This is a genomic window from Mycobacterium sp. NGS41, assembly GCF_059812725.1.
In genome coordinates this window covers 114924-172594 of record NZ_JCALDF010000006.1, presented here as the reverse complement: position 1 = coordinate 172594, position 57671 = coordinate 114924, and the positions used below count along the sequence as shown (strand labels likewise).

The 57671-nt window shown below is 65.7% G+C and carries 51 protein-coding genes (2 of these 51 cut by a window edge); 20 read left to right on the top strand and 31 right to left on the bottom strand.

Going from position 1 to position 57671, the window contains the following annotated elements:
• The 3 genes from AC5Y21_RS08540 to AC5Y21_RS08530 all read right to left on the bottom strand — a co-directional run.
• Positions 1-466, bottom strand: partial view of a helix-turn-helix transcriptional regulator gene (locus AC5Y21_RS08540; RefSeq protein ID WP_499911368.1) — the 5' portion only. The gene continues 335 nt to the left of window position 1, outside the view; 466 of the gene's 801 nt are visible here — the first part of the coding sequence; its start codon is at positions 464-466; its stop codon lies beyond the left edge, outside the window.
• Between the two features lie 121 nt (positions 467-587).
• Entirely contained in the window at positions 588-839 is a 252-nt protein-coding gene (locus AC5Y21_RS08535) for a hypothetical protein (protein WP_499911273.1), read from the bottom strand.
• 227 nt (positions 840-1066) lie between these two features.
• Positions 1067-1792, bottom strand: coding sequence for a hypothetical protein (locus AC5Y21_RS08530; protein WP_499911271.1), 726 nt, complete (start codon positions 1790-1792; stop codon positions 1067-1069).
• A 521-nt stretch (positions 1793-2313) separates the two neighbouring features.
• On the opposite strand from AC5Y21_RS08530, the gene AC5Y21_RS08525 reads away from it, so the two are divergent.
• The 4 genes from AC5Y21_RS08525 (at position 2314) to AC5Y21_RS08510 (ending at position 6936) form a co-directional block, all read left to right on the top strand.
• Positions 2314-3327: a TolB-like translocation protein gene (locus AC5Y21_RS08525; RefSeq protein WP_499911269.1), complete on the top strand. Its 1014-nt coding sequence runs from the start codon at positions 2314-2316 to the stop codon at positions 3325-3327.
• Between the two features lie 191 nt (positions 3328-3518).
• Positions 3519-5216, top strand: coding sequence for a polyprenol phosphomannose-dependent alpha 1,6 mannosyltransferase MptB (mptB, locus tag AC5Y21_RS08520; RefSeq protein ID WP_499911267.1), 1698 nt, complete (start codon positions 3519-3521; stop codon positions 5214-5216).
• Entirely contained in the window at positions 5213-6166 is a 954-nt protein-coding gene (locus AC5Y21_RS08515; protein ID WP_499911266.1) for an ABC transporter ATP-binding protein, read from the top strand. The genes mptB and AC5Y21_RS08515 overlap by 4 nt, the downstream gene beginning before the upstream one ends.
• Complete coding sequence (locus AC5Y21_RS08510; RefSeq protein ID WP_499911264.1) at positions 6163-6936, top strand: ABC transporter permease; 774 nt, start codon at positions 6163-6165, stop codon at positions 6934-6936. The genes AC5Y21_RS08515 and AC5Y21_RS08510 overlap by 4 nt, the downstream gene beginning before the upstream one ends.
• Positions 6937-6998: 62 nt before the next feature.
• Here AC5Y21_RS08510 and AC5Y21_RS08505 read toward each other — a convergent pair whose 3' ends face one another.
• On the bottom strand, positions 6999-8312 hold the full coding sequence (locus AC5Y21_RS08505) for a cytochrome P450 (RefSeq protein ID WP_499911262.1): 1314 nt from the start codon (positions 8310-8312) through the stop codon (positions 6999-7001).
• Positions 8313-8459: 147 nt separating this feature from the next.
• On the opposite strand from AC5Y21_RS08505, the gene AC5Y21_RS08500 reads away from it, so the two are divergent.
• Positions 8460-9392 (top strand): COX15/CtaA family protein, encoded by a 933-nt coding sequence (locus AC5Y21_RS08500; RefSeq protein WP_499911366.1) that lies wholly within the window; start codon positions 8460-8462, stop codon positions 9390-9392.
• Here AC5Y21_RS08500 and AC5Y21_RS08495 read toward each other — a convergent pair.
• A complete protein-coding gene (locus AC5Y21_RS08495; RefSeq protein ID WP_499911260.1) occupies positions 9342-10208 on the bottom strand; it encodes a DcsG N-terminal domain-containing protein in 867 nt (288 codons plus the stop codon). The genes AC5Y21_RS08500 and AC5Y21_RS08495 overlap by 51 nt on opposite strands.
• Positions 10209-10227: 19 nt before the next feature.
• On the opposite strand from AC5Y21_RS08495, the gene AC5Y21_RS08490 reads away from it, so the two are divergent.
• A complete protein-coding gene (locus AC5Y21_RS08490) occupies positions 10228-11208 on the top strand; it encodes a quinone oxidoreductase family protein (RefSeq protein WP_499911259.1) in 981 nt (326 codons plus the stop codon).
• A gap of 142 nt (positions 11209-11350) precedes the next feature.
• Here the strand turns inward: AC5Y21_RS08490 and AC5Y21_RS08485 are convergent, their stop codons facing one another.
• The gene (locus AC5Y21_RS08485) at positions 11351-12319 is read right to left on the bottom strand and encodes a heme o synthase (protein WP_499911257.1); all 969 of its coding nucleotides are present in this window, start codon (positions 12317-12319) and stop codon (positions 11351-11353) included.
• Between the two features lie 281 nt (positions 12320-12600).
• On the opposite strand from AC5Y21_RS08485, the gene tkt reads away from it, so the two are divergent.
• The 6 genes from tkt to AC5Y21_RS08455 all read left to right on the top strand — a co-directional run bounded on the left by tkt (position 12601) and on the right by AC5Y21_RS08455 (position 19559).
• Positions 12601-14691, top strand: coding sequence for a transketolase (tkt, locus tag AC5Y21_RS08480; RefSeq protein WP_499911256.1), 2091 nt, complete (start codon positions 12601-12603; stop codon positions 14689-14691).
• 16 nt (positions 14692-14707) lie between these two features.
• Positions 14708-15829, top strand: coding sequence for a transaldolase (gene tal, locus AC5Y21_RS08475; protein ID WP_499911254.1), 1122 nt, complete (start codon positions 14708-14710; stop codon positions 15827-15829).
• Positions 15826-17379: a glucose-6-phosphate dehydrogenase gene (zwf, locus tag AC5Y21_RS08470; RefSeq protein WP_499911252.1), complete on the top strand. Its 1554-nt coding sequence runs from the start codon at positions 15826-15828 to the stop codon at positions 17377-17379. Before tal ends, zwf begins: the two co-directional genes overlap by 4 nt.
• A gap of 112 nt (positions 17380-17491) precedes the next feature.
• Positions 17492-18403 carry a glucose-6-phosphate dehydrogenase assembly protein OpcA gene (gene opcA / locus AC5Y21_RS08465; RefSeq protein WP_499911249.1) on the top strand — a complete coding sequence of 304 codons (912 nt, stop codon included), beginning with the start codon at positions 17492-17494 and terminating at the stop codon, positions 18401-18403.
• On the top strand, positions 18400-19143 hold the full coding sequence (pgl, locus tag AC5Y21_RS08460; protein ID WP_499911247.1) for a 6-phosphogluconolactonase: 744 nt from the start codon (positions 18400-18402) through the stop codon (positions 19141-19143). Before opcA ends, pgl begins: the two co-directional genes overlap by 4 nt.
• A gap of 17 nt (positions 19144-19160) precedes the next feature.
• The gene (locus tag AC5Y21_RS08455) at positions 19161-19559 is read left to right on the top strand and encodes an ATPase (protein ID WP_499911246.1); all 399 of its coding nucleotides are present in this window, start codon (positions 19161-19163) and stop codon (positions 19557-19559) included.
• Between the two features lie 197 nt (positions 19560-19756).
• On the opposite strand, the gene AC5Y21_RS08450 is transcribed toward AC5Y21_RS08455, so the two are convergent.
• Positions 19757-20566, bottom strand: coding sequence for a DUF1206 domain-containing protein (locus tag AC5Y21_RS08450; RefSeq protein ID WP_499911244.1), 810 nt, complete (start codon positions 20564-20566; stop codon positions 19757-19759).
• A 16-nt stretch (positions 20567-20582) separates the two neighbouring features.
• Positions 20583-23399 carry a phosphoenolpyruvate carboxylase gene (gene ppc / locus AC5Y21_RS08445; protein ID WP_499911242.1) on the bottom strand — a complete coding sequence of 939 codons (2817 nt, stop codon included), beginning with the start codon at positions 23397-23399 and terminating at the stop codon, positions 20583-20585.
• Positions 23400-23580: 181 nt separating this feature from the next.
• Between ppc and secG the strand changes: the two genes are divergently transcribed.
• Positions 23581-23820 (top strand): preprotein translocase subunit SecG, encoded by a 240-nt coding sequence (gene secG, locus AC5Y21_RS08440; RefSeq protein WP_499911240.1) that lies wholly within the window; start codon positions 23581-23583, stop codon positions 23818-23820.
• Positions 23821-23829: 9 nt separating this feature from the next.
• Positions 23830-24411 carry a hypothetical protein gene (locus AC5Y21_RS08435; RefSeq protein WP_499911238.1) on the top strand — a complete coding sequence of 194 codons (582 nt, stop codon included), beginning with the start codon at positions 23830-23832 and terminating at the stop codon, positions 24409-24411.
• A gap of 22 nt (positions 24412-24433) precedes the next feature.
• Here the strand turns inward: AC5Y21_RS08435 and tpiA are convergent, their stop codons facing one another.
• The 6 genes from tpiA to AC5Y21_RS08405 form a co-directional block, all read right to left on the bottom strand.
• Positions 24434-25219, bottom strand: coding sequence for a triose-phosphate isomerase (tpiA, locus tag AC5Y21_RS08430; RefSeq protein WP_499911236.1), 786 nt, complete (start codon positions 25217-25219; stop codon positions 24434-24436).
• On the bottom strand, positions 25216-26463 hold the full coding sequence (locus tag AC5Y21_RS08425) for a phosphoglycerate kinase (RefSeq protein WP_499911234.1): 1248 nt from the start codon (positions 26461-26463) through the stop codon (positions 25216-25218). Before AC5Y21_RS08425 ends, tpiA begins: the two co-directional genes overlap by 4 nt.
• Positions 26464-26465: 2 nt before the next feature.
• Positions 26466-27485 carry a type I glyceraldehyde-3-phosphate dehydrogenase gene (gene gap / locus AC5Y21_RS08420; RefSeq protein WP_499911232.1) on the bottom strand — a complete coding sequence of 340 codons (1020 nt, stop codon included), beginning with the start codon at positions 27483-27485 and terminating at the stop codon, positions 26466-26468.
• Positions 27486-27740: 255 nt separating this feature from the next.
• On the bottom strand, positions 27741-29279 hold the full coding sequence (locus tag AC5Y21_RS08415) for a WS/DGAT/MGAT family O-acyltransferase (RefSeq protein ID WP_499911231.1): 1539 nt from the start codon (positions 29277-29279) through the stop codon (positions 27741-27743).
• Between the two features lie 15 nt (positions 29280-29294).
• On the bottom strand, positions 29295-30830 hold the full coding sequence (locus AC5Y21_RS08410; RefSeq protein ID WP_499911229.1) for a long-chain-fatty-acid--CoA ligase: 1536 nt from the start codon (positions 30828-30830) through the stop codon (positions 29295-29297).
• A gap of 25 nt (positions 30831-30855) precedes the next feature.
• Positions 30856-31620: an SDR family NAD(P)-dependent oxidoreductase gene (locus AC5Y21_RS08405; RefSeq protein ID WP_499911364.1), complete on the bottom strand. Its 765-nt coding sequence runs from the start codon at positions 31618-31620 to the stop codon at positions 30856-30858.
• A 155-nt stretch (positions 31621-31775) separates the two neighbouring features.
• Between AC5Y21_RS08405 and AC5Y21_RS08400 the strand changes: the two genes are divergently transcribed.
• Positions 31776-32387: a QsdR family transcriptional regulator gene (locus AC5Y21_RS08400; RefSeq protein ID WP_499911227.1), complete on the top strand. Its 612-nt coding sequence runs from the start codon at positions 31776-31778 to the stop codon at positions 32385-32387.
• Here the strand turns inward: AC5Y21_RS08400 and AC5Y21_RS08395 are convergent.
• Positions 32382-34151, bottom strand: a complete 1770-nt coding sequence (locus AC5Y21_RS08395) for a DUF3556 domain-containing protein (protein WP_499911225.1) — start codon at positions 34149-34151, stop codon at positions 32382-32384. The genes AC5Y21_RS08400 and AC5Y21_RS08395 overlap by 6 nt on opposite strands.
• Between AC5Y21_RS08395 and AC5Y21_RS08390 the strand changes: the two genes are divergently transcribed.
• Positions 34150-34509, top strand: a complete 360-nt coding sequence (locus AC5Y21_RS08390; protein ID WP_499911223.1) for a hypothetical protein — start codon at positions 34150-34152, stop codon at positions 34507-34509. The two genes, AC5Y21_RS08395 and AC5Y21_RS08390, sit on opposite strands and share 2 nt — an antisense overlap.
• 91 nt (positions 34510-34600) lie before the next feature.
• Here AC5Y21_RS08390 and AC5Y21_RS08385 read toward each other — a convergent pair whose 3' ends face one another.
• A complete protein-coding gene (locus AC5Y21_RS08385; RefSeq protein ID WP_499911363.1) occupies positions 34601-35863 on the bottom strand; it encodes a PucR family transcriptional regulator in 1263 nt (420 codons plus the stop codon).
• Between the two features lie 169 nt (positions 35864-36032).
• Here AC5Y21_RS08385 and AC5Y21_RS08380 point away from each other — a divergent pair, with 169 nt between their 5' ends.
• From AC5Y21_RS08380 to AC5Y21_RS08370, 3 genes are read left to right on the top strand one after another with little or no spacing between them, the layout of a single operon-like run.
• Entirely contained in the window at positions 36033-36773 is a 741-nt protein-coding gene (locus tag AC5Y21_RS08380) for a lysophospholipid acyltransferase family protein (RefSeq protein WP_499911362.1), read from the top strand.
• 3 nt (positions 36774-36776) lie between these two features.
• Positions 36777-38408: an acyl-CoA ligase FadD12 gene (gene fadD12, locus AC5Y21_RS08375; protein ID WP_499911220.1), complete on the top strand. Its 1632-nt coding sequence runs from the start codon at positions 36777-36779 to the stop codon at positions 38406-38408.
• A complete protein-coding gene (locus tag AC5Y21_RS08370; protein WP_499911219.1) occupies positions 38405-39712 on the top strand; it encodes an alpha/beta hydrolase in 1308 nt (435 codons plus the stop codon). The genes fadD12 and AC5Y21_RS08370 overlap by 4 nt, the downstream gene beginning before the upstream one ends.
• Before the next feature lie 4 nt (positions 39713-39716).
• Here the strand turns inward: AC5Y21_RS08370 and AC5Y21_RS08365 are convergent, their stop codons facing one another.
• The 13 genes from AC5Y21_RS08365 to AC5Y21_RS08305 all read right to left on the bottom strand — a co-directional run bounded on the left by AC5Y21_RS08365 (position 39717) and on the right by AC5Y21_RS08305 (position 55174).
• Complete coding sequence (locus AC5Y21_RS08365; RefSeq protein WP_499911216.1) at positions 39717-41105, bottom strand: WS/DGAT/MGAT family O-acyltransferase; 1389 nt, start codon at positions 41103-41105, stop codon at positions 39717-39719.
• 74 nt (positions 41106-41179) lie between these two features.
• Positions 41180-42157: a DNA-binding protein WhiA gene (gene whiA, locus AC5Y21_RS08360; protein ID WP_499911361.1), complete on the bottom strand. Its 978-nt coding sequence runs from the start codon at positions 42155-42157 to the stop codon at positions 41180-41182.
• Positions 42154-43206 (bottom strand): uridine diphosphate-N-acetylglucosamine-binding protein YvcK, encoded by a 1053-nt coding sequence (yvcK, locus tag AC5Y21_RS08355; protein WP_499911213.1) that lies wholly within the window; start codon positions 43204-43206, stop codon positions 42154-42156. The genes whiA and yvcK overlap by 4 nt, the downstream gene beginning before the upstream one ends.
• Positions 43203-44087, bottom strand: a complete 885-nt coding sequence (gene rapZ, locus AC5Y21_RS08350; protein ID WP_499911211.1) for an RNase adapter RapZ — start codon at positions 44085-44087, stop codon at positions 43203-43205. The genes yvcK and rapZ overlap by 4 nt, the downstream gene beginning before the upstream one ends.
• Positions 44084-46027, bottom strand: a complete 1944-nt coding sequence (uvrC, locus tag AC5Y21_RS08345; protein ID WP_499911210.1) for an excinuclease ABC subunit UvrC — start codon at positions 46025-46027, stop codon at positions 44084-44086. Before uvrC ends, rapZ begins: the two co-directional genes overlap by 4 nt.
• 31 nt (positions 46028-46058) lie before the next feature.
• Positions 46059-47579, bottom strand: a complete 1521-nt coding sequence (locus AC5Y21_RS08340) for an HNH endonuclease signature motif containing protein (RefSeq protein ID WP_499911208.1) — start codon at positions 47577-47579, stop codon at positions 46059-46061.
• A gap of 66 nt (positions 47580-47645) precedes the next feature.
• Complete coding sequence (locus AC5Y21_RS08335) at positions 47646-49415, bottom strand: LppX_LprAFG lipoprotein (RefSeq protein ID WP_499911207.1); 1770 nt, start codon at positions 49413-49415, stop codon at positions 47646-47648.
• A 94-nt stretch (positions 49416-49509) separates the two neighbouring features.
• Positions 49510-50166, bottom strand: a complete 657-nt coding sequence (locus AC5Y21_RS08330; RefSeq protein WP_499911204.1) for a hypothetical protein — start codon at positions 50164-50166, stop codon at positions 49510-49512.
• A 28-nt stretch (positions 50167-50194) separates the two neighbouring features.
• Positions 50195-52099: a protein phosphatase 2C domain-containing protein gene (locus AC5Y21_RS08325; RefSeq protein WP_499911203.1), complete on the bottom strand. Its 1905-nt coding sequence runs from the start codon at positions 52097-52099 to the stop codon at positions 50195-50197.
• A gap of 188 nt (positions 52100-52287) precedes the next feature.
• Entirely contained in the window at positions 52288-52755 is a 468-nt protein-coding gene (locus AC5Y21_RS08320) for a PH domain-containing protein (protein WP_499911202.1), read from the bottom strand.
• Positions 52752-53234, bottom strand: a complete 483-nt coding sequence (gene ribH, locus AC5Y21_RS08315; protein WP_499911200.1) for a 6,7-dimethyl-8-ribityllumazine synthase — start codon at positions 53232-53234, stop codon at positions 52752-52754. Before ribH ends, AC5Y21_RS08320 begins: the two co-directional genes overlap by 4 nt.
• A 10-nt stretch (positions 53235-53244) precedes the next feature.
• Positions 53245-54522 carry a bifunctional 3,4-dihydroxy-2-butanone-4-phosphate synthase/GTP cyclohydrolase II gene (locus AC5Y21_RS08310; RefSeq protein ID WP_499911199.1) on the bottom strand — a complete coding sequence of 426 codons (1278 nt, stop codon included), beginning with the start codon at positions 54520-54522 and terminating at the stop codon, positions 53245-53247.
• A gap of 91 nt (positions 54523-54613) precedes the next feature.
• The gene (locus tag AC5Y21_RS08305; protein WP_499911197.1) at positions 54614-55174 is read right to left on the bottom strand and encodes a hypothetical protein; all 561 of its coding nucleotides are present in this window, start codon (positions 55172-55174) and stop codon (positions 54614-54616) included.
• Positions 55175-55419: 245 nt separating this feature from the next.
• Here AC5Y21_RS08305 and AC5Y21_RS08300 point away from each other — a divergent pair, with 245 nt between their 5' ends.
• On the top strand, positions 55420-57132 hold the full coding sequence (locus AC5Y21_RS08300; RefSeq protein ID WP_499911195.1) for a serine/threonine-protein kinase PknH/PknJ: 1713 nt from the start codon (positions 55420-55422) through the stop codon (positions 57130-57132).
• A gap of 90 nt (positions 57133-57222) precedes the next feature.
• On the opposite strand, the gene AC5Y21_RS08295 is transcribed toward AC5Y21_RS08300, so the two are convergent.
• Entirely contained in the window at positions 57223-57384 is a 162-nt protein-coding gene (locus AC5Y21_RS08295) for a hypothetical protein (protein ID WP_499911192.1), read from the bottom strand.
• A 195-nt stretch (positions 57385-57579) separates the two neighbouring features.
• On the bottom strand, positions 57580-57671 hold the 3' portion of the coding sequence (locus AC5Y21_RS08290; protein WP_499911189.1) for a riboflavin synthase. It continues 547 nt past the right edge of the window; 92 of the gene's 639 nt are visible here — the last part of the coding sequence; the start codon falls outside the window, past its right edge; it ends in the stop codon at positions 57580-57582.

Here is a 57671-nt window from a genome sequence, read left to right as displayed (position 1 = left end):
GTCGCCGCGCGAACGTGCGAACGGCGTCCTCGCCACCGATCTCGCGCAGTTGCCGCATGGCTGCGGCCGCCAGGTCGTCGTAGGCGTGGTCGAGCTTGGCCCGCCCGGCCGCAGTCAGCCGGAACCGCTTGGCGGGCCGGCCCCGTCCCACCTGCTGCCATGCCGCGGCAGCCGCGGCCTCGGCGTCGCCGGCCTCGATCAGCGCGTCGAGATGGCGCCGCACGCCGGCGGCCGACAGCCCCAGCCGGTCACCGATCTCACCGGCGGTGATCGATCCGGATTCCACCAGCAATTGCACGATGGCCCGGCGGGTGTGACCATCCGTTCCCGCAGCAGCGGATGCAGGCACAGCAGCATCCAGCTCGGATCGGATTTTCACAACACCAGTGTGACGCAATTCCCGCGATCGGTCCAGGAAGGGTGCCCTCTGTGCGGGGTTGCGCTGGTCACATCGCTGGTGCGCCAATATCGATCCGCGCACGGTGATGGTCGACGAAGCCTCGATGGTCTGCACCCCCGACCTGCTGTGGTGCGCAGTGGTCGGGCTCACGAAGATCGTCCTGGTCGGCGCGGGTGGTGTTATTTCCTTAAGTCGCGCGTTTGACGGCGTCCAACGCGGTCTGGTTGGCGATTTCGCCACAGTTGCTGCCTGCCGGCGTGCTCAGATGAACTGTGACTATCGGGGTGGGGATGGGCATGCCGGGAGCACCGACTCCGACGGTGATCGGTTCGATGGCGAGGTTGGTTCTGGCGATAACGAAGCTGCTACAGCCAGTCTCGTTGGCGCCGGTGAAGTCGAAGAGCGTCACACCGTCCCGCTCGCTGCGGGTTAACGGCATGCCGGGGGTTTGACCGGCAATATCCGCAATTATCGCGTCGGACCATACGGCCAGACCGTATTTGACCACGGCCGACCGGACGTCCGGGCCGCTATCAGCCTGGGTGAGCCGCAGAATGCAGGCCCCAGGATGCCGCCAGGTTTCCGGCCACTGCGCCTACGGTGGGGGCTGCCTCCAGATGAAATCCACCGCGTGCAGGTCCGGTGCGGCGGCGCAGGGATCGCCGGTCAGGAACTTCGCCGCGACGCTGCGGCGCCCGGCATGCACGGGAACCCCTTTCTCGCGCACATTACGGCCATGTCACCGGCTAACGCCCCGGCGAGTGTGCATAACGAGGTGTCGTTCATATTCCACTCGCCGTTCGCGACGTCCATCGGAGTCACCTGGACCGCGGGGTCGCGCATCGACTTGGGCACACCCGCCAGAGCGGTCAGCGGCAGCGGCACCCGAAACGTGCATTTCCCCCACGTCGTTGACTTCATGACGCCGGGATGCGACGGATCCGGGCTAAACATGTCACTGCCGTACCTGTCGGGTTCTCCCGGATAGATGCGAAGCAGCAACCCGATCTTCGTGGCAGGAAAGGCGATTCCACAGGCATCGCCCCCGAGCGGAAAAAGGCGATCCCCGAGGTAAATTCCTGCGACGGCACTGTAGGTGTAGCTGTAGTCCTCGTGGTTGTGCAGCGCGGGGGGTGGGGCGTCGACGAAGCCGGGCGTTTGCTGGTCGACGAAACCGCAGGGGTCGATTTGGCGCAGCGCATACAGTTCGGTCAGATGATCCCGGTCGGCCTGCGTGACGGTCAGACCATAGGTATCCACCGTTGCCGGAAAGAAGACCTTCGACTGATCGGGCTTAGCCGGGCCGGCCGAGCTGGTCTTGGTTGCCGACGGAGCATGCGGCGCACCCTGGCAGGCCACCACGAGCACACCGCAGACAAGCAGAACCGACACACACCTTGTCAAACTTTGGACCCGACTTGCCATCACGGCTGAAGATAGCGCTACTACCACCACCTATACGACAGTCAGCACTAACTAACAGGAGCGTTGGCTTGGGTCCGCAGCTGGATGCTGCATAGCCGCGGGCACGGCTTTAGGTTGGTCGAATGGCTTGTGCCGCAACCGTATCATGCTTGCCTGCTGTCACCCATGTCGGCGGCCGACTCGAGCTAAGTATTTAATTGGCTCCGCTGACCATTCCCGTCATCGTGCGCTGGGGCCCTGATGCTATTTGCGAAGTTTTCCGCGTCGTCCGGTTGCGCCACAGACATTCCATCGATCTGGCTCCGAGATATTGATTAAGCGGGCTCGCAGGTGCTTCGCCGCCTTGGTCACCATTCTTATGCTGTCGGGCTGTCATGGCGGCGCGCGGGAAAATGCGTCGACCGACTCGTCGCACCCGGGGGGTGCGTTGCCGGCTTCGCAGGTTCCGCTGCCTGCGGGCGTGCCCGGGCTACCTGCCGGGGTGGGCGGTGGCATATCAGGACCGCGACGGGGTCAAAGTGCTCAGCGGCCGATCCGCTGCGTCTCAAGCGAGCTTCGGGACGGCGGACTCCGGGGCGCCGTCATTCACCGCAGACGGCAGGCACGTGTTCGTCAGTGCCGGTAAGCCAGGCTCGACGGCGGCCAACCACATCTTGGTCTTCGACATCGCTACCGGGGAGGTGCGCTCCGTTGCGTGCCCGAGTTCGGTGCCCGTGGCCGCCGGCGGCAGCATGCTTGTGTGGTGGGAGGATCCCGATCGGCTGATGGGTGTCGATTTGAACGATTCGGACCCGAAGCCGAAAACCCTTCGTACGGTCCAACTTCCGGCTCCGGCCAGCCCGTCCGGACCCGGGGGTGGGCAATCCCGGCGTCCCGGCGGCACCTCGGTACTCGGTGCCAACGCCGACACGGTGATTGTCGGCGCGCTGCCGACGGACATCCTCGCAACCGGCGGGCCCACCTACTTGTTCGCGGTGGGTAAAGATGGTGCGGTCCGGTCGGTGGGACCGGCTCAGTCGGACGGCCAGATCTCTCGGGTGTGGTTCAGCCCAGACGGAAAGCGTGTCGCCTACGTGAGCACAAGCCGCGTCAGCCCGAGTTCTCGATCGTCGTTTCCGGCGCTGATCGACACGTCGACATGGCAGACACAGGTCAGCCACATCCCGGAACCTACCGATCCCAACGAGGTGCCTGGGGTAGGCGGCCTGTGGTGGGACGGCGATGGCTCACTCGATGTCGTCTACGTCGGTACGAGAAGCGATTCGCCCGGCCCGAAAGCATCTCTCGTCACCGCACCGAACACCTGGACCCTTGCCGAGAACGCATGGACGCAAATCGGTTTCGGCGGAGAGCGGTGGCTTTACCACCTGACCCCTACCGCGGTCGTGACCCTGGGGGCAGATCCCGAAAATAGCGTCCTACTTCTGGAAAGTCAGGGCCGTCGCGGAGCGATTGCCCAAGGAGTCACCGCCGTAGCCGCCTTCCCCGCCGGAAGCACCTAAACCGTGCCGAACAACTCGCCATTGAACGCGGCCGGATTCGGCGTCACATCGACGTCTAGGCGAGAGCCAGTTTCCGCTTCGGCCGTAGCCACCGCAGGAAAACTCGACCCATGCCGCTCCACTCGATTGCCCTGCTCCTCAGCGGGGCCGTGTCCTGCGGCCCGCATCGTCGACAGGGCTACGCTGCTCTGATGGCAGCCCGCCAGCACACGCTGAGCTCGTCGATCGCCAGCCTGCATGGTGATGAGCAGGCGGTGGGCTCGCCGCTCAACGCTACCGAGCTAGCCGCAGTGCAACGCACCCGCCTGTTCGGCGCCACCGGCACCGTGCTGATGGCGATCGGCGCCCTCGGCGCCGGGGCCAGGCCCGTCGTGCAGGACCCTACTTTCGGGGTCCGGCTGCTCAACCTGCCGTCGCGCATCCAGACCGTGTCGCTGACGATGACGACGACCGGGGCGGTCATGATGGCGCTCGCCTGGTTAATGCTCGGCCGGTTCGCGTTGGGTGACCGGCGGATGTCACGCGGCGAACTGGACCGCACGCTGCTGTTGTGGACCCTTCCGCTGTTGATCGCGCCGCCGATGTACAGCAAAGACGTCTACTCCTACCTGGCGCAGAGCCAGATCTCGCTGGAGAGACTCGACCCCTACCGGGTGGGACCGGCGTCCGGACTGGGCCTCGGCCACGTTTTCACCCTCTCGGTGCCCAGCCTGTGGCGCGAGACTCCGGCGCCCTACGGCCCGTTGTTCTTGTGGATCGGGCGCGGAATCTCGGCGCTGACCGGTCAAAACATCGTCGCAGCGGTGCTGTGTCACCGAATCGTGGTGCTGATCGGCGTGGGACTGATTGTGTGGGCGGTCCCGCGGCTGGCGCGGCGCTGCGGCGTCGCCGAGGTCAGCGCGCTGTGGCTGGGCGCGGCCAATCCGCTGTTGATCATGCATCTGGTTGCCGGCATCCACAACGAGGCGCTGATGCTCGGGCTGATGCTGACCGGCGCGGAATTCGCGTTGCGCGGCATCGACGCCGCGCGGCTGATGCCCACGTCGTGGCGAATCGGCCCGGACTGGGAACCGTTGGGCATGCTGGTGGCCGGTTCGATCCTGATCGTGCTGTCGTCGCAAGTGAAGCTGCCGTCGCTGCTGGCGCTGGGTTTTGTCACGATGGCACTCGCCTACCGCTGCGGGGGGACCCTGAAAGCGCTGCTGGTGGCCGGCGGGGCCATGTCGGGGCTGGCTTTGGCGGTGATGGCCATCGTGGGGTGGGTCAGCGGCCTGGGGTTCGGCTGGATCTACACGCTGGGCACTGCCAACGTGGTGCGCAGCTGGATGTCGCCGCCGACCTTGCTGGCCCTGGGCACCGGGCAAGTGGGGATTCTGCTGGGCCTGGGTGATCACACCACCGCGGTGTTGTCGCTGACGCGTGCCATCGGCGTGCTGATCATCATGGTGCTGGTCTGCTGGCTGTTGCTGGCGGTCTTCCGCGGCCGGCTGCATCCGATCGGCGGGCTGGGCGTGGCGCTGGGCGTCACCGTGCTGCTGTTTCCGGTGGTGCAGCCCTGGTATCTGCTGTGGGCGATCATTCCGCTCGCCGCCTGGGCTACGCGCACCGGCTTCCGGCTGGCAGCCATCGTCGTCACCCTGGTGGTCGGCATCTTCGGCCCGACCGCCAACGGCGACCGCTTCGCGCTGTTCCAGATCGTCGACGCCACCGTGGCCAGCACCCTCATCGTCGTCATGCTCATCGCAGTGACGTACGGGCGTTTGCCGTGGCGACCACTCGAGCCCATCCGGGCCGCGAGCCTCGAACCCCAGCCGCAAGCGCGAACCACCGAGCCTGCCGAGACCCCTCGTTCCGAGTCGGCGCCCGACGCCTACGCTGATTCCACGTGACCTCGGCCCCCCAGAACCCCGACACGGTCGTTCGGCTGCGTGGGGTTAGCAAGCAATACGGGTCGGGCGCGTCGGTGTGCAAGGCCGTCTCCAACCTGGATCTCGAGGTGCACGCCGCCGAGGTGCTGGCCCTGCTGGGCCCCAATGGCGCCGGTAAGACGACGACGGTCGAGATGTGCGAAGGCTTCGTCCGTCCTGACGGCGGAACCATCGAGGTGCTCGGGCTCGACCCGATCACCGACAACGCCCGGCTGCGCCCGCGCATCGGCGTCATGTTGCAGGGCGGTGGCGGCTATCCGGCAGCGCGCGCCGGCGAAATGCTCAACCTGGTGGCCGCCTACTCCGCCGACCCGCTGGACCCGCAGTGGTTGCTGGACACCCTGGGCCTCACCGACGCCGCACGCACCACCTATCGACGGCTCTCCGGCGGGCAGCAGCAACGGCTCGCGCTGGCCTGCGCGCTGGTCGGGCGGCCCGAACTGGTGTTTCTCGACGAACCCACCGCGGGCATGGACGCGCATGCCCGGCTGTTGGTGTGGGAGTTGATCGACGCGCTGCGCCGCGACGGCGTGACCGTGCTGCTGACCACCCACCAGCTCAAGGAGGCCGAGGAGCTCGCCGACCGGCTGGTCATCATCGACAACGGCGTGACAGTCGCCGCGGGAACGCCCACCGAACTGATGCGCGCCGGCGCCAAGGATCAATTGCGGTTCAGCGCGCCGCCGCGGCTGGACCTGTCACTGTTGGCCTCCGCGCTGCCGGAGGACTACCAGGCCACCGAGCTGACGCCGGGCGAGTATCTGGTCGAAGGCCCAGTCGATCCGCAAATATTGGCGACGGTCACGGCGTGGTGCGCGCAAATCAACGTGCTGGCCACCGATATGCGGGTCGAGCAGCGCAGCCTGGAGGACGTGTTTCTGGATCTCACCGGACGGAGCTTGCGGCCATGACCGACGTGTTTCCGGCCGGCACCTTCACCCCGGACCCACGCCCCAACGCGGTTTCCCGGATGCTGACCGCGCAGTTCGGCCTGGAGTTGAAGCTGCTGTTGCGCAACGGCGAGCAATTGCTGCTGACGATGTTCATCCCGATCACGCTGCTGGTCGGGCTCACCCTGCTACCGCTGGGTTCGTTCGGCCCGCACCGCGCCGCGGTGTTCGTCCCCGCCATCATGGCGCTGGCCGTCATCTCCACCGCCTTCACCGGACAGGCCATCGCAGTCGCCTTCGATCGCCGCTACGGGGCGTTGAAGCGGCTCGGAGCGACGCCTCTGCCCGTCTGGGGAATCATCATCGGCAAGTCACTGGCCGTGGTCTTCACCGTCTTCTTGCAGGCAATCCTCTTGGGCGTGATCGGCTTTGCACTGGGTTGGCGTCCCGCTCTGGCAGCACTCGGGTTGGGTGCGGCGGTCATCGCGCTGGGCACGGCGGGATTCGCGGCGCTTGGCCTGTTGCTTGGCGGCACCTTGCGGGCCGAGATCGTCCTGGCGCTCGCCAACCTGTTGTGGTTCGTCTTCGCCGGATTCGGCGCGCTGACCCTCGAGACCAGCATGATCCCGCCGGCGGTCAAGTGGGCCGCGCGGCTCACTCCCTCGGGAGCACTGACCGAGGCGCTGTCGCAGGCCATGAGCCTGTCGGTGGACTGGTTCGGGTTCGCCGTGTTGGCGGTGTGGGGTGTGCTCGCCGCGTTGGCCGCGCGCCGCTGGTTCCGCTTCACGTGAGCGGCGTTTTCCCCGAGGAGCGTGGGTAGGCGCCGTCGGCTCACCGCTAAGTCGCCTGGCTTCTAGGCAGTGTTGACCCGTGCGGGTCCGAGGTTTACCGGTAGCTGTTTGACGCCGTGCAGCAGCGTGCTGTTGTTCAGGGTCGGTTCGCCGGCGAGGGCTAGGTCGGGGAAACGCTCAAACAGGGCTTGTAGGCCGATGCGAAGTTCCATGCGGGCCAGCGCTGCACCGAGGCAAGCGTGAATCCCGGTGCCAAAGCTGATGTGGTCGCGCGCATTGGCGCGGGTGATGTCGAATTCGTCGGGACGGTCGAACACGGCGGGATCTCGGTTGGCACCGCCGGCGAGAAGGAAGATCGCCGCACCTTCCGTCACGGTGTGGTCGTCGATCTGCAGCGTTTCGGTCGCCACCCTGGCCGTGATTTGAAAGACCGAGTCGTAGCGCAGCACTTCCTCGACCGCGTTGGGCCAGCCCTCGGGATCTGCTTGCAGGCGGGCCAGTTGGTGGGGATGAGCGACAAGTGCGACGACGGCGTTGCCGAAGGCGTGGATGGTGGTGATGGACCCGGCGCCCAGCAGCAGCCCCGCGAACATCTTGACTTCCTGGTCGGTCAGATCGCCATCCTGTAAGACAGCGGACAAGATGCTGGCGTCCGCGCCGTCGTGACGCAGCCGCCTGATATGCATCGCGATGTAGTCTTCGAACTCACCCAATGCCGCAGTGGCGGTATGGAATTCGCGCCACGACACCGCGGTACTGCTGATCAGTTTGGTGATCGGATCGGCTAGTCCATAAAGGTATGGGGTCTCGTGGCGGGGAATGCCCAGCATTTCGGCGATGACCTCGATGGGGATTCGCGAACCGTAGTCGGCAATGAGATCGCAGCAGGATCGCGTTTCCAGATTGTCGAGCAGGTAGTCGGCGATCTCCTGGATGCGATCGTGAAGTCTGTCGATCGCGCGCGGGGTGAATGCCCGCGATACCAGGCGCCGCAAGCGTGAATGCTCCGGTGGATCGACGACGAGCAGCGATGGCGGTTCAACAGGATTCATCACCCCTGGATCGGTTTTGGCGAACAGCCACGAGATGAGACGAAACTGTGACCGGTCCTGCGGCTTAACGGTCCGGAACCTGCTATCACGAAACACGTCGCGAACGATGTGTGCGTCAGCGGTGACCCACCCGCCGCCAACTACCGGTGAGATACGCCCCCGCTGGCGTATCTGCTCGACGAGCTGACACACGTTCTCAGGATGGCTGCTGTCGATCACCAATCGAGCAAACGGATCACCCCAGCGCGCGAGCAACTTCAGTGTCGCGCGGGGAATTCCATATCCCATCAGCCAATGCGACCGTTCCTTAATGCCCGCTTTCATGCCACCTTCGCCCTGTCTGACGGTTACCGACGAGGCTAGTAGGCGACGCAACCAAACTGACGAGGACACGACCCACAGCCCCCTCCTACTACGCGGCGTAGTCGTCGTTACGATCGGGCGGTGCCTGTTGGACGAGTGCTGTTGCGGTTGGTGGACCTGCTCCCCGACCCCAACCTGCGTGTTCAGCGGGCTATTGCCGCGGCCGTCATCCTGACTCAGGGCGGTATCGCCGTCACGGGCGCGATCGTTCGCGTCACGGCGTCGGGACTGGGCTGCCCGACCTGGCCGCAGTGCTTTCCCGGCAGCTTCGTCCCGGTCGCCGTCGCCGAGGTGCCGCGCGTCCATCAGGCGGTCGAGTTCGGCAACCGGATGGTCACCATCGCGGTGGTCATCACCGCGATCCTGGCCGTGCTGGCCGTTACCCGGGCCCGGCGGCGCACCGAGGTGCTGGTCTATGCCTGGCTGATGCCTGCCTCGACGGTCGTGCAGGCGGTAATCGGTGGCATCACCGTGCGCACCGGGCTGCTGTGGTGGACGGTGGCCGTCCACCTGCTGGCGTCGATGACCATGGTGTGGCTGTCGGTGTTGCTCTACGTCAAGGTCGGCGAGCCCGATAACGGCGCTGTGGTCGACCATCGGGTGGCAAAGCCCCTGCGTGCCCTAACGGCGCTGACCGCGCTGAACCTGGCCGCCGTGCTGGTGACGGGCACGCTGGTGACCGCGGCCGGACCGCATGCGGGCGACAGAAGTCCCAGCCGGACCGTGCCGCGGCTGAAAGTCGAGATCACCACCCTGGTGCACATGCATTCGTCGTTGCTGGTCGCCTACCTCGCCCTGCTGGTCGGACTGGGCTTCGGGTTGCTGGCTGTCAGAGCCGCGCGGCCCGTGAGGGTGCGGCTCGCCGTGTTGGTGGTGCTGGTTTTCGCGCAGGCCGCCGTCGGTACCACGCAGTACTTCGCCGGGGTGCCGCCCGCATTGGTCGCCATCCACGTGGCCGGCGCCGCGGCGTGCACCGCGGCCACCGCCGCGCTATGGGCGTCGATGCGAGAACGGGCCAAGCCCGAACCGCTCCAGAGCTGACTCGACGCCCAGCGCGAACTCGCGCTGGGCAAGGTCGCGGGTGGCGTCGTCCAGCTTCCGCCAGCCCAGCGACGGCTCCACCAACTGCAGCTCCAGCAGCCGCGGATCGTCGGGGCCGCCGATCACATGGGCCCGCGCATACAGCAACTCGCTTGCATCGATACCGATTTGGGCCGCCGCGCCGGCCAACGCCGCGGTACCGACATCCCAGACTTCGAAGTCGGGTTCAGCCTGCTGCAACGTGTCGGCCCGCTTGGTGAATGCGTGCGACGGCTCCCCGCACAGGAAAACCAGCACCGTCTCGGGGGACGAACCGCAGGGCTGCACCAACACGCTTCGGCCGGCCGCCTGCAATTCGGCGGCGCACTCGGCGGCCTCAGACCGGTTGCTGCAGCGCCGCACACCCGACCCGATAGTCGCGCTGACGAAGACCTGGCCGGTGCGCGGCAGGCGGACCGAGTCATCGGGTGCGAAGATCTCTCCGGGCACCGTCGGCACCTCTCGATTGGCCAGCTCGTCCAGATAGCGCCGGTCGGCATTCCAGGCCACCGCTGCGGGCGGGTTCAGCAGGTTCTTCACGCTCAGCGTCCAGGCCAGGAATTCGCCCAGCCGGTCGGCGTAGTCGTGTGTGGCCCGCAGTATCACCAGGTCTGCGCGATTGATCTCGGGATCATCCCAGGACACCCAATGGGCATGCAGAGCGCGCTTGCGCAGCGCTGTGAGCAGGCCAGCGTCGTCGCCGTCCCCGGCGACTTGCCGCGGATACCCGGCCAGCATGATGCGCGGGTGGAAGGTGTCTGGCCGAGCGAGCTTCATGCACGGGCATGATAGCCACATGCATGCGATCGAAGTGTCCGAAACGGGTGGCCCTGACGTCCTGCGCTACGTCGATATCCCGCAACCCGCACCCGGGCAGGGCGACCTGCTGGTCAAGGCCGACGCGATCGGCGTCAACTTCATCGACACCTATTTTCGTTCGGGGCTATACCCACGCCCCTTGCCGTTCGTCGTCGGCTCCGAGGTGTGCGGGACGGTCGTCGCCGTGGCAGAGGGCACCGACAGCGGCGGCGTGGTCGTCGGCGACCGGGTGGTCAGCGCCTCGGCAGACGGCGGCTACGCCGAATTCTGCACTGCGCCCGCATTTTTGACCGCGAAGGTGCCCGAAGCGGTAGCTTCCGACGTGGCGGCCTCGGTACTGCTGAAGGGCTTGACCGCGCATTACCTGCTGAAGTCGGTGTATCCGGTGCAGCGCGGCGACACGGTGCTGGTACATGCCGGCGCCGGCGGCGTCGGACTGATCCTGACGCAATGGGCCACCCACCTCGGGGCCCGCGTCATCACCACCGTGTCGACTCCGGAGAAGGAGCGGCTGTCGCGGCAGGCCGGCGCCGCCGAAGTCCTCCCCTACCCCAACGATGCCGTCCAATTCGGCGATCAGGTGCGTGCGTTGACCGGAGGTGCCGGTGTGGCCGTGGTTTACGACGGCGTGGGCGCCACCACGTTCGACGCCAGCCTGGCCGGCCTGGCCGTTCGCGGGACACTGGCGTTGTTCGGCGCCGCCAGCGGACCCGTGCCGCCCTTCGATCCGCAGCGGCTCAACTCCGCCGGCTCGGTATACCTGACCCGGCCGTCGCTGGCCCACTTCATCCGCACCGGCGCAGAGTTCAGCCGGCGGGCCGCGGAGCTGTTCGACGTGATCGGCAGCGGCGCGGTCACCGTCGAAGTCGGCGGACGCTATCCGCTGGCCGATGCGGCCCGCGCCCACGAGGACCTGCAGGGCCGCAAGACGGCCGGATCAATCGTGCTGCTGCCCTAGCTTGCTCAGTCGCAACTGCCACACCAGCCCCGGCGAAGGACGGGCACGTCGCTTTCAACATGCGATATCGCATGCGCTATCACATTGAGAACTCGCATGGTGCCTCGAGGGCGCTGCGAAAGTGACGCGTGTGGCCTGCGCGTCAGATCAGCGTCGGCAGTGCGATCACCGAGTCGACCGCCAAGGCGCAGAAAACCAGCGCCAAATAATTGTTCGACTGCAGGAACAGCCGCAGCGGCTTCACCGGCTCACCCGCGCGGACTCCGGCGTACAACTGATGGGCCATCGCCAGGAACCACACTCCGGCCACCACGGCCACCGCCACATACAGCCACCCGGCGGCCAGCGCCAGCACCAGCGTCGCCAGCACGGTCAGCCAGGTGTAGACCAGGATCTGCTTGGTGACCTGACGTTCGGTGGCCACGGCAGGCAGCATCGGCACACCGGCCGCTTTGTAGTCGTCCTTGTAACGCATCGCCAATGCCCAGGTGTGCGGCGGCGTCCACAGGAAGATGATCGCGAACATCGCTAACGCCGGCCACCCGATGCTGCCGGTGACCGCCGACCAGCCGATCATCACCGGCATGCAGCCGGCGGCACCGCCCCACACCACGTTCTGCGACGTGCGGCGCTTGAGCAGCAGCGTATAGACGAACACATAGAAGGCGATGGTGCCCGCGGCCAGTAGACCCGACAGCAGATTGGTCGTCCACCGCAGCCAGAAAATTGAGCCGACGCTCAACACGAGGCCCAGCACCAGCGCGTTTCGCCTGGGTACCGCCTCTCGCGCCAGCGGCCGTCGCGCGGTGCGCTTCATCACCTTGTCGATGTCGGCGTCGGCCACGCAGTTAAGCGTGTTCGCGCCACCGGCCGCCATCATGCCGCCGATCAGCGTGTTGAGGATCAGCAGCGGGTTTACGTGGCCACGATCGGCCAGCAGCATCGCGGGTATCGCGGTGACCAGCAGCAACTCGATCACCCGAGGCTTGGTCAGCGCCAGGTAAGCCAGCACGGTGCCGAATGCCCGACCCCTGGAGGAGCCGGTATCCGGCCCGCCTCCCGGGGCGGTGCCGGTTATCCGGCCAGGCTTGACGCGCCCGCGAACGCTCACGCATGTACTCCTCGGAATCGCAGCAGCGCGCAGCTTCTACTACAGACGATGGTAGACAGCATGCCCACCGCCGCCGCGCCGCAGGGTCTATTCAGGCGAGATTTTTCCCGGATTGCGGGTTTGACCGCACAGCGTAAGCGGCCGGCGCTTTATTTTCACAACGGATTCTTCACGCCCGCCGCTGGGTACCCGAAAGCCGGCCCTGCAGTACTCACCATTCCCGCACTAGGGTGAGGATTGATCAGCTTCATGAACCCAAAGACTGACCCAAGGACTGATCTGTGACCACACTCGAAGAGATCTCCACGCTTACCCAACCGCACCACCCCGACGATTGGACCGAGATCGATTCGGCTGTTGTGGACACCATCAGGGTGTTGGCCGCCGACGCGGTTCAAAAGGTCGGCAACGGTCATCCCGGGACGGCGATGAGCCTGGCCCCGTTGGCCTACACACTGTTTCAGCGCACGATGCGCCACGACCCCAGCGACCCGCACTGGCTGGGCCGCGACAGGTTCGTGCTGTCGGCCGGACACAGCAGCCTGACCCTCTACCTGCAGCTCTACCTCGGCGGCTTCGGCCTGGAACTCTCCGACATCGAGGCGCTGCGAACTTTCGGCTCCAAAACGCCGGGGCACCCCGAGTTCAGGCACACCAAAGGTGTGGAGATCACCACCGGCCCGCTGGGCCAGGGCCTGGCCTCAGCGGTCGGCATGGCGATGGCGTCGCGCTACGAGCGAGGCCTCTTCGACCCGGACGCCGAACCGGGTACCAGCCCGTTCGACCACCACATCTATGTGATCGCCTCCGACGGCGACATCCAGGAGGGGGTGACGTCGGAGGCGTCGTCGCTGGCCGCGGTGCAGCAGCTCGGCAACCTCATCGTGTTCTACGACCACAACCAGATCTCGATCGAGGACGACACCAACATCGCGCTGTGCGAGGACACCGCCGCCCGCTACCGCGCCTACGGCTGGCACGTGCAAGAGGTGGAGGGCGGCGAGAACGTCGTCGGCATCGAGGAGGCCATCGCCAAAGCGAGAAGTGTCACCGACCGCCCGTCGTTCATCTCGCTGCGCACGATCATCGGATATCCGGCGCCGAACCTGATGAACACCGGCAAGGCGCACGGTGCCGCCCTCGGTGATGATGAGGTTGCGGCCGTCAAGAAGATCCTCGGTTTCGATCCCGACAAGAACTTCGAGGTCCGCGACGACGTCCTCAGCCACACGCGCAAGCTGGTGGAGCGGGGCAAGGAAGCCCACGAGAAGTGGCAGCCGGAGTTCGAAGCCTGGGCCCAGCGTGAACCCGAGCGCAAAGCCCTGCTGGACCGGCTGACCGCCGAAAAATTGCCCGACGGCTGGGACGACGACCTGCCCAGTTGGGAACCCGGCTCCGACGAGATAGCGACCCGAAAAGCATCCAACGAGGTGCTCAATGAAATAGGACCGAAACTGCCCGAGCTGTGGGGCGGATCGGCGGATTTGGCGGGCAGCAACAACACCACCATCAAGGGCGCCGATTCCTTTGGGCCGCCGTCGATCTCGACGAACGACTACACCGCACACTGGTACGGCCGCACGCTGCATTTCGGCGTACGCGAACACGCCATGGGCGCCATCTTGTCCGGCATCGTGCTGCACGGTCCCACTCGGGCCTACGGCGGCACCTTCCTGCAGTTCTCCGACTACATGCGTCCCTCGGTGCGGCTGGCGTCGCTGATGAACATCGACACCATCTACGTGTGGACGCACGATTCGATCGGCCTGGGCGAGGACGGCCCGACCCACCAGCCCATCGAGCACCTTTCGGCGCTGCGCGCGATCCCCAACCTGTCCGTGGTGCGCCCGGCCGACGCCAACGAGACGGCCTATGCCTGGCGCACGGTGCTGGCCCGGGGCAACGGCAGCGGGCCGGTGGGGCTGATCCTGACCCGCCAGAATCTGCCGGTGCTGGACGGCACCGACGCGGACGGTGTGGCCCGCGGCGGCTATATCCTCGGAGACGACGGGGGCGAAGAGCCCGATGTGGTGCTGATCGCCACCGGTTCGGAAGTCCAGCTCGCGGTCGCGGCGCAGAAGTTGTTGGCGGACAAGGACATCATCGCGCGGGTGGTGTCCATGCCCTGTGTCGAATGGTTCGAGTCGCAGCCCTACGAATACCGCGACAGCGTGCTGCCCCCGTCGGTGTCGGCGCGCGTTGCGGTCGAGGCGGGCGTCGCGCAGTGCTGGCACAAGCTCGTCGGCGACACCGGCAAGATCGTGTCGATCGAGCATTACGGAGAATCCGCGGATTACAAGACATTGTTCCGTGAGTACGGCTTCACCGCAGAGGCCGTCGCTGACGCCGCGGAACAGGTAGTGGATAACTGAGAAGAGGTAATTGGCAATGACCACTCAAAACGCCAACCTCGCGGCGTTGAGTGCCGCAGGGGTATCGGTATGGCTAGATGACTTGTCGCGCAACCGGTTGCAGTCAGGCAACCTGCAGGAGCTGATCGACACCAAGAGCGTCGTCGGCGTCACGACAAACCCGTCTATCTTCCAGAAGGCGCTGGCGGACAGCGACGCCTACGACGACCAGCTGAACGAGCTGGCCGAACGCGGCGCCGACGTCGATGCCACCATCCGCACCGTCACCACTGACGATGTGCGCAAAGGGTGCGACGTCCTGGCCCCTCAGTGGGAGGCCTCCGACGGCGTCGACGGCCGGGTCTCCATCGAGGTCGATCCGCGGCTGGCGAGCGACACCGACAAGACCACTCGACAGGCCATCGAGCTGTGGAAGATCGTCGACCGGCCGAACCTGTTCATCAAGATTCCGGCCACCGAGGCGGGCCTGCCGGCTATCACCGCCACTCTGGCGGAAGGCATTTCGGTGAACGTGACACTGATTTTCTCGGTGGAGCGGCACCGCGCGGTGATGGACGCCTACCTGGCCGGGCTGGAGAAGGCCCGCGAAGCGGGACACGACATCTCCAAGATCCATTCGGTGGCATCGTTTTTCGTGTCCCGGGTGGACACCGAAGTGGACAAGCGGCTGGAGAAAATCGGTTCCGAAGAGGCACGCAAACTGCTCGGGCAGGCCGGTGTCGCCAACGCCCGGCTGGCCTACGCCGCCTACCAGGAGGTCTTCGAGGGTGGCGAGCGCTACCAGGCGCTTCTTGCCGACGGGGCGCGCGTCCAGCGGCCGCTGTGGGCTTCAACCGGCGTCAAGAATCCGGACTACTCCGACACTCTCTACGTCACCGAGTTGGTGGCCCCGAAGACCGTTAACACCATGCCGGAGAAGACGATCGACGCGGTCGCCGACCACGGTGAGATCACCGGTGACACGGTCACGGGCACCGCTGCGGCCGCGCATGAGGTGTTCGACAAGCTGACCGCGATCGGGATCGATCTCGACGACGTCTTCGTGGTGCTCGAAGAAGAAGGTGTGGAGAAGTTCGTCGACTCCTGGAACGAGTTGCTGTCGGAGACACAGAAACAACTGGACTCCGCTGCCAAATGACCCCGGCGCGCACCCCCGCCGATGCCGCGCAGTGGCGTAATCCCCTGCACGACAAGCGGGATAAGCGGCTGCCCAGAATCGCCGGCCCATGCGGCATGGTGATTTTCGGCGTCACCGGTGACCTGGCCCGCAAGAAGGTGATGCCGGCGGTCTACGACCTCGCCAACCGCGGCCTGCTGCCGCCGTCGTTCGCGCTGGTTGGATTCGCCCGTCGGGACTGGACCACGCAAGATTTCGGCGAGGTGGTGTACAACGCTGTCAAAGAGCACTGCCGCACGCCGTTCCGGCAGGAGAACTGGGACCGCCTGGCGGAGGGATTCCGGTTCGTTCCAGGGTCTTTCGACGACGACGACGCGTTCGGCCGGCTCGCCGAGACGCTGGATAAGCTGGATGCCGAGCGCGGCACCGGCGGCAACCATGCCTTCTATCTGGCAATCCCGCCCAAGTCGTTCCCCGTGGTGTGCGAAAAGCTGCACAGCTCCGGACTTGCCCGCCCGCAGGGCAACAGGTGGAGCCGGGTGGTCATCGAGAAGCCGTTCGGTCACGACCTGGAAAGCGCACAGGCCCTGAACAAGTCGGTCAACGCCGTCTTCCCCGAAGAGGCGGTCTTCCGGATCGACCACTATCTGGGTAAAGAGACGGTGCAGAATATTCTGGCGCTGCGGTTCGCCAACCAGCTGTTCGACCCGATCTGGAACGCGCACTACGTCGACCATGTGCAGATCACGATGGCCGAGGATATCGGATTGGGCGGACGTGCAGGCTATTACGACGGCATCGGCGCGGCCCGTGACGTCATCCAGAACCACCTGATGCAACTGCTGGCGCTGACCGCGATGGAAGAGCCGGTCAGCTTCAAGCCGTCTTCGCTGCAAACCGAGAAGATCAAGGTGCTCTCGGCAACGCAACTCGCGCAGCCGCTCGACGAGACCACCAGCCGGGGCCAGTACACCGCCGGTTGGCAGGGCGGGGAGAAGGTCGTCGGGCTGCTCGACGAGGAGGGGTTCTCCAAGGACTCCACCACCGAGACGTTCGCCGCCATCACTCTGGAAGTCGACACGCGGCGCTGGGCCGGCGTGCCGTTCTACCTACGCACCGGAAAACGGCTGGGCCGCAGGGTGACCGAGATCGCTCTGGTGTTCAAACGCGCGCCCCATCTGCCGTTCGACGCCACCATGACCGACGAGCTCGGCACCAACGCCATGGTCATCCGGGTGCAGCCCGACGAGGGCATCACGTTGCGGTTCGGGTCCAAAGTACCCGGCACCGCGATGGAAGTCCGCGACGTCAACATGGACTTCTCCTACGGCTCGGCTTTCGCCGAGGAGTCGCCGGAGGCCTACGAGCGACTGATCCTCGATGTGCTGCTCGGCGAGCCGTCCCTGTTTCCGGTCAACGCGGAGGTCGAATTAGCCTGGGAGATACTCGATCCCGCCCTCGACCATTGGCAGGCGCACGGCAAGCCCGACCCGTACGAGGCGGGCACCTGGGGTCCGGAGTCGGCGTTCGAAATGCTGCGCCGCACCGGCCGGGAATGGCGGCGGCCGTGATCCGCGCCGCGACGATGCAGAGCGCAGCGACAAAATCGGCGAGGAGGAGCGGCGCAATCGATCCCGTCGGCGACGATATGGCGCGTAGCGACGAAATCGAGGAGCGGCGCAAATGATCGTCGATCTGCCCGCAACGACCACCACCGCGGTCAACAAGAAGCTCGACGAGCTCCGCGAAGAAATCGGTGCCGTCACGATGGGCCGGGTGCTGACGCTGATCATCGCGCCGGATAGCGAAGCCGTGCTCGAAGAATCCATCGAAGCGGCCAACGACGCCAGCCACGAGCACCCCAGCCGGATCATCGTCACGATGAGGGGCGATCCGTACGCCGACAAGGCTCGGCTGGATGCCCAGCTGCGGGTGGGCGGTGACGCCGGCGCCGGGGAGGTCGTGGTGCTGCGGCTGTCCGGCCCGCTTGCCGGTCACGCCGAGAGCGTGGTGATCCCGTTTCTGCTTCCCGACATTCCGGTGGTGGCGTGGTGGCCCGACATCGCTCCGGCGGTGCCGGCGCAGGACCCGTTGGGGAAGTTGGCAATTCGGCGCATCACCGACGCGACCAACGCCATTGACCCGTTGGCGGCGATCACCAGTCGGCTGCCCGGCTACACCGCCGGCGACACCGATCTGGCCTGGTCCCGCATCACGTACTGGCGAGCGCTGTTGACCTCCGCGGTTGAACTGCCACCGCACGAACCGATTGACTCGGCGTTGGTGTCTGGTTTGAAGACCGAGCCCGCGCTCGACATCCTGGCGGGCTGGCTGGCCAGCCGCATCGACGGGCCGGTGCGGCGCAGGGTGGGCGAACTCAAGGTCGAGCTGGTCCGCAACAGCGAGACCATCGAGCTCAGGCGTCCGCAAGAGGGCATCACGGCGACCTTGAGCCGGACGGCCAAGCCGGATGCGCTGGTTCCGTTGGCGCGCAGGGTAACCGGAGAGTGCCTGGCCGAAGACCTGCGCAGGCTGGATCCCGACGACATCTATCTGGCGGCGCTCGAGGGGATCAAGAAGGTGCAGTACGTATGAGCACGGCCGTCGAGATCTTCCCGGACAGCACCACACTGGTCGAGGCTGCCGGTAACCGCCTGATCGAAGTCATCCAGTCGGCCGTCGCGGCGAGGGGACGGGCCCTGCTCGTGCTCACCGGCGGCGGCAACGGGATCGCACTGCTGCGACATCTCGGCGTGCACGGACAACAGATCGACTGGTCAAAGGTGCATCTGTTCTGGGGCGACGAGCGCTACGTTCCCGAAGACGATGATGATCGCAACGACAAGCAGGCCCGCGGGGCGTTGCTCGATCATGTCGACATCCCGTCGAGCAACGTGCACGCGATGCCGGCCAGCGACGGTGAGTTCGGCAGCGACATGGCCGCCGCGGCATTGGCCTACGAGCAGGTTCTGGCCGCCAATGCCGAGCCCGGCCAGCCGGTGCCGAATTTCGACGTGCACCTGCTGGGGATGGGGCCGGAAGGCCACATCAACTCGCTGTTCCCGGACACCCCGGCCGTGCGCGAGGCCACCCGCATGGTGGTCTCGGTCGAAGACTGCCCGAAGCCGCCGCCGCGGCGAATCACCTTGACACTGCCCGCGGTTCAGCGTTCCCGCGAGGTCTGGCTGATGGTGTCCGGTTCCGCGAAAGCGGACGCGGCGGCCGCTGCCATCGGCGGCGCGGATCCGGTGTCGGTACCCGCTGCCGGGGGCGTCGGTCTGCAGACCACGCTGTGGCTGCTCGACGAGGAGGCCGCGGCCAAGCTTCCTGGCTAACACCGCGGGGGGTCATAATGACGGTCATGACAGATAAGACCGACCGTCCCACGCCGGTGCGAAAGCGGATGAAGACGCTCACCCAAGCCGCGTTGAACGCCGATAAGACGGTCGAGCAGGTCGAGGACGTCCTGGACAGCCTGAGCAGCACCATGACAGAGCTGAACAGTTCGCTGTCGGCCCTCAACACCACCGTCGAACGCCTCGAGGGTGGCCTGGATCATCTGGAGGGCACCCTGCAAAGCCTCGACGACCTGGCCAAGCGGCTCATCGTTCTAGTCGAACCAGTGGAAGCCATCGTCGAGCGGATCGACTACATCGTGAGCCTGGGCGAAACGATGGTCTCCCCGCTTTCCGCGACCGAGCACGCGGTGCGCGGTGTGGTGGACAGGTTGCGGAACCGGGGTGTGCGTTAGACCGTGACCGGTGCCCTGCGCCGCCCTTGGTGGAGGTGACGGGCCCACCGTGGGACGTCCCGGTCGCCGATGCCGTCGCCGACTACCTGATGCTGCGGCGCAAGCTTCCCGACGAAACCTTTCGGCGAGGAGACGCAAAATCGCCCAATTCGGCCGGAAATTGGGCGATTTTGCGTCTTCTCGCCACCCTAGGTGACTTACATCTTGGTCAATCGGGCCATGCCGAAGCAGTACAGGCCGTAGGTGATGATCCCTAATCCCGCCGCGATGAGGAGCGCCGGTCCATATGGTTGCGCCCCAAGCGTTTTCAGCGCCCCGTCGAGCCCGGTGACTTTTTTCGGCTCCGAGCGAAGCGCCGCGACGACGACCAGCGCACCCGCGCCGGCGACTACCGTTCCTTTGGCCACATAGCCGACGACGCCGACTCGCCGGACCAGATTTCCCGACTTGCCTTTTAGGTCGTCGACGAAGCTGCGACTGGCTCCCTTGTAGACGTGATATACGCCCACCGCGACGATGCCCACCCCGCAGGCGATCAGTGCGACGGTGCCGGCAGTGGTCTGCATCAGACGTGCGCTGACACTCGAATTCCGCTCGCCGGCGGACTTTCCGGCACCCCGGGCGAATCCGAATGCAGAGTATGCGAATGCCAAATAGACCACTGCCAGTCCGAAGGCCTTCGCCCGGTCTAGCGTCCCCGACGACGAGCCGTTCGGTCCGCGGTCGGTCGACCTGCCGAGGAAGGTTTCGGTCAGCCGCCACAGACCCATGGTCAGCAGGGCGCCGGTGGCGAACCAGAGTGCCACCGTGCCGCCCGGTGTGCCCGCCACGGTCGCCAGGGCGCCGGATTGGTCGGCGGTGCCGCCGGCGCCGAGCGCGACGCGGATGGCGAGATAGCCGACGATCAAGTGCAGCAGCCCACTGACCACGAACCCGGCGCGGGCGAATCGCTCGAAGACCGCGTTTTGGGCCACCTCGGCCGGGGTGACAGACGCATTGTCAGACATTGGGCATTAATGCCCGTTATCCGCTGTTGCGTAACGCACTGGCCAAGCCGTTCATCGTCAGCAAAATGCCGCGCTGCACCAGTTCGTCGTCGTCGCCGGAGCGGTAGCGGCGCAGCAACTCCACCTGCAGGTGGTTCAGCGGCTCCAGGTACGGGAACCGGTTGAACACCGAACGCGCCAACGCCACATTGTCGGCGAGCAGGTCTTCCTGACCGGTGATGAGCTTGTGCATGGCGATGGTCCGCTGGTGTTCGTCGACGATCTTGTCGAATACCCTGTGTCGCAACGACTCGTCGGCTACCAGCTCGGCGTAGCGGGCCGCCAGGCCCAGGTCGCTTTTGGCCAGCACCTGCGCGAGGTTCGACAGCACGCTGCGGAAGAACGGCCACCGCTCGTACAGGTCGCGCAGCACCTGCACCCGGTCGGCTGAGCCATCGGTCCCATCGGGACCGGCCGCGATCCACTGCTCGAACGCCGATCCGGTGCCGTACCACCCGGGCAGCATGACCCGCGACTGGCTCCAGGCCAGCACCCACGGAATGGCGCGCAGGTCGGAGATCGACTCGGTGGGCTTGCGCGATGTCGGCCGGCTGCCGATGTTCAGCGAACCGATTTCGCTGACCGGTGTGGACGCCTTGAAGTAGTCGACGAAACCCGGTGTGTCGTGCACCAATTCGGCGTAAGCGCGCTGCGCCAGGGCGGCCACCTCGTCGAGCACCCCGTACGCGGGTTCCGCGGCATCGCCAAGGCCCTCCACATCCAGCAGCGTGGACTCCAGGGTGGCGGCCACCAAACTCTCCAGATTGCGTCGCGCCATTCGGGGTTCGGCGTACTTGGCGGCGATCACCTCACCTTGCTCGGTCAGACGCAACGACCCGCTCACCGCTCCCGGAGGCTGCGCCAAGATGGCTTGATAGCTGGGCCCGCCGCCGCGACCGACGGTACCGCCGCGACCGTGGAAGAGCCGCAACCGGATTCCGGTCTTGCGGGCCACTTCGACCAGAGCCAGCTCGGCCCGGTAGACCGCCCAGCTGGAGGCCAGATACCCGCCGTCTTTATTGGAGTCGGAGTAGCCCAACATCACCTCCTGCGAGTCGCCGCGGGCGGACACCAGCGCGCGGTACAGCGGCAGATCCAGCATCGCCTGCAGAATCGTCGCCCCGTTGTACAGATCGTCGATCGTCTCGAACAGCGGCGAAATCCCAACCGGGCAATAGGGTTCCGACCCGGAAGCGTCCAGCAGGCCGGACTCCTTGAGCAGGATCGCGGCCTCCAGTACGTCCGACACCGACCGGCACATCGAGATGACGTAGTTCGGCACCGCGGCGGGACCGTAGATCTCGACCGCGCGGGCCGCGGCCGCAACGACACCCAGCTCGCCGCGGGCCAGCTCGGACAATTGCGCGCCGTCGCCCACCAGCGGGCGCCGCGTGCTGAGTTCGCCCGACAGCAGTGCGACTCGCTCATCCTCGGGCAGCGAACCGTAGTCCGGGTGCACGCCCGCCCATGCCAGCAGTTCGGCGATCACCTCTTCGTGCACGTCGGAGTTTTGCCGCATATCCAGGCCGCACAAGTGAAAGCCGAAGACTCGTACGCCCTCCCGCAACTGGGCCAGCCGGTCGTCGGCCAACAGCGCTGCACCGTGTGTGCGCAGGGAGCCGTCGATGGCGTCCAGATCGGCCCGCAGTTCGGAGGGCTCGCAATACAGCGGCAAATCCATGTCCAGCACGTCCTGCGGTTGCCGGTCCAGGATCTGCCGCGCGGTCGCGGTGAGCCGACCCCGGATCACCCGCAACGCCCGCCGGTACGGCTCGTCGGCGCGGGCCTTCTCGGTGCAGCCCTCGGCCAGGTCGGCCACCTCGGCAATGACTGCGACCAGCCGCCCGGACATCGTCAGCTCCTGCTCGAGGGCCGTGAGTTCGGCGAGGTAATGCGCCACGGCCGTATACGCGGCATTGCCGGTGGCCAGGCGCACCACGTCGGCGGTCACATTGGGGTTGCCGTCGCGGTCGCCCCCGATCCAGGAGCCGGGCTGCAGAATCGGCTCTGCGAGCAGATCGGCGTCGGGCCAGCGAACCCGCAACTCCTCCCGGACCTCGGCGTTGACCTGTGGCACCACCTCGAAGAACGCCGACGGGTACAACCGCAGCCCCGCCTCGATCTCGTCGGTGATCTGCAGCCGGGACAGCCGCACCAGCGCGGTCTGCCACAAAGTCAGGACCTGGCGGCGTAACTCTGATTCGATGTTGCGCCCGTCGTCGGTCTCGGTGTGCCCCTCCGCGTGCAGCCGCATCAACTCGGTGATCCGATGCTGGGTGACGAAGACGGTGCGCCGCCGGGTCTCGGTGGGGTGGGCCGTGCTGACCGGGGACACCAGCGCACCTTTCAGCGCGTCGGCCACGGTAGCCGAATCCAACTCGGCCAGATCGAGTTTCGCGTAGGTGGCAGCCAGGCTGCTGTCCTGCGGCGGCTCACCCGCCTGCGCGTGGATGGCGCGCCTACGCTCGCGGTGAATGTCTTCGGCGACGTTGGCCAGCAGCGCGAAATGGCTGAACGCCCGGATAACCGGAATCGCCAGATGGATGTCAATGCCGTCGAACATGCGCGACATCTCGGCCCGGTCGATCTCGGAGCGACGCACCCGGAACGCTTCCACCCGGGCACGCTCGACGAGGTCGAAAACCTCGTCGCCGTTCTGCTCTCGCACGGTGTCGCCGAGGATGGTGCCCAGCAGCCTGATGTCGGCACGCATCGGCTCGGTCGCCTCGCGGCCGACCCGCGTCCGGTGCACGGCACCGATCGGCTCCAGCGCGGCGTCGGTGGGTTCAACCATGTGTCTCAGTATTGACGCCGATCGAGTCTGCGCGCACGGCGTCCAGGCTGCGGCCAGGGCCCGCCCCAGGCGCCAAGGCCCACCCTCACCGCGGATTCGGCGCCCTCACCGCAGGATCAGCGCGCTCGCAGCAGGCCCGGCGCCTTTGGCGGCCCCGACGACGTTCGGTAGGCTGCGCTTCATGGTTTTGGCCCTGCAGATCACCCTGGTGGTCACCAGTGTGCTGGTGGTGTTGCTGGTGCTGCTGCACCGCGCGAAGGGCGGCGGCCTGTCGACGCTGTTCGGCGGTGGTGTGCAGTCCAGCCTTTCCGGGTCGACCGTCGTCGAGAAGAACCTGGACCGGTTGACGCTGTTCATCACCGGCATCTGGTTGGTGTCCATCATCGGCGTGGCGCTGGCGATCAAGTACAAAGTGCACTGATCCGCGCCGATGAACTATCCCCAGGGTCCGGGGCCCTATCCGCCCCAACATGGACAGCCGCCCCGCCCGTATCAGCCCTATCCCCAGGCGCCGCCGCCCGCGCCGTATCAGCCCTACCCCCAGGCGCCACAGCCCAGCCCCTATCAAGCTCAACGCCCCTACGCGCCCCAGCAACCCGGTCCGCAGGGATACGGCCCGCCGGCCGAAGGCATAGCCGTGACCACCCAGTACTTCCCGCTGTCGTTCATGTTGGCGCTGTTCAAGCCCAAGATCGTCGTCGACGGATACGAGGCACCGGTCGCCGGATGGGGCCGCACTGTGGTCGCGGCGCGGCCAGGTCCGCATCACGTGCACGTACACGTGCCGTATTGGCTGCCACCGCAGATCGGACCGGCGGACACCTCGGTCGACGTTCACCCCGGCAGGCTGGTCGAACTCGAATACAAGGCGCCGGTGTGGGGGTTCAGCCGCGGTTCGCTGGGCCCGTCGCCGCAAAGCTACAACGGCGTCGGCATCACCATCGGTGTGATAGCGGTGTCGATGTTTCTCGCGGTGATGCTCCCGCTGCTCACGATCCTCGGCCAGATGTGATGCCCTGCGGCTTCGCTGCCTGTTAGGGCAGCGGCCCGCCTGCGGCGATGGCCGCCAGCGTCGCGAACTGCTCCCCGTCCAGCGACGCCCCGCCGACCAGGCCGCCGTCGACGTCCTCCTGAGCGACGAGATCACCGACGTTTTTCGCGTTCATCGAGCCGCCGTAGAGCACCCGCACGGATTCTGCGATCTTTGGCGAGGCCAGCGAAGCCAACTCCTTCCGGATCGCCGCGCACACCTCTTGAGCATCGGACGCACTGGCGACCCGTCCGGTTCCAATCGCCCAGACCGGCTCGTAGGCGATCACCACCTGGCCGATCTGCTCGGCCGACAGCCCGTCCAGCGAGCCGCGCAGCTGCTCGACGTTGTGGGACACGTGGTTTCCCGCTTCCCTGACGTCGAGGTGCTCGCCGATACACACGATCGGGGTCAGTTCGTTCTTGAGCGCGGCGACGGCCTTGGCGGCCACCAGCGCGTCGTCCTCGTGGTGGTAGGTCCGCCGCTCCGAGTGCCCGACGACGACGTAGCTGCAGCCCAGCTTCGCCAGGAAGGCGCCGCTGATGTCGCCGGTGTAGGCGCCCGAGTCGTGTTGCGACAGGTCCTGGGCGCCGTAGGTCAACCGCAGCTTGTCGCCGTCGACCAAGGTTTGCACGCTGCGCAGGTTGGTGAACGGCGGCAGCACGGTGACGTCAACCTTGTCGTAATACTTGTCCGGCAGCGCGAACGCGACCTTCTGCACAAGCGCGATCGCCTCGAAGTGATTGAGGTTCATCTTCCAGTTGCCGGCTATCAGTGGCTTGCGGCTCACGAGTCTCCTTTGGTTGGCTGCTCACTCCTCAGTACCTCGATACCGGGAAGCGTCTTGCCCTCGAGGTATTCCAGCGACGCGCCGCCGCCGGTGGATATGTGCGAGAAGTCGCCTTCGGGGATGCCGAGCGCGCGCACCGCGGCCGCCGAGTCGCCACCGCCCACCACGCTGAACGCGCCCTTGCCCGTCGCGGCGGCGATCGCCTCGGCGACACCCCGGGTGCCGGTGGCAAACGCCGGGAACTCGAACACGCCCATCGGGCCGTTCCAGAAAACAGTGCTGGCGTTTCGCAGCAGGGCCGCGAAGCGCTTGACCGATTCCGGGCCGATATCCAAGCCCATCATGCCGTCCGGGATCGCGTCGCACGCAACGGTTTCCGATGGTGAGTCCGCGGCGAACTGCTCTGCCACCACGATGTCCCTGGGCAGCCGCAACACGTCGGCATAGGTGTCGAGCAGCCGACGGCAGGTGTCGACCATCTCAGTTTCCAGCAACGACTTACCGACCGAAAAACCCTGCGCGGCAAGGAAAGTGAAGCACATTCCGCCACCGATCACGATGCTGTCGGCTTTGGTCGCCAGCGACTCGATGACGCCTAGTTTGTCGGACACCTTCGATCCGCCGAGCACCACCGCGTAGGGACGTTCGGTCGAGCTGGTCAGCTGCTCCAGCACCTTGATCTCATCGGCGACCAGCGTGCCCGCATAGTGCGGCACCAGCGTCGCGACGTCGTAGACCGAGGCCTGCTTGCGATGCACCACCCCGAAGCCGTCGGAGACGAAAGCCCCTCCCGGCGAGACCAATTCGGCCAGCTGCCGGGCCAGCGCGAGTCGCTGTGCGTCGTCCTTGCTGGTCTCGCGCGGGTCGAAGCGAATGTTCTCCAGCAGCAGGACGTCGCCGTCGGTGAGGCCCTCGGCGCGGGCGAGTGCGTCGGCGCCTACGACGTCACCCGCCAACTGCACATGCCGGCCCAGCTGTTCGCCGAGTGCCGCGGCGACCGGCGCCAGGGACAACTTCGGGTCGGGACCGTCTTTGGGCCGGCCCAGGTGAGCAGTGACCACAACTTTCGCACCGGCGTCGAGCAGTGCCTGCAATGTCGGCACCGACGCGGTGATCCGGCCCGGGTCGGTGATGACGCCATCGGAGTCGAGCGGGACATTCAAGTCGCTGCGCACCAGCACACCGCGACCCGAAACACCCTCAGCCAGCAGGTCTTTAAGAGTTGGGAGCGAGGACTCTGCCACGGCTAGAGCGACTTGCCGACCAGCGCGACCAGATCAACGAGCCTGTTGGAATAGCCCCACTCGTTGTCGTACCACGACACCACCTTGGCCTGGTTGTCGATCACCTTGGTCAGGCCGGAGTCGAAGATCGAGCTGTGCGGGTCGGTGACGATGTCGCTCGAGACAATCGGCGCGTCGTAGTACTTCAGGATGCCCTTCAGTTTGCCCTCGGCGGCCGCCTTGAACGCCGCGTTGATCTCGTCGACGGTGGCCGACTTGGACAGGTCGGCGGTCAGGTCGGTGACCGAGCCGGTGGGGATCGGCACCCGCAGCGCGTAACCGTCGAGCTTGCCCTTGAGACCTGGCATGACCAGGCCGATGGCCTTGGCCGCGCCAGTGGAGGTCGGCACGATGTTCAGCGCGGCGGCGCGCGCCCGTCGCAGATCCTTGTGCGGGCCGTCCTGCAGGTTCTGATCCTGGGTGTAGGCGTGGATGGTGGTCATCAGACCCTTGACGATGCCGAACTCGTCGTCGAGCACTTTGGTTAGCGGCGCAAGGCAGTTCGTGGTGCACGACGCATTGGAGATGATGTTCTGGCTGCCGTCGTACTTGTCGTCGTTGACCCCCAGGACGATGGTGATGTCCTCGTCAGTGGCGGGCGCGGAGATGATCACCTTCTTGGCGCCCGCATCCAGGTGGCCTTTGGCCTTGGCCGCGTTGGTGAACAGGCCGGTGGACTCCACCACGACGTCGACGCCGAGGTCTCCCCACGGCAGTGCCGCCGGGCCTTCCCTGACCTCGAGCGCCTTGATTTTCGCGGGACCCACGACGATGGTGTCCTCGCCCTCGAGTGTGACGTCGTGGGGCAGCCGGCCCAGAATCGAGTCGAATTTCAGCAGATGCGCCAGCGTGCTGTTGTCGGTGATGTCGTTGACGGCGATCACTTCGATGTCGGCACTGCCCTGTTCCTGCTGCGCCAATAAGGCCCGGTAGAAGTTTCGTCCGATTCGCCCGAAGCCGTTGATGCCTACCCGGACCGTCACGTGTCTCTCCCTGTCTTCTCCGCTGTCTCGCTGATGAACCGCTCGTCGCCAGCCTAGATCAGTGGTGACCAACGGTCGCGGGGCCGGTAAGAGTCCCGCCTCAGTGCCTGTGGCGGATGTGGTTGAAGGGCACCGACGGACGCATGTGACGACTCATCTCCGGCGAGCCTGCGGTCAGGTCGTCGAGGCTGCCGTGAGGGCGTGCCTACACGCCAAACACCCGCTCTGTGCGCAGGCTCGACACCAGGACGCCGGCTACGTTGCCGGCTTCTTGGTAGCCGCCCGGGTCCGCTTCATCGGGCCGCGGCGCGGGTGGGCCGGCTGCGGCGGCTGTGCCCATTCGGCTCCCGTGGCATCGAACAGCCGGGTGATCTCGGCGACGTGCATGTCGGCAAGGTCCCAGACATCGGGCACGAGCTCGCGATCGGCGATGAAGCCGAAATCGAGCCGGTCCAGATAGCTGACCACGGTGATGTTCAGACCCTGCCCGTCGGTGACGATCGACACCGGGAATTGATGACAGAGCTTCGCCCCGGCGAAGTACAACGGCTGGCGGGGCCCGGGAACGTTGGAGATCACCACGTTGAACGGCAGCGACACCCGGTCGGCCAACCGCAGCCGCGACGCCAGCCGTACGGCGGCGGTGGACAGCACCGGCGGCGAGTATCGGGTGAGGTCGACCAGTTCGGCCGCCGGAACCAGCTCGTGGGTGCGCTTGGCGTCCTGCATCGCCTTGCGGCAACGCGCGACCCGTTCCACCGGATCCGCGCAATCGGTGGGTAGCTCCGCGACGATCGCCGACATCCGGTTGGTCCATGGGTCGGTCTCGTCGCCGCTGCGGATCGAGACCGGCACCATGGCCCGCAGCGGGCGGTCCGGCAGCGCGTCGTGGGCCAACAGATACTCGCGCAGCCCGCCGGCGCAGATCGCCATCACGATGTCGTTGACGGTGCTGCCGGTCGCCTCCTTGAGCCGCTTGACGTTCTCCAAAGACGTTGTGCGCATAGAGAAACGACGATGGCCGGTGATCGCCTTGTTCCACGGCGTCGGCGGCGCCGTGATGGTGGGCAGCGAGATGTTCGGCCGGCTCCCCCGGCCCAGTTGGGCGACCCATTTGACGGCATCCCCGGCCCGGCCGGCTGCGCTGCTCACACTGCGGATCCCGGCGGCATCGGCGAGCTGACCGACAATCCGGGCCTGCACCCGCGCCGCCCGAAACGGGTTGCGGGCGAGTTGGCCCGCTGTCCGGCGCAGCAATTCGGCGCCCGACGGCAGCACCTCGGGCTCCCACGACGGGCCCGGACCTGGTTCCGTTCCGTCAGGTTCGGTGTCGGTGACGATCTGCAGCATCAGCTGCCCCGAGGCCCCGTCGATGGTGGCGTGGTGGTATTTGGTGAGCAGCGCCCAGCGTCCGTCCTGCAGACCGTCGATGACGTACACCTCCCACAGCGGTCGGCTGCGGTCCATCGGACGCCCGACGATCCGGCACACCTGCTCGGCCAGCTGATCGACGAGACCTGGCCGGGCCAAATGCAATTCGCGGATGTGGAAGTCGAGGTCGAACGCCGGGTCAAACACCCAGTAGGGATGGTCAAGCCCGAACGGCACCTCGACAAGACGTCGCCGCATCGGCTCGAGTTCGCCGACCAGCGAAGCGTATTTGGCATATACCGCCGCATACGGGTCGTAGTCGGGGCTGGGCCGTTCGAAGATCATCAGGCCGGTGACGTGACCGAAAGTCGTCGCGGTCTCCATGTAGAGGAACGCGGCGTCCAGGCCGCTGAGTTGTTTCACGGTTGGCTCCTTAGATTATTCGGGCGCGTCGAACGAAAACTGATCGCGCAGAGCTCGTTTCAGTGCTTTACCGGTCGGCGTGCGCGGGATGAGATCGATGAACACCGCCCGCTTGGGCAGTTTGAAGCGCGCCAGCTTGCCGCTGCAGTGCGCGAGCACCGCGGCCTCGTCGAGATCCGGGTCGGCGCGCACCACCACCGCCAACGGCGACTCGCCCCACTTGGCCGACGGCATGCCCAGCACCGCGACATCGGCAATACCCGGGTGCGAGAGCAGGACGTCTTCGATCTCGGCCGGGTATACGTTCTCCCCGCCGGAGATGATCATGTCCTTGATCCGATCCTGGATGTAGACGAAGCCGTCGGTGTCGCGGACGGCGACATCGCCGGTATGCAACCAGCCGTCGGTGATCGTCTCGGAGGTGGCATCCGGGCGGTTCCAGTAACCGGCCATGATGTGACGCCCGCGCACCAGCACCTCGCCCGGCGTACCGGGATCCACATCGGCGCCCTGCAAGTCGACGATGCGCACCTCGGTGTGGAAGAACGCCTTGCCGGTCGACCCGATGTGGGACAGCGCGTCGTCGGGGCTGATCACGCAGGCTGGGCCGCACGTCTCGGTCAGGCCGTAGACCTGGTGGACCTCGTAGCCGAGGCCGGCGTAGGTCTCGATCAACGACGGTGGCACCGGCGCCGCCCCGCTGTAGAAACCGCGCAACTGCAACGACTCGCGCAGCTCGGGCCGATAGGTCGGCAGCATGAAGTTCAGCATCGCCGGCACGGCTAGTGTGGTCGTGACCTGCTCCTCGGCAAACACATCCCAGATCCGCGTCGGGTCGAAGCCGCGCAGCAGGATGATCGACATGCCGCGATAGACACCGCACACCATCGGCGTGAGTGCTCCGACGTGAAACATCGGCATTGCGATCAAATAGCGGTCCCGGAACCGTATGTCCCCGCTGGCCAGCATTGTCAGCACGGCCCACTGCACGCTGTCGTGGGTGTGCACCGCGCCCTTCGGCAGCCCGGTGGTGCCGGAGGTGTACATGATGAACAGCGGGTCATCATCGTCCGCGTCGACCAGCGCCGGATCCGACGGCGCCCGCTCAACCAGAGCATCGAAGTCCGAAGTCCAACCCGGTCCGTCAGCTCCGACACGCAACCAGTGGGCCACCGGCATGTCGTCCCCGCCACCGCCGTGCAGTTCGCCGACGACAGCATCGAACTCGGCGTCGAACACCAACACCGTCGCCCCGGAGTCGCGCAGCATGAACGCCAGCTCGTCAGCGACCAGCCGGCAGTTCAGGGGAACGAACACCAGCCCGGCGCGGGCCGCGCCGTAGAAGACTTCGATGAATTCGTGGCTGTTGGGCAGCAGCACCGCGACGCGGTCACCCTTGGCGAGACCCAAGCCGGTCAGCATGTGCGCGGCCCGGTCGGCCTGCTTGTTGAGTTCGGCGAAGGTGAAGCGCAGGCCGGCGCCGTCGTCGACTAGTGCCTCCAGTTCGGGATTCAGCTCGGCTCGTTTGCTCAGATGCGATCCGACGTTCAATGGCTTGCCTTTCCAAGTCGTACGGTCAGGTGGTGAGCAAGCCGCCCTCGACGGGCAGCGTGACACCGGTGACGTAGCTGCTGGCGTCGCTGGCGAGGAAGACCACTGCGGCGCTTAGTTCTTCGGCGCGGCCGACGCGGCCCATCAGTGTGCGCGGGATGACCGTGGTCTCCATGTAGCCGTCGGGGAACTGGTCGGTCATCTCGGACTGGAAGAAGCCCGGCGCCAACGCGTTGACCCGGATGCCTTTTCGTCCGGTCCACTGTTGGGCCAGATCGCGGGTCAGGCCAATCAGGCCGGCCTTGGATGAGGCGTAGGCGGCCTGCGGCAGCCCGGCGGTGGTGAGGCCGAGCACGCTGCTGATGTTGATGATCGAGCTGCCGGGCCGCATGACCTGCGCGCAAGCCTGCGCCATCCAGTAGCACCCATTGAGGTTGATGTCGATGACCGACCGGAACTGATCGGGCGTCTCGCGGGTGGCGGGGACGGCGGTCCCGACGCCGGCGTTGTTGACCAGGATGTCGACCCGTCCGAACGTGTCGATCGCGGCGTCCACCAGCATCTGGCAATGGTTTGGGTTGGTGACGTCGGTGCGCACCGTGACGGCTTTACTCCCCGCCGCTTCGACGAGCGCGGCGGTTTCGGCGAGCCGATCTTCGCGCCGCGCGGCCAGCACCACGTCGGCGCCCGCCTCGGCCAGGGCCTGGGCGAACGCGACACCGAGGCCGCTGGACGCGCCGGTGACGATCGCGATCCGATCATCGATTCGGAAGTTGTCGAGGATGTGCATCACACTGCGCTCCTGGGCGGGGTCCGAGTCATATTTGCACCGTATCTCGATATGTTGCATTTACGCAACGATCTGCGATTTATTTCACTGCTACAACATCTGATAGTCTGTTGCATAACTGAGCCGCTAGTTCGTCACGTCCAAGGAGGTGCGACATGGCCGAAACGCAGTTGGTCCGCCTGCTGGCGGAGACGGACCGCCGCCCTGATGCGTTGACCGCCTTCCGCATCGCGCGCCGATGGTTCGTCGCCGGCCGGCGGATCGAGATGCAGGAACTGGCCGCCGAACTCGGAGTGAACCGGGCCACCCTGTTTCGCTGGGTCGGCAGTCGCGACGATCTACTCGCCGAGATTGTCTGGTCGCTTGCCGAGCCGACCCTGGCACTGGCGGTCAAGGACGCTCCCGGGACCGGAGGCCAGCGGATCTCGACCATCATGGGCCGCTTCGTGGCATTGCTGGACCAGGCGGACTACTTTCGGGAGTTTCTGCGCCGAGAACCGGAACGGGCGCTGAGAATCCTGACCACGCATGCCAGCACGGTGCAGGCGCGGCTGGTTACGGCCGTCGAAACCCTTTTGCGCGAGGAGATTACGCGCGCACGGATGCACCCGCCGTTGCCGCCGCACGACCTCGCCTATCTGATCGTGCGGATCGTCGAATCATTCCTCTACTCCGACATCATCACCGGCGAAGAACACGACACCAGCAAAGCGGCGCTGGCGATCACGGCACTGCTGGGAAGCGAAACCGCGACGGCCAAGTCATGACGTCCCGGGCGTCGCGCTTTGACGCGTCACATGGACGGGGAACTCGTCGCCCGGCTCGGGCCACGGCTGGCGGGTCAGCATGTCGGCGACGTCGACATAGCCTGCTTCGATCAGCCCGGTCTTGGCGTCGACGATGCGATACCACTGCTTTTGGACCTGAATCGGTTGGCCTTCGAGGATGATGACCCGCACGTCGCCCTCCTCGAAGTTGCAGCGCCGCTGCACCGCCTCCAGCAGTTGCTCGTTGTGTAGATGCCCCTCGCCAAAGTTCCAGCCGACCAGCGGCCCCGCAACGATTTCGCCTTCGCGCACTTTGTAGTCGGCTTCGTTGGCCTCGCCTCCCAAGGCGCGCGGCAATAGTCCGTTGAGCGCCCTGCCATGGGTATGCATGGCGCGGAACGCCGCTACCTTGTCGGCCATGACTTCGGCGGTTGCCGGGTCGTAGAGCCTGGCCAGCTGATTGACAACCAGCGCAGAGCTTTTGACGACGGTGGCATCGAGCTTTTCCTCCGCACCCGGGCGGAAGCACCACAGGCTGGTGGCCCAGTTGCCGGCGTAATACCGCATCCCCGGCAGGAACGAAATCTTTTCGGGGAAGAGGTTTCCCGCGATCGCTATGGCTGCCGCGACGAGCACCAGGGCCAGCAACAGCGGTGACTGAAGGTCGGTGGCGCGGATCGCGCCGTAGTGCCCGAACAGATAGAACAGCGAGAAGATGAAGAACACATTCCATTCCAGCGGAACTCCCATCGGGAGATTGGAAAGGATGTTGAGGTGGAAGATCACCATGAACCCGATGAGGAACCACCGCCAGGGTTGATCGCCGGCGACGAACACCAGAACCGTCGGGATGATGAATTCCGCGGTGGTACCGCCGACATGGGCCATCAGCTTCGGCAACCGGGACGGGCGCAGGTCGTTGACGTGGTCGAGGTAGAGCAGGTGTTTGAGCGGGTTGAACAGGCGGCTGCGCAGCAGCGCATTGTTGCTCGTCATCACCGCCACGACGTAGGGAAAGTGATGGTTGAGTTTGGAGGTCGCCGCGCCCCACCACAGGCACAGCATGATCAGTTTGTAGGCCGCGATCTGGTCGGGGATGAACGGGAAGAAGAACACAAACAGTTTCAGCCAGTAGTGCTCGCCACGGGCAGCCAGGAAGGTCGTCTTGTCGCGCAGACCCAGTAGCGCCAGGGCGACGATGGTGGGGATCACCAGGACGGGGTCGATCAATCCGACGTCGCCGCTGCCGGTGACCGGCCCGCCACGACCTGGTGACAACAGCGCCCACACCGCGCCGGCCAACACGACGGCGTACAGCCCGACGTCGACGATGGTGCGGTTATCGCCGCCGGTGAACGGAACCTTGCCCGGCCATGCGGGAAGGCGAATCGTGCTGGGCCGCAACCAATACAGGAATCCGCCGACCGGCGGCATGAACCGCCCGGTCAGTGGACCGGATCCGCAGCCGAAACCCATGACCTCGAACAGCAGAGTGAAGATGATGAACTTCTGGTACACGATCGGCTGGGTCCACCAGTCGGCGATGTGACTCAGGCCGCCCAGGCCGGGGGTCAGCGCGATGATCGCGGCCGGAACCGCGACGTACAGCCCAATCTTGATCAGGTAGAGCAGATACACCGCGTAGGGCGTGCCGAAGCCGTGTTCGGCCCAGTGCCGGGTGACGACCTGAAGTCGCTCCGCCCGCGGCCGGGTCGGCCAGGTCTCGGGGTCGACGTCCGGCAGTTCTGGTGACATGAATCCCATGGCGGCCTCGTTCCTGGCGATTGTGAAACCGGTTGGTCAGTACTCTATTCGGAATCACCAGCCAGGCGGGTTAGCGCCGCTGCAGACGATCGATCACACTCTCAAGAATCTGCCGGTCGTGTTTGTCAATGTGCGTCAAATGCCGGAACGCACAGGCGTATCCGACATCGCCGCGAGCATCGGCGAAGTCAATTCCCCGCTGGTACATGTCGACCCGGAGGTTGGTCCGCCGGCAGACCTGAGAGAGCAGCCGCAGAATGTCGTCGGCCTGCGGGTCATCTGCCGTCGCAGCATCTGCCGCAACGGCGTCGTCGGCAGCTCGGTTCATGTCTGTCACTCTCAACTGGATGGGGTTTGACCTGGGCAAACGCTAGCCAGTTGAGTCCGCAGGGCACCATATGCGCCCATGCCGAACCTGATGATCACTTTTGTGCGCGCAGCACCAACGCTTACGTCTGCTTAGCCGCGCGCAGCACCCCCGGGGCCATCCACCGACAGACCTCCAACGCCGTCTGCACCCTGAACACAGCATCGGGATCGTCCATGCTCTGCCCGCACAGTTCCATCGCCTGCGCCACACGATACTGAATAGTGTTGCGATGCAAGGTCATCGCGTCGGCTGTGGCGACATAGCTGCGGTTGCGGGCCAGGAACTCCCGCAAGGTCTCGCGCAGCCAATCGTTGCGCTCGTCGTCAACACTGAGATCGCCCAACACATCAGTGACGAAGCGCCTCAGCTCGTCCACGTCACCGGCCATCAAAGCTATCGGCGCGACGTCGCCGTAGAAAAGGACCCGGTCGCGACGGCGCCGTTCCCCGGCCAGAGCCACCGCCTTAGCCCGCTCGGCTTGTTCCAACGACGCCCGGAATCCGCGCAGCCCGTTCTCCACCCGACCGAACGCCAGCCGTGCCTGGATTCCTGCCGACTCGAACGTCGCGCGCAGGCGCGACGGATCGAGGGGCCGCGCCGCCACCGGTGAAAACCACAGCCGGGCTTCATGCTCATCGGTCGGCACCATCAAAGAATTCCCCAAGCCGCCCAGCTCTGCGGCCAACAGGCAGCGCACCTGGTCGAACAGCGCCACCGCATCTCCGAGGGACACGGCCGCATCTACCCATACCATCGCCGCGAGATGGCTGCGGTCGAACCGATAGCGCAGCAGCTTCTCGGCGCGGGCAACGTCGATTGGGGTACCGGCCAGCACCTCGCTGATCCAGCGCTGTTGCAGGCCGCTGCGCCGGCTCAGCCAGCGATCGTGTTCCTCTTCGTAGGCCACGATCAATTGGTCCGCGACCAGGTCGATAAGGCGGGCCGAACGATTTACCAGCTCGGTGAGCGTCGGCACTTGCTGAGCGGGCTCCAGAACCGACACGTAGCGCATCGCCGTCTCCAGGAAACGCGCGTGTCCCAGCCGATGCGCTCGAATCAAGGGCGCCAACGGGATATCGCGCTGCGCGGCCGCCCGAACGTACGCCAGCGCAGCAGCCGGAGCCTCGATCAAGGATGTGGGCGCGTCTCGATCCAGGAAATGAGTGGCCGCCACGACGTTCTCGGTGAGGCTCGCCCGCCACAAGTCGATCATCCGGGCGTCGTAGTTGAGGCCCTTGATCTCGGTCCTCATCATGTCGAACAACTCCGCGATGAAGTCGTCGCGGATCTTGTCCATCCGTCGAACGATCACCGAAAGGGGCCCGCCGTCGGACTCGGCCACTTTGCGTCCCTTCTGCGCGGCCACCCCCTGCACCATTTGACACTGCGCGGGATCACCATCGCTACCATCTAGGGACTCGACGGCAAAGAAGCCTCGGAGGAGGAACGTGAGCACTGACACCGAAGATCACGACCACGGCAAGTGGGACCCCGGTCTGACCAAGCGGCTGATGAGCGTGATGCGGCCGGTGTTGAAGACCTACTTCCGGTCCGAGGTGCATGGCCTGGACAACTTCCCGCCGGGCGGGGCGCTGGTGGTCGCGAACCACTCCGGCGGCCAGTTTCCGATGGATATTCCGATCCTCAGCGTCGACTTCTACGACAAGTTCGGCTACGACCGCCCCGTCTACACACTGAGCCACGACATCCTCTTCATGGGCGTCACCGGAGACTTCTTCAGGCGCACCGGCTACATCCGGGCCAACCGTGAGAACGCGGCCAAGGCGTTGCGGACCGGCGGCGTGGTGGTGGTTTTCCCCGGCGGCGACTACGACGCGTATCGGCCGACGACGTCGGAGAACGTCATCGACTTCAACGGCCGCAAGGGGTACGTCAGCACGGCGATCGAAGCCGGAGTGCCCATCGTGCCGATGGTCTCCATCGGCGGCCAAGAGACCCAGTTCTATCTGACCCGGGGCACCTGGCTGGCGCGGACGCTGCAACTGAAGCGGCTGCTGCGCAGCGAGATCCTGCCGCTGTCGTTCGGCTTTCCGTTCGGATTGACCTCTCCGATTCCACCCAACCTGCCGCTGCCCTCCAAAATCGTCACGGAGGTGCTGGAACCGATTGACATCGCCAAAGAGTTCGGCGCGGACCCCGACGTCGACGAGGTCGACGAGCACGTCCGGTCGGTGATGCAGCAGGGTCTGGACAAGTTGGCCGCCGAGCGCCGTTTCCCGATTCTGGGCTGAGACATGACATCTCGGGCTTCTCGTATCGACCAGGCGGTGGGAATCATCAGTACCCTGCGGCGCGCCGGAATGATCGCGCCGATGCGACCCGACCGCTATGTGAAGATGGCCGCTGCCATGCGCCGCGAAGGCATGGCCATGACGGTAGGTTTCGCCAGTGCGGCGCAGCGCTGCCCGGACCGTCCCGGCCTGGTCGACGAACTGGGCACGCTGACCTGGCGACAGCTCGACGCGCGAATCAACGCGCTGGCCGTGGCGCTGCAAGGATTGCCCTCCGGACAGCCCAAGGTGATCGGGGTCATGTGCCGCAATCACCGTGGTTTCGTCGAGGCGTTGGTGGCCTCCAACCGGATCGGCTCAGACGTCGTGCTCCTCAACACCTCGTTCGCCGGCCCGGCGATGGCCGACGTGGTCAACCGGGAAGACGTGGAGGCCGTCATCTACGACGAGGAGTTCACCGCGACGGTGGACCGCGCGTTCGCCGATAAGCCGGATGCCACCCGCATCCTGGCCTGGACCGACGGTCCGCATGAACTGACGGTCGAGAAGCTCATCGCCGAGCACACCGGGCAACAGCCCGAACGCGCCGGCCGCAAGGGCAAGATCATCCTGCTGACCTCCGGAACCACCGGAACGCCCAAGGGCGCCAAGCAGTCTGGCGGCGGCGCTGGAATCGGAACCCTTAAGGCGATCCTGGACCGCACCCCGTGGCGCGCGGAGGAGACGGTGGTGATCGTGGCGCCGATGTTCCACGCGTGGGGCTTTTCCCAACTGATCTTCGCCGCGTCGATGGCCTGCACGGTGGTGACCCGACGCAAATTCGACCCGGAAGCCACCTTGGACCTCATCGACCGCCACCAGGCGACGGGCCTGGCGGTGGTACCGGTGATGTTCGACCGCATCATGGATCTGCCCGACGAGGTCCGCAGCCGCTACAGCGGCCGCTCGTTGCGCTTCGCCGCGGCGTCCGGGTCACGGATGCGCCCCGACGTCGTCATCTCGTTCATGGACCAGTTCGGCGACGTGATCTACAACAACTACAACGCGACCGAGGCCGGCATGATCGCCACCGCCACGCCGGAGGATTTGCGCGCGGCACCAGACACCGCCGGGCGGCCCGCCGGCGGAACCGAAATCCGGATTCTGGACCCGGAATTCAACGAATTGCCGGTCGGTGAAGTCGGCACGATCTACGTCCACAATGACACCCAGTTCGACGGCTACACATCGGGCGCCACCAAGGATTTCCATGCTGGATTCATGTCCTCGGGCGACGTCGGCTACCTCGACGAGAACGGGCGGCTGTTCGTCGTCGGCCGCGACGACGAAATGATCGTCTCCGGCGGCGAGAACGTCTACCCGATCGAGGTGGAGAAGACGCTATCCGCCCACCCGGATGTGGCCGAGGCGGCGGTGATCGGCGTGGACGACGACCAGTACGGGCAGCGGTTGGCGGCGTTCGTGGTGCTCGAGCCCGGCGGCGCGGCCAACGTCGAGACCCTCAAGCAGCACGTCCGCGACAACCTGGCCAACTACAAGGTGCCCCGCGAACTGGCCATCCTCGACGAGCTTCCCCGCGGCAGCACCGGCAAGATCCTGCGCAACGAACTCAAATCCCAGGTGAGTGGCTCATGAGAGGCGACCGGTTGTTACGGACCTTGAGGCGGCGTGTGTTCACGCCAAGGCCGCTGACTCGCGCCGCAGTTGAATTACTCAACGCGGCCAACGGATTACATCCGCTCAGCCGTAACCCGTACGCGTCGGTGCTGGTGTTCTGGTTTGGCTGGCCGGCGTCGGAGGTGCCGGGTCTGTATGGTGCGGCCTCCGCGCTCGACGCCGTGCGCCGAGGCCGCCGCGGCGATTTCGCCGGCGCGAAAGGCAAAGCGGCGCTTGCCCTCACCGTCGCATCCTGGGGCATCCTGGGGGTGATCCGCTATCGCAATAGCACAACTCCCGGCCCGGTGCTGGAAGCCGGGTTGACCGAACAGCTCGGTCCCGATTACGAAGAGGAACTCAAGGCGCTGCCGACGCAGTCTTCCGGCTCGAAAGGCAGAGGCCGGCGCAATCCTCCGCTGCGCACCACGGTGGCCCGGCGCCGCTTCGTCGACAAGCAGAACATCGTGTCCTACGGCCCGCACGGGCGGGCTAACCTGGCCGACATCTGGCGCCGCCGGGACCTGCCGCGTGACGGCAAGGCACCGGTGCTGCTGCAGGTACCCGGTGGCGCGTGGATGATCGGGTGGCGCCGCCCCCAGGCGTATCCGTTGATGACCGATCTGGTTTCGCGCGGTTGGGTGTGCGTCTCGATGAACTACCGGGTCGCCCCGCTGCACACCTGGCCCGACCACATCGTCGACGTCAAGCGCGCGCTGGCCTGGGTCAAGGAGAACATCGCGGCCTACGGCGGGGATCCGAATTTCGTTGCGATCAGCGGTGGTTCGGCTGGCGGTCACCTGTCCGCGCTGGCGGCCCTAACCCCGAACGACCCCAAATTCCAGCCGGGCTTCGAAGAAGCCGACACGTCGGTGGTGGCAGCCGTCCCGTTCTACGGCCGCTACGAGTGGTATTCCACCGAGGCCCCCGGCCGCGCCCAGTTCGTCGACGTGATGGAAAGGCTAGTAGTCAAGCAGAAACTCAGCACGCACCGGGACATCTATCTCGACGCCTCCCCGCTGCGGTACGTAAACGCCGATGCGCCGCCGTTCTTCGTCCTGCACGGAACCGACGACTCCCTCATCCCGGTCGCCGAAGCACGGGAGTTCGTCGAAGAGCTGCGTTCGGTGTCGAAGTCTCCGGTCGCGTATGCCGAACTGCCCTACGCCCAGCACGCGTTCGACATCTTCGGTTCCCCGCGGGCGCGTCACGCCGCCGAAGCCGTGGCCCGGTTCTTGTCCTGGGTGTACGTGACGAACCCGCCGCCCGCGAACGGCAAGCCCTGACCGCCTAGAGCTGCTCGGCGGCCCGTTCGAGTTCGGCCAGCGCCGGCTCGATGGCGTCGGCCATCTCGTCGATGTCGTTGGCCACTTCGGGCGTGGTGACAAAACCGAAGTCCAAGTAGTCCCGGTAGGAGAAGCAGGTGATGTTCAGCGCCACGTCCATCACCGGAGGCCCGAGCGGTACCAACGAGTCCAACTTGGCGCCGGCCATGTACAGCGGCATGGGCGGGCCCGGGACATTGGAAACAACGAGGTTGATCGGAGCCAGGTTGTGCGACAGCCCGGTGGCCGTGTACGCCCGCGCGGCCAACTGCAGCAGGCCGGGCGGCGTGGTTTCGGTAAGTCCCATGATCTGGTGCGCCGACAGCGCCTTGGCCATTTCCTTTGCGCTTTGCGTGCTTTCGTGGATGGTCTTCAGCCGCTTACCCGCATCCTCCACATCGGTGGCCAGCGAAGCGGTCATCGAGCTGATCTGATTGCCGACGTCGCTCGCCGTTGCGTCGGTGCGGGTCGAGACCGGGATCTGCGCAATGAGCGGTTTGGCCGGCAGCTCGCCGCGCTTCTGCAGGTATTCGCGGGCGGCACCGGCCACCATCGCGAGCACCACGTCGTTGAGCTTCACACCGAATGCATCCTTGACGGTCTTGGCCCGGGCCAGCTCGACGCGGCAGCCGGTGATCCGCCGATGCGGCGAAACCGCAGCGTTGAATCGGGTCTTCGGCGCTTCGAAATAGCCGGGCGGCTTGGTGCTGACGCCCAACGCAGCAATCTGCTGACGCACGGTCTGCTCCAGCAGGCGCGTGATGCGGAACGGCGTCTTGACCGCCACGTTGATGAGCGCTCCTACCGCACGCCGTTCAATGCCCGGGAGCTGAAATCCGACCAGTGATCCCACCGTCTCCTTTTGTGGCGGCCGAGGTTCCGGCGTGACGTCCAAGAGGATCTCGCCCAGTCCCGCGCCGGAGACGCCGTCGACGATGGCGTGATGCATCTTGGTCAGCGTCGCCATCCGGCCGCCGCTCACGCCCTCGATCACCCACAGTTCCCACAGCGGTCGGGAGCGGTCCAGCTTGTACGACATCAGCCTGCCCACCAGCTCTTCGACCTCACGGCGCTCACCGGGTGCCGGAACTCCGATGCGGCGGACGTGGAAATCGATGTCGAGTTCCTGGTCCTCGACGAACCACGGCCGGTCCAGCCCCAGCGGGGCACCGGTGACCCGCCAGCGCAGCTGCGGCAGCTCCGGCAAGCGCTCGATGAGCAGTTCGCGAAGTCGCTGAAAGCTGTACTCGGGCGCGTGCTGGATATCGCAGATCGCGAGCGCACCCACATGCATATGCCAGCCCGCAGTTTCTGCTGACCAAAACGCCGCATCGACACTTGAAAGCCGCTTCATCCCATGACCGTAGCCCTCGCCTGGCGGGCTCGCCCAGCGATCGCGGACAATCTCACAGGGCCGGTCTAGGGTCGTTAGGCGTCCTCGAGCAGGTCGGGCGTCACCGCCGACTCGGTATCGGGGATGCCTTCGACTTTCGCCTTGCGATCGGCCATCGACAACAGGCGGCGAATGCGGCCGGCCACAGCGTCTTTCGTCATCGGAGGGTCGGCGAGACGGCCCAACTCCTCCAGCGACGCCTGCCGGTGCTCGACGCGCAGTTTGCCGGCCGACGCCAAATGATCGGGCACGGTGTCGCCGAGTATCTCCAGCGCGCGCTCCACCCTGGCGGCCGCCGCCACCGCGGCCCGGGCCGAGCGGCGCAGATTGGCGTCGTCGAAATTGGCGAGCCGGTTGGCCGTCGCACGCACCTCGCGGCGCAGCCGGCGCTCCTCCCAGATCACCCGGGTGTCCTGGGCGCCCATCCGGGTCAGCAACGTGCCGATCGCCTCGCCGTCGCGCACCACCACACGGTCGGCGCCACGCACCTCGCGGGCTTTGGCGCTGACCCCCAGCCGGCGTGCCGCCCCCACCAGCGCCAGGGCGGCCTCCGGGCCGGGGCAGCTGACTTCTAGCGCCGACGAGCGCCCCGGCTCGGTCAGCGAACCGTGCGCCAAAAAGGCTCCCCGCCATGCGGCTTCGGCGTCGCCGACACTGCCGCCGACGACCTGGGCCGGCAGACCGCGCACCGGACGCCCGCGCATGTCGAGCAGTCCGGTCTGACGGGCCAGCGCCTCGCCGTCGTTGGCGACCCGCAGCACGTAGCGGGTGCTCTTGCGAATTCCGCTGGCCGACAACACATGCACGACGGCGTTGTAGCCGTACAGGTCGAAGATGTCCTTGCGCAGCCGCCGCGCGATGCCGCCCAGATCCACCTCGGCCTCGACGACCACCCGGCCACCCACGATGTGCAACCCACCGGCGAACCTCAGCAGGGAAGTAACCTCTGCCCGCCGCGCACTGACAGATTTCACTGCCAGGCGGCTCAGCTCTTCCTTGACTTCGGTCGTCATCGCCACGCGTCGTCACCCCTCGGTCCGTTGCGACCCTCGATTGGGATCTCTTCGGTGGCCGTCACCGTAGGTCCCGCCGGGCCATCGTCGCCCACGCGTACCCCATCCAAAGCCGCCGCCAGCTTGCCCGGGTCATGTAAAGGTGTACCAGGTCTGGCCACATCGGCGAAGTGGACCTCGGCTTGCAGCAGTGTTGCGGTGCGGCGCAGTTGATCCCGTTCCCGCTCACTCGGCACCCGTTCGGCGTCGATGATGATGTCGTGAACGGTGAACCCGGGCGCATGCTGGGCCAGCACGTGCAGGTGACGCTCCACCGAGAAGCCGGCCGTCTCCCCCAGTTCGGCGACCAGGTTCAGCACCAGCGCCCGCCGGGCCGTGGTGGCCCGCAGCGCCGCGGCCAGCCCCGGCACCAGCACGTGCGGAATCACGCTGGTGAACCACGACCCGGGCCCCAGAACCACCAGGTCGGCGGCCATGATGGCGTCGACGGCCTGCCGGGTCGCCGGCGGGTCGGAAGGCAGCAACCGGACCCGCCGGACCTTTCCCGGTGTGGTGGCGATCCCCACTTGGCCGCGGAGCACCCGGAACATTCGCGGGTCGGCTTCCAGGCCCGACACGTCGGCTTCGATCTGCAAGGCGATCGGGCACATCGGCAGCACCCTGCCCTTGACGCCGAGGATGCGGCCGAGCTCGTCGAGGGCGGCGACCGGGTCGGCCAGCACCTCGGACAGGCCGGCCAGTAGCAGGTTGCCGATCGGATGCCCGGCCAGGGCGCCGCTGCCGCCGAATCGGTGTTGCAGGATGGTCGCCCACAGTCGTCCGTACGGGCTGTCGGATGCCAACGCCGCCAACGCCATTCGCAAATCCCCAGGGGGCACCACGTCTAGTTCGCTGCGCAGCCGACCCGAGGAGCCGCCGTCGTCGGCAACGGTCACGATCGCGGTGACGTAGGGCGTGAGCCGCCGCGCGGCCGACAACGTCGCATACAAGCCGTGCCCGCCGCCCAGGGCAACGATGCTTTGGTTGGTGGGGCCGACCGGTGAAGTCATTCGCGACCCAGATCCCGATGCAGCACCCGCACCGACAGCTGCGGGTCCGACTGCAGCAATCCCATCAGTGCTTCCGCGATCGCGACGCTGCGGTGCTTTCCACCCGTGCAGCCGATCGCGACCGTCATGTAACGCTTCCCCTCTCGGCGGTAGCCCTCGACGACCAAGGACAGCAACTGATGGTAAGCGCCAAGGAACTCAGCCGCGCCAGGTTGACCCAACACGTACTCGCGCACCGCGGAATGTTGGCCGGTGAGCGGACGCAACTCGTCTACCCAGTGCGGGTTTGGCAGAAACCGCACGTCCATCACCATGTCGGCATCCATCGGCAGCCCGTACTTGAAGCCGAAGGACTCGACGGTGACGCTGGTGGACACTCCGGCATCGCCGCCGAACGCACGCTCGATGCTCTCCCGTAAACCGCGCACCGACAGTGTCGAGGTGTCGATGATCAGGTCTGCGGTGGCGCGAACCTGGGCCAGCATCCTGCGTTCGGCAGCGATTCCCTCGGCCAACGTCTGCTGGCCCTGCAGCGGATGGCTGCGGCGATTCTGTTCGTAGCGGCGCACCAACATGTCGTCGGATGCCTCCATGAACACCACCCGGGGAGTGATGTTCCGGGTGGCCAGCTCGGTGCGCACCGAACCCAGGTCACCGGTGAATCCGCGCGACCGCACATCCATCACCACCGCCAGCTGGGTGATCCGCGACCCGGCCGCCAGCCCGAAATCCACCATCCGGGTGATCAGCTGGGGTGGTAGGTTGTCGGCCACATACCAGCCGAGGTCCTCGAGCACCTTCGCCGCGGTGCCGCGACCGGCTCCGGACAGTCCGGTCACCAGAACGACGTCGATATCGGCTCGGGAGTCCTCCACGGTCATTCCGGGGCTCCGGATTGGTCCGGCCGCAGCGCCTCGAGCACGGCCGTGGCCGTGGCCACGCCGATACCCGGAACGGCAGTGATCTGGTCGACGGTGGCCTCCTTGAGGCGGGCTATGGATCCGAAATGGGTGACCAGCGCTTTGCGACGATGCTCTCCCAATCCGGGCACCGAGTCCAGCACCGATGCCGTCATCCGCTTGGATCGCTTGCTGCGATGGTAGGTGATGGCGAATCGGTGCGCCTCGTCGCGGATCCGCTGTAACAGGTACAGCCCCTCGCTATTGCGCGGCATGATGATCGGGTCCGGTTCCGACGGGACCCACACCTCTTCCAGTCGCTTTGCCAAGCCTATTACCGCGACGTCGGTGATACCCAGTTCGTCGAGCACCGCGCTTGCCGCATTGACCTGTGGCGCACCGCCATCGACGACGAACAGATTCGGCGGGTAGGCAAAGCGGCGTGATTTACCTTCCGGGGAAAGCAGATTCGGGTCGTTCTGGTCTTGCAGATGTCGCCAGAACCGGCGTCGGGTCACCTCGGCGATGGAGGCGACGTCGTCCGAGCGCCCCTGCCCGGCGGCGTCGCGGATGCCGAAGTGACGGTAGTCCGATTTGCGTGGCAGACCGTCCTCGAACACCACCAGCGAGCCCACCACGTCGGTGCCTTGCACGTGGCTGACGTCGACACACTCAATCCGCAGCGGCGCAGCTGCCAACCCCAGGGCTTCCTGAATATTCTGCAGCGCAGCCGATCTGGCGTTGAAGTCGCCGGCCCGCTTCAGCTTGTGTTGCTGCAGAGCGTCTTTCGCGTTGCGTTGGACGGTTTCGGCAAGTGCCCGCTTATCGCCACGGCGGGGAACCCTCAAGGTCACCCTCCCGCCCCGGAGGCCGGACAGCCAACTCGTCAGTTCATCATGGTTGGACGGCAGACACGGCACCAGCACCTCGCGGGGAACCGGGTTGGCGGATTCGTCGGCCGCGCCGTCCAATTCGGCCTGCTCGCCGTAGAACTGGGTCAGGAATTGCTCGACCAGCTGCTCCTCGCCGGATTCGCTTGGGTCTCCTGGCTTTTCGACGATCCAGCCACGCTGGCCACGAACCCGGCCGCCGCGGACGTGGAAGACCTGCACCGCCGCTTGCAGTTCGTCGTCGGCGAACGCGACCACGTCGGCGTCGGTACCGTCGCCGAGCACCACGGCCTGCTTTTCCATGGCCCGTTTCAGCGCGGACAAGTCGTCGCGAAGCCGCGCTGCCCGTTCGAAATCGAGTTGCTCGGCCGCGGCGTTCATCTGCTGTTCGAGGTTTCGGGCAAATCGGTCGGTCTTGCCGGACAGAAAATCGCAGAAGTCCGTGACGATTTGGCGGTGCTGATCCGCATCGACCCGGCCGATGCATGGCGCTGAGCATTTATCGATGTAGCCGAGCAGGCATGGACGGTCGATCTGCTTGTGCCGCTTGAACACTCCGGCCGAACACGTTCGCGCCGGAAATACCCGGGTGAGCAGATCCAGCGTTTCCCGGATCGCCCAGGCGTGCGAGTACGGCCCGAAGTAGCGCACGCCCTTGCGCCGCGGGCCGCGATAGACCATCAACCGGGGAAACTCCTCGTTGAGGGTGACGGCCAGCGCCGGATAGGACTTGTCGTCCCGGTAGCGGACATTGAAGCGCGGATCGAATTCCTTGATCCAGTTGTATTCCAGCTGCAACGCCTCGACTTCGGTGTTGACCACCGTCCACTCGACCTTGGCAGCGGTTGTCACCATCTGCCGAGTCCGCGGATGCAGGCTGGCGATGTCGGCGAAGTAGGACGTCAGCCGGCTGCGCAGGCTCTTGGCCTTGCCGACGTAGATGACTCGCCCGTGCGGGTCCCGGAATCGGTATACGCCAGGCTCGACCGGGATGGACCCGGGCGGAGGACGATATGTCGCGGGATCTGGCACGTACCCAGGCTAGTAGTCGCTAATCGGGTCGCTAGAAAGGCGGGCTTTCGTCGTCTGGGTCCGGTGGTGGGCGCCCGTCGCTGCTGACCGGAGCGGCTTGGCGGGCTTGGTAGTTTTGGTGGCGTTCGGTGGCGATGCGGTAGGCGCGTTCTTTGGCGCGGGTGCGTCGGCGTTTGGGCATCATCGCGGTGCGCGCCGGGCACGGCTCAGGTGGCGCGGTGTCGGCCTCGGGAGCGGGCATGCCGCCCACGGCGTGGCACAGGCTGGGGAACAGCAGCGCGCTACCTGGGGTGGTGACGTGGGTCTGTCCACCCGGAGAGGTGAAAATCAGTGTCCCGTCAGCCAGCTGCTGTTCCTTCCAGCCCCAGAACGTTTTCACCAGGTGATGGGTGCGGCACTTGCAGTTCAGGTTGCCCGCATGCGTGGGCCCACCCTGGGCGTGCGGGATCGAATGATCGATATCGCACTGCGTGGCGGGGACATCGCAGCCCGGCCAGCGACAGGTCAGATCGCGGCAGCGCACAAAATCGGCCAACGCCTTCGACGGGACATAGCCGGGCTCAGGTGGGGCATCACCGGGATGAAGCAACGGCACCAGCGTGGCCGACTTGGCCAACTCGGCCACCAGCTCGGGGCTAATCAGCCCATCGGCACCGACCTGCCAGCCCGGCGCCTCGCTGCGGCCCTCGATCGTGGCCTGCTCGGCGATCAGATGGATCGCGACCGGGGAGGCCGCCGGCCGCTTCCCGGCGGCACAGTCGCGGCGCCCGCAGCGACACCCCAGCCGATCAGCCCCGGCCGCCAACGCCCCCAACGCATCGGCGCGACGCTGCACCGCGGTGCGCGGATCGTGCTCACACACGGTGGCCGCCAACGCCGTCAGCCGCTTATCCAGCGCGTGCGCATCCGGACTGAACAGGCTGCCCTGGATCTGGGCAATACCGTCCTGCTCCCCACCAATCCACACCTCACGATCGGTGTGTGCCTTGGTGCGCCGACGGACCGCATCGGCATCCACCCGCGCCACGATCGCGTCGACCTTGCCCGAGAGCCGGGCGTTGGTCATCGAGGGCCAGCGGGTCACGTTGGCCGCCACCAAACCGTCCACCCGGGCCAAGATCTGGGGCTCGGTGATCAGATCGGTGCGATACACGATGGTCTGAAACGCCCGATAGTCGATATCCCCGGCGGCAAACACCGCAGCCGTCTGAGGCAACCGCTCGCGCATGGCCCGCGCATAGCGGATCCGGCTAGCGGCCATGCCCTGGCTGATCCGCAACCCCGCGCCCACCTCGGCGGCCACCGCCTCCATGGTGTCGATCGCCCAGTCCTCGGTGTCCGAACACTGGGACAGCCGGTAGGCGAACAACTCCCCAATCGCCACCAACTGCGCGGCCGCGGCCTGGTTCTCCGCGCGGGCGAACGCGGTAATGCGCTCCACCCACGACTTGGATTCCGCCGTCACCGTGCGCTGCGCAAACCGCTCAGACAACTCATCGACGCGGGCCACCACCTCCGGATCGGACCCCGAACCCGACACATCTTCGAACATACATTCGATTATGCCAGACAGGCCCGACAGGTCGCGTCACGAAGCGCGATCTCCTTTGAAGGCTCCTCAGACGCCCGGCGGCTTGGTTACGGTGACCGGCACATTCCAGTTGGACAGCGTCAGCTGGATGCTATTGCCCGGGCTGGGTTCCAGCATTAGCTGAACCAACTCGTGGTCACCGTCCTCGCGGATCCAGGCGGTGCCGGGAACAGTTCCGTTGGCCGCCAACTGCGGGAAGAGCTTGTTGACGGCGGCAGCGCTGATATCACCTGTGACCTTCACGGTTCTCAGACCGTTGATCGTTTCCCCGCCGACAGGCTTTGCGCTGCTGAAGCCCGACAAGATGTTCGCCAGACCGGTGTCGGGGTTCAGAATCGACGAGGGGTCATAGTGAAAGAGGTCTTGGGCTTTCCCCATGTCGTCCCATTTGCCCGGGTTTAGGGCGTTGCTGTAGAACTCGCCGTCCAGGATCACGAAGTCGGCATCTAGTTCATTCGTGCCGCCGACCGAGATCTTGACGTTTCCCGTTGCGGCGGGGATCGGGAGGGTGGTGAGATCGCTGGTCAGCGTTTTGAGGGGGAGCCCCTGAATCTTGCCGGCGACGGTTTGCACGATATGGGCGCTTCTGAGCGCTCGGGTGGCCTGGGCCGATTGCGCCAGAAGTGTGCTGGTGTCCGGCAAGGCGGCTTCGCCGGTCTGGCCGGCAGGACGGTTTTTGTACGTCGCCAAACCAACGGCGAGGACGATCGCAAGGACCGTTACAAGTAACGCGGCCGGAATGAGGACCGCTTTGCGCCGCAACAACGGACGGGTCCGTCGCACCGGCGCAGCCGACCGGTCTGGCCGGTGCGGGAGCGATTCCCGCTGTGGCACGGCTAGATGGTGCGGCGTTGGGGCCGAGGGGGGAGGAACATCGTGCGGAGGCGGCGGATGCTGAACCGGGATCGTCGGTGCTATGGCACCTGCCGATGCTGGCTGTGTGGCTGATTCTGGCGCAGCTGCTGGTTTCGGAGTCGAAATTGGGACGGTGATGGCGTCGCGGGCGGCACCAGCTAACTCCACGGTGGTCGCGTAACGCTGATCGGGGTCTTTGGCCATACCGCTGGCGATTACCTGGTCCATCTGCGCCGGCAAATTTGGTTGGGTGGTCGATGGTTGAGGCGGTGTGGTGTTGAGGTGTGCGACGACCAGTTCGGCCATCGTGGCTTCGCCGAACGGCGGGCTCCCAGTGAGGCATTCGTACAGAACACATGTCAAGGAGTAAATATCCGCGCGGGCATCCTCTTCTTTCCTGCTACCAAGACGCTCAGGCGCGATGTACTGGAAAGTGCCGATTGTGTTGCCAGACTTGGTCATTCGTGTCTCGTCGATCGCGCGAGCGATCCCGAAATCTATCAGGTAGGGGAAATCGTCGCGATCCAGCAGAATGTTTGAGGGCTTGACGTCGCGGTGCAACAGACCCGCCTCGTGGGCCGCATGCAACGCTTTTGCGACCCCCTCAATGATGTGCACCGCACGGGCGGGGTCGATCGGGCCGTCGGCAAGTACGGTTTGCAGGTCACGGCCCTCGATCAGGCGCATATTCACATATAAGCGGCCGTCGATCTCTCCGTAGTCGTGTATCGGGACGACGTGCGGGGTGTTCAATCGTGCTGCGGCGTGGGCTTCTCGGCGAAAGCGCCGCTGAAAGTCCTCGTCGTCAGAGAAATGCGGGGGTAAGAGTTTGATGGCGACCATGCGGTCGGTGGCGGTGTCATGGGCACGCCAGACTTCTCCCATGCCGCCACGGCCGAGCAATTCGATCAACCGATAGCGCCCGAAAGGTGTCCCTTCCAATGTCGGCCTCCCTGGCAGTAGCGGTCCAGCAACACGATAGGCGCGACAATGGCTTCGCACCGTGGAAACGCGACACGGCTGCGAGCGAAGTTAGTCACGCCCGGCTGTCCAGTTGCGCACGTCTTTTCGCTGCCCAGTCCGCCATGGGAAATCCCGGCTTCGAATCGCAGGCTGAGATGACCAGAACCACGCGCGGGACCACTGCCAGGCCGTAGTCACAGGTCCAATCCGGACGGGTCATGGTCCACACCAGGACGCCATCTGACAATGTGGCGAAGAAGCTGAGTCTCATCGGTCCAAAGTCGCCGGACGGGGATACGCCGGTGGCATCGCCCCGGCAGTTGGACACGGCGCTGAAGCCGTTCCAAACCACGTCGTGGGTGTTCAAGGCGTTGTCGTAGACGTCGGTGGATTCGGCGTACAGTGCCTGGCTGTCGAATTTGTACGCGGACTCGGCGTGGTCCCTCGACCCGGCAGGCCGAAGCGGCGAACCCTCGAAAAGCATTGCCGCCGAGCATTCCGGCGGGCGGGCGCTGGTGAAGTAGTTGGTGTCCACTGGGGCCGCGGTTGCCGTGCCCAGCGGAGTGGTGTCGCCGTCTTGCAGCAACAGCTCGCGCGCCGCGATCACGTGCTGCGACGGCTGCTCCCCCGAAGCCCGAACCGCGTGGCCTGTCACCGTTGTGACGCAGCCACTTACCGTCATCCCAACAATGGCCAGGGTGACCGCGGTCCGACGCCCAAGTCGTGCCATCGGGCGATCGTACCCGGACCGCAATGCGTTACCCCGGTGGCAGTTTCAGGACCTTACCGGTGTCGTCGTCGGTGACGTAGACGTTGCCGTTGGTGTCCACCGCCACACCGCTCGGGCTGCCCAGACCGGTGAAGGGCAGCACGCTCTGGGTACTCGAGCCGGCTGGCAGCCTCAACACCTGATGGTTGTCAGCGACATAGACATTGCCGGCGGCGTCCACCGCCACACCGTTGGGGTGATCGAGGCCAGTGAATGGCACTACGACCGGGTTGGTGAATCCCACCGGAAGTTTCATCACCCCATGCTTCCCGTCGACGACGTACACGGAACCGGCGGCGTCCACCGCGACAGCTTTGGGGTGATCGAACTGGAAGCCGGTGACGGGCAGCGGGACAGGGCTGCTGGCTCCCGCCGGAAGTATCATCACCCGATCGTTGTCAGTGTCGGCGACGTAGACATCACCCTTGTTGTCCACGGCGACGCCAGACGGGTGGTCGAGCCCTGGACCATGCGAATTCGAGAAGGGCAGCTCCGAAACCTGAGGGGTCGGCCCCGCCACTCTCATCACCCGACCTTTGTGGCCGACGTCGGTGACGTAGACGTTCCCGTCCTTATCGACCGCGATACCAAACGCACCCTTGAGCTCGCCAATGGGCAGCTCGGTGGGCACGTTGGAACCGGGTGCCAGCTTCCATAGCTGTGCCTTGTCGTGGTCGACGGCCACGACGTAAACATTGCCCGCGGAGTCGACCGCCACGCCTATGGGGTGCTTGAGACTGCCGAACGGCAGTTCGGTCGATGACCCCGCGGGCGAATTGGGTGACACCGTTTGCATGGAAGGCGCCGCGATTTGCGTGGAAGGCTTTGCGGTTTGCGGGGCTATGGTTTGCGAGGTGGTATTACGCGGCCATAGGAAATAGCCCACGGCGCCGGCGGCCACTAACACGACGACTAGGGCGATCAACCCCAATTTCAGTCGACGGTGCTGCCGAAGAAAGCGCGGCTGCGGTGGTGGCGGCGCCCCGGTCCGAGGCGGCATCCGGCCCGGACGGGGCGGGTACGGCACGCGCCGTGGGCGCCGCGGCGGTGGGGGCACCGGAGGGGCGGCGACGCCGGGCCCAGTCGGTTCGCGTGCGGGCGGGGACGCGGGTGGGGTCCCGACGCCGGCTGGGGGCGGGGGTGTCCGCGACGTCGGGTCGACGGCGACCACCACCGCTGTGACGTTGTCGGGACCCCCGCCGAGGTTGGCGGCCTCGATCAATGCCCGGCATGCGTCGGCCGGGTCTGGGTGCTCGGTGAGGATGGCGGCCAGCGTGGCGTCATCGACGACGCCGTGTAGACCGTCGCTGCACAATAGAATTCGGTCACCGGGCCGCAGATCCACCGAGTTAACGTCAGGCTTCGCAGGCGGGGTCATCAAAACGTGGCGGGTGACCACCGAACGGTTCGGGTGATGCGCGGCTTCCTCTTCGGTGATTTCACCGGCGTCCACCACCGCCTGCACGATGGTGTGGTCACTGGTAAGTCGCTGCAGCTGACGGTCTCGGCACAGGTAGGCGCGACTATCACCGAGATGAGCGACCACCGCCCGTGACCCGCTGACGATCGCGGTGACGAGAGTGGTGCCGGCGCCGGCAAGCTGGGAGTCGGTAAGACTGCGGGCGTGCAGGTCGGTGCACATCTCAACCACCGCGTGGCCGAACCTGGCGGCCGCCTGCGCATCGTGGACGTCTACTCCGGCGAAGTGGCGAGCCACGTAGGTTGGCAGCTGTTCGACGACCAGTGCAGCGGCCATATCTCCGTGGGTAGTGCTGCCCACCCCGTCGGCGACTATGTAGAGCCCCTGCGCCGGGTCCATGCCCCAGCGATCGTCGTTGCGGGATCGTTTCCGCCCGACGTCGCTGAGCCCGGCACTGGTTGTGGTGGGGGGCATGGCTATATCGCTCCTAGCCTCCAACAGGTTTGCCCGTCGAGCCTACTGCCCGCGGTCGTCATAATTGCCGATTACCGCGGCATATTCCTCAAATCTTTTTCAGCGCCGACCTCCGTCGCCCATCCAGGCGGCACCGGCGCCGCTATCCCCGCGCATTCAATCTGTGACGGCGGGTACAGGACCGCCGCTCAGCGAGCGCGCAGGTCGGGTCGATATCGCGCCAATAGCGACCGCACGGTGTCCATGGCCTCCACGGCGCGCTCCTTATCGACGGCCTGAATCGCCATCACAGGGATGTACTCGTCGTCGGGTAAATCGATTCGCGCCCAGCGACTTCCGGCAGGAAACGACACACCAACGACATCCGGCCAATCGATTATCCTGTCGCCCAAGAGGTTACGCACAGACAGTCCAAGACGACCCACCCGCAGCCGCGGCCGCGTGAAGAGCAGTATCACGCCGGCTATGACCAAACCCAGCACGGCCATCGCCACCTGGTCGGCGGTCTGGAAGATCACTCCGCTGGACTTGATCTTGAGCAGCAAACCCACGACGATGTGCAGAGCCGCGATCAGAAACGCCGCGACATAAGCGAATATCGGTGTGAGGTGGGAGCGCAGCTCGACATCCCAGCCGGCATCTGGCGACGGGGTCACGGCTGAGTGCGAAGGTCGCGCAAGGTCAACGCGGTCGCCAACGCCGCCGATGTCGCCTGAGCGCCCTTGTCCTCGGCGGAGTCCGGGAGGCCGGCTCGATCCAGCGCCTCTTCCTCGCTGTTGGTGGTCAGCACCCCGTTGGCCACCGGCGTCGAGGCGTCCAGCGAGACACGCGTCAAGCCCTGTGTCACCGCGTCGCAGACGTAGTCGAAATGTGGCGTTTGGCCGCGAATTACCACACCCAGCGCGACGACGGCATCGTGGCTACGGGCGAGTTCCTGCGCCACCACCGGTATCTCGATCGCGCCGAGCACGCGTACCACCTTCGGGTTGTCGATCCCCGACTCAGTGGCCACTTTTCGCGCGCCGGCCAGCAGCGCATCGCAAATTTCGCTGTGCCAGGTGCTGGCGACGATTGCGAGCCGCACACCTGCAGCATCCAGCACCGGTACCTCCGGCACTCCGGCGCCACCGCTCATTCGGCACCGCTCACAAAGCACCACCGAATTCACCGGGCAGGTGCACGGATTCGTGGAAATCGTCCAGCCCGACCAGGTCGTGGCCCATCTTGTCGCGCTTGGTCATCAGATAGCGGATGTTCTCCGCATTGGCCCGCACCGGCAGCGGCACCCGCTCGATGATGTGCAATCCGTATCCATCCAGCCCGACTCGCTTGGCCGGGTTGTTGGTCAGCAACCGCATCGAGCGCACCCCGAGGTCCACCAGGATCTGCGCGCCGATTCCGTAATCCCTTGCATCGGCTGGCAATCCGAGTTTGAGGTTGGCCTCCACGGTGTCTTCGCCCGCGTCCTGCAGCTGATAGGCCTGGAGTTTGTGCATCAGGCCGATGCCGCGGCCCTCGTGGCCGCGCATGTACAGCACCACGCCACGTCCCTCGCGTGCGACCATCGCCATCGCGGCGTCCAGCTGTGGTCCGCAGTCGCAGCGGCGAGAACCGAACACGTCGCCGGTCAGGCACTCGGAGTGCACCCGAACGAGCACGTCGTCGCCGTCGGCGTTCGGACCGGCGATCTCGCCGCGGATCAGCGCGATGTGCTCGACGTCCTCATAGATGCTGCTGTAGCCGATGGCGCGAAACTCACCGTGCCGCGTCGGGATGCGTGCCTCGGCGATCCGCTCGATGTGCTTCTCGTGTTTGCGCCGCCACTCGATCAAATCGGCGATGGTGATCATCGCCAGACCGTGCTCGTCGGCGAACACCCGCAACTCGTCGGTCTGGGCCATCGAGCCTTCGTCCTTCTGGCTGACGATCTCGCAAATCGCGCCCGCGGGGCGCAACCCCGCCATGCGGGCCAAGTCAACGGCGGCCTCGGTGTGACCGGGACGACGCAACACACCACCGTCCTTGGCGCGCAACGGAACCACGTGACCTGGGCGGGTGAAATCGTCGGCGACGCTGGCAGGATCGGCCAGCAACCGCATGGTGGTGGCGCGGTCGGAGGCCGAAATCCCAGTGCCCACACCATTTTTGGCATCGACAGTGACGGTGTAGGCGGTGCCGTGTTTGTCCTGGTTCACCGCGTACATGGGTAACAGGCCAAGCCGGTCACAGATCGCGCCGTCCAGCGGTACGCAGAGGTATCCCGAGGTGTAACGGACCATGAAGGCCACCATCTCCGGTGTTGCCTTTTCCGCGGCGAAGATCAGGTCGCCTTCGTTCTCACGGTCCTCGTCATCGATGACGACGACGGCCTTGCCGGCCGCGATGTCGGCAACCGCCCGTTCGACGGAGTCCAACCTCGTCATCGTTGCTACCTTGCTGTCGGAAGGGCCCTTTTGGGTCCCCAAGTGTTGCATTCAGTATGAACCACCGCACGGCCGGCGTTATTGCCACGGCTTATTCAGCGGGATGGTTCAGTTCAAGGTGTTTTCCCGCCGGATCCAGCGCCTGTCGCCATTGTCGACGGACATCTCGCGTTTGGAAGGCCCTGACGGCGTTGAAGTACCGGAACAGCTCAAAGTTTTCGTAGTCCGCGGGCAGGATGAATGAGACAACCCAGGGGTCGGCCTGCCCCTGGCGGATCTCACAAAGAGTGCCCAGGCTGGTCTCCGGCCAGCTGATGTCATAACCGTTGCGCGGGAATTCGAACACCATCACCGACTGCCCGCTTTTGAGACGCTTCTTGAGGTCCGGTATTTGAAGTCGACGGGCCAGCCATCCGGCATGTCCGCTCTGGTCGTTGAGGGTGCAGCGGACAGTCTGATCGGTGACCTCGAGGCGCGCTACCGGAGGCAATCCCCGGTGCAGTAATCCGAAGTCAGGGAGATCCCAGAACACACCGAGCACAGGACGGCGACGCAGGAGATACACCCGGGCGCGCGGCGGCGGAGTCGGCGTCGTGAGAGACCTGCCTATGTCCTGAGCTAACCGGCTCGGCGAGTATCGGAAGACCCTCACGGCGTTCTCCTGTCATGCGTTTCGGCTATTTTCGCAGTGTTCCGCTGCTCGCGCTCAGCAAACGCTCTACATAGTCAGCGAGTAAGCACGATCCGGCGCTGCATGTGACCGGGCGCGGCGGGCGCGGGAGTGCGGCATATCACAACGTCACCCCCGCGCCCGGTGCCACGTACTTGCAGGCCGCCGAGTCATATAAAACCCACACAATCGCCCGCTGAGGTCGGTAGCATTTTCCGCCTGAGTGGATGGCGGAAGGCCTGCCATGGACGAGGTGGAATATCGGGCGCTACCGGCTGTTGTCGCTGCTCGGCGAGGGCGGCATGGGTGAGGTGTGGCGCGCCCACGACACCGTCACCGACCGGGTCGTGGCCATCAAAGTCTTGCCCGCGAAACTGTCGAAGGACGAGGACTTTCAGCGGCGATTCCGCCGCGAAGCCCACGCCGCGGCGCGCTTGAATACCCCCCACGTGGTCCCGATCCACGACTACGGGGAGATCGACGGCCGACTGTTCGTGAGCATGCGGCTCATCGAAGGCCGCGACCTGGCCGCCGTGCTGGCCGACGGTCCGCTGGATCCCGCCCGCGCGGTACGCATCGTCGACCAGGTCGCCAGAGCCTTGCACGCCGCCCACAAGGTCGGGCTGATTCATCGCGATATCAAGCCATCCAACATCCTGCTCGACGAAGACGACTTCGCTTACCTGATCGATTTCGGAATCGCCCGAATCACCGACGACACGCGACTGACGAAAACCGGCAACACCATCGGCACCTTTGCCTACATCGCGCCCGAGCGCCTCGACGGCCGGGGTGACGAAGATGCCCGCGTCGACATCTATTCACTGGCTTGCGTGCTCTATGAATGTCTTGCCGGTGCGCCACCGTTTGGCGGTGACACGATGGCCCGCCTGGTTGCCGCGCACCTGAATTCGCCGCCGCCGCGACCCTCGGTCAACCAACCGAATGTGCCTGAGCAGGTTGACGAGGTCATCGCGACCGGCATGGCCAAAGACCCCGAGCAGCGGTATGCCACGACCGTCGAGTTAGCCGACGCCGCCCGCGACGCGATCACCGTTCCTATTCCTCGACAGGCACCGCGTCCGGCGTTTCTCGCAGCAACGGCGCCAGCAGCCAATCGTGTCACCGCAGAGCCGACCCCCGCCGCCGGTCAACAAGACGGCCCTCTCGACCCGTCATCTTCCGAGGCGGTTTCAACCCCGTGGTGGCGCCAACGCCGGCCGAGCCTGATCGCCGCTGCGATCGTCGCGCTCCTCGCCGTCGCTGGCACCACCGGCTACCTGGTGCGCTCGCCGTCCAACAACTCGCAGCCGACTACCACCAGCACCGCACAGACCACCACCACCACCCCGACCGGCCGGCCTCCTCTAGCGGAGGCTGCATTAGACGGGTTGCTGCTGACCCCCGCTGAGATCAACGCCACGATGGGCGCAACCGGAATGACCGTCTTTCAGCCGTGGAACACCATGATGGACGTCGGCACCAATCCGGCGGCGCCTCCGGAGTGCCTACCCATAGACGGCGCAGCGGAGGACGGGGTCTACACCGGAACCGGATGGACCGCCGTGCGCGGACAAACGCTTGAGGATCCAAATCCAATGAAGCACGCCGTCGATCAGGCAGTGGTGTTGTTTCCCACGGCGCAGGCTGCCGCCGCGTTTGCAAATGCCTCGCTACACAGCTGGTCGGCTTGCGCCAACCGCCGCTATACCAGCAGTTCGGGGAAGTACCAGTGGAGTGCGGGCCCTGCGTCCACCATCAACGGCACACTCGCCGCCACCACTACGCAGATCGGCAGCGCCAATCGCAACGGTTGGGCGTGTCAGCGGGTACTGATGGCCCGCAACAACGTGGTGATCGACGTGGCGGCATGCAGCAGTAACACGACCGATCAGGGCGTCGCCATCGCTGGCCAGATCGCCGCCAAAGTCCCCGCTTAAAAGATCAGCCCAATCCTGTTGTGGAACAGTCTCTTTCGCGTGTGAAATGTCATTGTGCGAGTGGGGTTTCCGGCCTCAGGTCTGCCGGGATCAACTATGGCCCTCGTCTTCCCAACCCCACTCGTCATCGCCCAGGACATCTACGGTGACATCGTTGTCGGCAGTCCCTTTTGTCCCGTAGGCGAAGGTGAGCAGAGTGCGGCCCTCGTCAAAGGGTTCAATTCCCACGACGGTGGCGTGCCCAATCTTCATGCGGATCCGGTCTCCGGGCTTCAATTCGTCAATACGTTTAAGGGGCACGCTCACCCATCAACGTCAGTGAAAGTCATGGATGTTGATGATTCGCCGGGCCGCGTTTCGGCGCAACCCATGCACGTCCAGGGGGCCTCGGAATGGCAAGTGCCAGCCTGGCATCGGTGACGAATCGGTCGAAGTCAATGAACGACGTCAGCGCTGCGCGGACGTAGATGACCTGGCAGAAGCCGCATCGTGGGTAAGTAGTCTTTCAACATATTTGGCGATGACGTCCACTTCGAGGT

Bases quoted from the DNA above. Each gene is read 5' to 3' on its own strand.
- pgl (WP_499911247.1), top strand. From the start codon at position 18,400: ATGAGCACGGCCGTCGAGATCTTCCCGGACAGCACCACACTGGTCGAG.
- AC5Y21_RS08455 (WP_499911246.1), top strand. From the start codon at position 19,161: ATGACGGTCATGACAGATAAGACCGACCGTCCCACGCCGGTGCGAAAG.
- ribH (WP_499911200.1), bottom strand. From the start codon at position 53,234: ATGAGCGGTGGCGCCGGAGTGCCGGAGGTACCGGTGCTGGATGCTGCA.
- AC5Y21_RS08450 (WP_499911244.1), bottom strand. From the start codon at position 20,566: ATGTCTGACAATGCGTCTGTCACCCCGGCCGAGGTGGCCCAAAACGCG.
- zwf (WP_499911252.1), top strand. From the start codon at position 15,826: ATGACCCCGGCGCGCACCCCCGCCGATGCCGCGCAGTGGCGTAATCCC.
- AC5Y21_RS08405 (WP_499911364.1), bottom strand. From the start codon at position 31,620: ATGCACATCCTCGACAACTTCCGAATCGATGATCGGATCGCGATCGTC.
- AC5Y21_RS08365 (WP_499911216.1), bottom strand. From the start codon at position 41,105: ATGAAGCGGCTTTCAAGTGTCGATGCGGCGTTTTGGTCAGCAGAAACT.
- AC5Y21_RS08310 (WP_499911199.1), bottom strand. From the start codon at position 54,522: ATGACGAGGTTGGACTCCGTCGAACGGGCGGTTGCCGACATCGCGGCC.
- tal (WP_499911254.1), top strand. From the start codon at position 14,708: ATGACCACTCAAAACGCCAACCTCGCGGCGTTGAGTGCCGCAGGGGTA.
- AC5Y21_RS08390 (WP_499911223.1), top strand. From the start codon at position 34,150: ATGGCGGCCTCGTTCCTGGCGATTGTGAAACCGGTTGGTCAGTACTCT.
- AC5Y21_RS08510 (WP_499911264.1), top strand. From the start codon at position 6,163: ATGACCGACGTGTTTCCGGCCGGCACCTTCACCCCGGACCCACGCCCC.
- AC5Y21_RS08325 (WP_499911203.1), bottom strand. From the start codon at position 52,099: ATGCCCCCCACCACAACCAGTGCCGGGCTCAGCGACGTCGGGCGGAAA.
- AC5Y21_RS08380 (WP_499911362.1), top strand. From the start codon at position 36,033: ATGAGCGTGATGCGGCCGGTGTTGAAGACCTACTTCCGGTCCGAGGTG.
- AC5Y21_RS08340 (WP_499911208.1), bottom strand. From the start codon at position 47,579: ATGTTCGAAGATGTGTCGGGTTCGGGGTCCGATCCGGAGGTGGTGGCC.
- rapZ (WP_499911211.1), bottom strand. From the start codon at position 44,087: ATGACCGTGGAGGACTCCCGAGCCGATATCGACGTCGTTCTGGTGACC.
- AC5Y21_RS08400 (WP_499911227.1), top strand. From the start codon at position 31,776: ATGGCCGAAACGCAGTTGGTCCGCCTGCTGGCGGAGACGGACCGCCGC.
- AC5Y21_RS08300 (WP_499911195.1), top strand. From the start codon at position 55,420: ATGGCGGAAGGCCTGCCATGGACGAGGTGGAATATCGGGCGCTACCGG.
- AC5Y21_RS08535 (WP_499911273.1), bottom strand. From the start codon at position 839: ATGCCGTTAACCCGCAGCGAGCGGGACGGTGTGACGCTCTTCGACTTC.
- ppc (WP_499911242.1), bottom strand. From the start codon at position 23,399: ATGGTTGAACCCACCGACGCCGCGCTGGAGCCGATCGGTGCCGTGCAC.
- AC5Y21_RS08490 (WP_499911259.1), top strand. From the start codon at position 10,228: ATGCATGCGATCGAAGTGTCCGAAACGGGTGGCCCTGACGTCCTGCGC.
- yvcK (WP_499911213.1), bottom strand. From the start codon at position 43,206: ATGACTTCACCGGTCGGCCCCACCAACCAAAGCATCGTTGCCCTGGGC.
- secG (WP_499911240.1), top strand. From the start codon at position 23,581: ATGGTTTTGGCCCTGCAGATCACCCTGGTGGTCACCAGTGTGCTGGTG.
- AC5Y21_RS08505 (WP_499911262.1), bottom strand. From the start codon at position 8,312: ATGAAAGCGGGCATTAAGGAACGGTCGCATTGGCTGATGGGATATGGA.
- AC5Y21_RS08330 (WP_499911204.1), bottom strand. From the start codon at position 50,166: ATGGCACGACTTGGGCGTCGGACCGCGGTCACCCTGGCCATTGTTGGG.
- AC5Y21_RS08435 (WP_499911238.1), top strand. From the start codon at position 23,830: ATGAACTATCCCCAGGGTCCGGGGCCCTATCCGCCCCAACATGGACAG.
- AC5Y21_RS08495 (WP_499911260.1), bottom strand. From the start codon at position 10,208: ATGAAGCTCGCTCGGCCAGACACCTTCCACCCGCGCATCATGCTGGCC.
- mptB (WP_499911267.1), top strand. From the start codon at position 3,519: ATGGCAGCCCGCCAGCACACGCTGAGCTCGTCGATCGCCAGCCTGCAT.
- fadD12 (WP_499911220.1), top strand. From the start codon at position 36,777: ATGACATCTCGGGCTTCTCGTATCGACCAGGCGGTGGGAATCATCAGT.
- AC5Y21_RS08295 (WP_499911192.1), bottom strand. From the start codon at position 57,384: ATGAAGATTGGGCACGCCACCGTCGTGGGAATTGAACCCTTTGACGAG.
- opcA (WP_499911249.1), top strand. From the start codon at position 17,492: ATGATCGTCGATCTGCCCGCAACGACCACCACCGCGGTCAACAAGAAG.
- AC5Y21_RS08370 (WP_499911219.1), top strand. From the start codon at position 38,405: ATGAGAGGCGACCGGTTGTTACGGACCTTGAGGCGGCGTGTGTTCACG.
- whiA (WP_499911361.1), bottom strand. From the start codon at position 42,157: ATGACGACCGAAGTCAAGGAAGAGCTGAGCCGCCTGGCAGTGAAATCT.
- AC5Y21_RS08395 (WP_499911225.1), bottom strand. From the start codon at position 34,151: ATGGGATTCATGTCACCAGAACTGCCGGACGTCGACCCCGAGACCTGG.